General features: G+C 65.9%; 41 protein-coding genes and 1 tRNA gene (1 of these 42 running past the window's edge). 22 read left to right on the top strand and 20 right to left on the bottom strand.

What is annotated here, in order from left to right; all coding sequences use genetic code 11:
- Positions 1-693: the beginning of a TonB-dependent receptor domain-containing protein gene (locus tag GVM20_RS13395; protein ID WP_166547686.1), read on the bottom strand. Its footprint begins 2,028 nt before the window's first position; the window shows 693 of its 2,721 coding nt (coding positions 1-693); the start codon lies at positions 691-693; its stop codon lies beyond the left edge, outside the window.
- A gap of 98 nt (positions 694-791) precedes the next feature.
- Positions 792-2,357 carry a beta-helix domain-containing protein gene (locus GVM20_RS13390; RefSeq protein WP_166547685.1) on the bottom strand — a complete coding sequence of 522 codons (1,566 nt, stop codon included), beginning with the start codon at positions 2,355-2,357 and terminating at the stop codon, positions 792-794.
- A 320-nt stretch (positions 2,358-2,677) separates the two neighbouring features.
- Here GVM20_RS13390 and GVM20_RS13385 point away from each other — a divergent pair, with 320 nt between their 5' ends.
- The 11 genes from GVM20_RS13385 (at position 2,678) to GVM20_RS13335 (ending at position 15,078) form a co-directional block, all read left to right on the top strand.
- Positions 2,678-3,076, top strand: coding sequence for a tetratricopeptide repeat protein (locus GVM20_RS13385; RefSeq protein WP_166547684.1), 399 nt, complete (start codon positions 2,678-2,680; stop codon positions 3,074-3,076).
- Positions 3,077-3,244: 168 nt separating this feature from the next.
- Positions 3,245-3,910, top strand: a complete 666-nt coding sequence (locus tag GVM20_RS13380) for a lytic transglycosylase domain-containing protein (RefSeq protein ID WP_166547683.1) — start codon at positions 3,245-3,247, stop codon at positions 3,908-3,910.
- A 38-nt stretch (positions 3,911-3,948) separates the two neighbouring features.
- Complete coding sequence (locus tag GVM20_RS13375; RefSeq protein ID WP_166547682.1) at positions 3,949-4,260, top strand: TrbC/VirB2 family type IV secretion system protein; 312 nt, start codon at positions 3,949-3,951, stop codon at positions 4,258-4,260.
- Positions 4,261-4,266: 6 nt separating this feature from the next.
- Positions 4,267-4,551, top strand: coding sequence for a VirB3 family type IV secretion system protein (locus GVM20_RS13370; RefSeq protein ID WP_166547681.1), 285 nt, complete (start codon positions 4,267-4,269; stop codon positions 4,549-4,551).
- A 12-nt stretch (positions 4,552-4,563) separates the two neighbouring features.
- Positions 4,564-7,008 (top strand): VirB4 family type IV secretion/conjugal transfer ATPase, encoded by a 2,445-nt coding sequence (locus GVM20_RS13365; protein ID WP_166547680.1) that lies wholly within the window; start codon positions 4,564-4,566, stop codon positions 7,006-7,008.
- Positions 7,005-8,204 carry a TrbL/VirB6 family protein gene (locus GVM20_RS13360; RefSeq protein WP_166547679.1) on the top strand — a complete coding sequence of 400 codons (1,200 nt, stop codon included), beginning with the start codon at positions 7,005-7,007 and terminating at the stop codon, positions 8,202-8,204. The genes GVM20_RS13365 and GVM20_RS13360 overlap by 4 nt, the downstream gene beginning before the upstream one ends.
- Positions 8,201-9,007: a TrbG/VirB9 family P-type conjugative transfer protein gene (locus tag GVM20_RS13355; RefSeq protein WP_166547678.1), complete on the top strand. Its 807-nt coding sequence runs from the start codon at positions 8,201-8,203 to the stop codon at positions 9,005-9,007. The genes GVM20_RS13360 and GVM20_RS13355 overlap by 4 nt, the downstream gene beginning before the upstream one ends.
- A gap of 40 nt (positions 9,008-9,047) precedes the next feature.
- A complete protein-coding gene (locus tag GVM20_RS13350) occupies positions 9,048-10,193 on the top strand; it encodes a TrbI/VirB10 family protein (RefSeq protein WP_234032015.1) in 1,146 nt (381 codons plus the stop codon).
- Between the two features lie 4 nt (positions 10,194-10,197).
- Positions 10,198-11,223, top strand: coding sequence for a P-type DNA transfer ATPase VirB11 (virB11, locus tag GVM20_RS13345; protein ID WP_166547677.1), 1,026 nt, complete (start codon positions 10,198-10,200; stop codon positions 11,221-11,223).
- Between the two features lie 178 nt (positions 11,224-11,401).
- Complete coding sequence (locus tag GVM20_RS13340) at positions 11,402-13,552, top strand: RNA degradosome polyphosphate kinase (protein ID WP_166547676.1); 2,151 nt, start codon at positions 11,402-11,404, stop codon at positions 13,550-13,552.
- Positions 13,549-15,078 carry a Ppx/GppA family phosphatase gene (locus GVM20_RS13335; protein ID WP_166547675.1) on the top strand — a complete coding sequence of 510 codons (1,530 nt, stop codon included), beginning with the start codon at positions 13,549-13,551 and terminating at the stop codon, positions 15,076-15,078. Before GVM20_RS13340 ends, GVM20_RS13335 begins: the two co-directional genes overlap by 4 nt.
- A gap of 50 nt (positions 15,079-15,128) precedes the next feature.
- Here the strand turns inward: GVM20_RS13335 and GVM20_RS13330 are convergent, their stop codons facing one another.
- Positions 15,129-16,007 (bottom strand): queuosine precursor transporter, encoded by an 879-nt coding sequence (locus tag GVM20_RS13330; RefSeq protein WP_166547674.1) that lies wholly within the window; start codon positions 16,005-16,007, stop codon positions 15,129-15,131.
- Positions 16,008-16,082: 75 nt separating this feature from the next.
- On the opposite strand from GVM20_RS13330, the gene GVM20_RS13325 reads away from it, so the two are divergent.
- Both GVM20_RS13325 and GVM20_RS13320 read left to right on the top strand, forming a co-directional pair.
- Positions 16,083-16,159, top strand: a tRNA-Arg gene (locus GVM20_RS13325).
- Positions 16,160-16,175: 16 nt separating this feature from the next.
- A complete protein-coding gene (locus GVM20_RS13320) occupies positions 16,176-17,018 on the top strand; it encodes a 23S rRNA (adenine(2030)-N(6))-methyltransferase RlmJ (RefSeq protein WP_166547673.1) in 843 nt (280 codons plus the stop codon).
- 22 nt (positions 17,019-17,040) lie between these two features.
- Here GVM20_RS13320 and GVM20_RS13315 read toward each other — a convergent pair whose 3' ends face one another.
- The gene (locus GVM20_RS13315) at positions 17,041-18,264 is read right to left on the bottom strand and encodes a Gfo/Idh/MocA family protein (protein WP_166547672.1); all 1,224 of its coding nucleotides are present in this window, start codon (positions 18,262-18,264) and stop codon (positions 17,041-17,043) included.
- A gap of 13 nt (positions 18,265-18,277) precedes the next feature.
- On the bottom strand, positions 18,278-19,840 hold the full coding sequence (locus GVM20_RS13310; RefSeq protein ID WP_166547671.1) for an aldehyde dehydrogenase (NADP(+)): 1,563 nt from the start codon (positions 19,838-19,840) through the stop codon (positions 18,278-18,280).
- A 121-nt stretch (positions 19,841-19,961) separates the two neighbouring features.
- Here GVM20_RS13310 and GVM20_RS13305 point away from each other — a divergent pair, with 121 nt between their 5' ends.
- From GVM20_RS13305 to GVM20_RS13295, 3 genes are read left to right on the top strand one after another with little or no spacing between them, the layout of a single operon-like run.
- Positions 19,962-21,383: a sugar porter family MFS transporter gene (locus GVM20_RS13305; protein ID WP_502706197.1), complete on the top strand. Its 1,422-nt coding sequence runs from the start codon at positions 19,962-19,964 to the stop codon at positions 21,381-21,383.
- 25 nt (positions 21,384-21,408) lie between these two features.
- Positions 21,409-22,935, top strand: a complete 1,527-nt coding sequence (locus tag GVM20_RS13300) for a tryptophan halogenase family protein (RefSeq protein WP_166547670.1) — start codon at positions 21,409-21,411, stop codon at positions 22,933-22,935.
- A complete protein-coding gene (locus tag GVM20_RS13295) occupies positions 22,932-24,407 on the top strand; it encodes a tryptophan 7-halogenase (protein ID WP_166547669.1) in 1,476 nt (491 codons plus the stop codon). Before GVM20_RS13300 ends, GVM20_RS13295 begins: the two co-directional genes overlap by 4 nt.
- Here the strand turns inward: GVM20_RS13295 and GVM20_RS13290 are convergent.
- The 3 genes from GVM20_RS13290 to GVM20_RS13280 are packed head-to-tail and all read right to left on the bottom strand — an operon-like array spanning position 24,385 to position 28,498.
- Positions 24,385-25,368 (bottom strand): cupin-like domain-containing protein, encoded by a 984-nt coding sequence (locus GVM20_RS13290; protein WP_166547696.1) that lies wholly within the window; start codon positions 25,366-25,368, stop codon positions 24,385-24,387. The two genes, GVM20_RS13295 and GVM20_RS13290, sit on opposite strands and share 23 nt — an antisense overlap.
- A 23-nt stretch (positions 25,369-25,391) precedes the next feature.
- The gene (locus GVM20_RS13285; protein WP_353653163.1) at positions 25,392-26,924 is read right to left on the bottom strand and encodes a tryptophan halogenase family protein; all 1,533 of its coding nucleotides are present in this window, start codon (positions 26,922-26,924) and stop codon (positions 25,392-25,394) included.
- Between the two features lie 2 nt (positions 26,925-26,926).
- Complete coding sequence (locus GVM20_RS13280) at positions 26,927-28,498, bottom strand: tryptophan halogenase family protein (RefSeq protein WP_234032014.1); 1,572 nt, start codon at positions 28,496-28,498, stop codon at positions 26,927-26,929.
- Positions 28,499-28,665: 167 nt separating this feature from the next.
- On the opposite strand from GVM20_RS13280, the gene GVM20_RS13275 reads away from it, so the two are divergent.
- Positions 28,666-32,040, top strand: coding sequence for a TonB-dependent receptor (locus GVM20_RS13275; RefSeq protein WP_166547668.1), 3,375 nt, complete (start codon positions 28,666-28,668; stop codon positions 32,038-32,040).
- A 145-nt stretch (positions 32,041-32,185) separates the two neighbouring features.
- On the opposite strand, the gene GVM20_RS13270 is transcribed toward GVM20_RS13275, so the two are convergent.
- Genes GVM20_RS13270 through GVM20_RS13260 form a run of 3 tightly spaced genes read right to left on the bottom strand, consistent with a single transcriptional unit; the run spans position 32,186 to position 38,179 of the window.
- Positions 32,186-33,394, bottom strand: a complete 1,209-nt coding sequence (locus GVM20_RS13270; RefSeq protein WP_166547667.1) for an endo-1,4-beta-xylanase — start codon at positions 33,392-33,394, stop codon at positions 32,186-32,188.
- A gap of 1 nt (position 33,395) precedes the next feature.
- Positions 33,396-35,747, bottom strand: coding sequence for a glycoside hydrolase family 3 N-terminal domain-containing protein (locus tag GVM20_RS13265; RefSeq protein WP_166547693.1), 2,352 nt, complete (start codon positions 35,745-35,747; stop codon positions 33,396-33,398).
- Between the two features lie 29 nt (positions 35,748-35,776).
- Positions 35,777-38,179, bottom strand: a complete 2,403-nt coding sequence (locus GVM20_RS13260; protein WP_166547666.1) for a glycoside hydrolase family 3 N-terminal domain-containing protein — start codon at positions 38,177-38,179, stop codon at positions 35,777-35,779.
- A 93-nt stretch (positions 38,180-38,272) separates the two neighbouring features.
- On the opposite strand from GVM20_RS13260, the gene GVM20_RS13255 reads away from it, so the two are divergent.
- The 4 genes from GVM20_RS13255 (at position 38,273) to GVM20_RS13240 (ending at position 44,363) form a co-directional block, all read left to right on the top strand.
- Positions 38,273-40,396 (top strand): alpha-glucuronidase, encoded by a 2,124-nt coding sequence (locus GVM20_RS13255; protein ID WP_353653162.1) that lies wholly within the window; start codon positions 38,273-38,275, stop codon positions 40,394-40,396.
- Between the two features lie 67 nt (positions 40,397-40,463).
- Positions 40,464-41,588 (top strand): LacI family DNA-binding transcriptional regulator, encoded by a 1,125-nt coding sequence (locus tag GVM20_RS13250; protein WP_166547665.1) that lies wholly within the window; start codon positions 40,464-40,466, stop codon positions 41,586-41,588.
- The gene (locus GVM20_RS13245; protein WP_199799608.1) at positions 41,585-43,369 is read left to right on the top strand and encodes an IlvD/Edd family dehydratase; all 1,785 of its coding nucleotides are present in this window, start codon (positions 41,585-41,587) and stop codon (positions 43,367-43,369) included. Before GVM20_RS13250 ends, GVM20_RS13245 begins: the two co-directional genes overlap by 4 nt.
- Positions 43,370-43,385: 16 nt before the next feature.
- The gene (locus GVM20_RS13240; protein ID WP_166547664.1) at positions 43,386-44,363 is read left to right on the top strand and encodes a family 43 glycosylhydrolase; all 978 of its coding nucleotides are present in this window, start codon (positions 43,386-43,388) and stop codon (positions 44,361-44,363) included.
- On the opposite strand, the gene GVM20_RS13235 is transcribed toward GVM20_RS13240, so the two are convergent.
- The 6 genes from GVM20_RS13235 to GVM20_RS13210 all read right to left on the bottom strand — a co-directional run bounded on the left by GVM20_RS13235 (position 44,360) and on the right by GVM20_RS13210 (position 51,318).
- Positions 44,360-45,205: an aldose 1-epimerase gene (locus tag GVM20_RS13235; protein WP_166547663.1), complete on the bottom strand. Its 846-nt coding sequence runs from the start codon at positions 45,203-45,205 to the stop codon at positions 44,360-44,362. The genes GVM20_RS13240 and GVM20_RS13235 overlap by 4 nt on opposite strands.
- Before the next feature lie 22 nt (positions 45,206-45,227).
- Complete coding sequence (locus GVM20_RS13230; protein ID WP_166547662.1) at positions 45,228-46,550, bottom strand: glycoside hydrolase 5 family protein; 1,323 nt, start codon at positions 46,548-46,550, stop codon at positions 45,228-45,230.
- The gene (locus GVM20_RS13225; RefSeq protein WP_166547661.1) at positions 46,547-48,460 is read right to left on the bottom strand and encodes a sialate O-acetylesterase; all 1,914 of its coding nucleotides are present in this window, start codon (positions 48,458-48,460) and stop codon (positions 46,547-46,549) included. The genes GVM20_RS13230 and GVM20_RS13225 overlap by 4 nt, the downstream gene beginning before the upstream one ends.
- Entirely contained in the window at positions 48,460-49,338 is an 879-nt protein-coding gene (locus GVM20_RS13220; RefSeq protein ID WP_234032013.1) for an SMP-30/gluconolactonase/LRE family protein, read from the bottom strand. The genes GVM20_RS13225 and GVM20_RS13220 overlap by 1 nt, the downstream gene beginning before the upstream one ends.
- A complete protein-coding gene (gene xylB, locus GVM20_RS13215; RefSeq protein ID WP_166547690.1) occupies positions 49,335-50,093 on the bottom strand; it encodes a D-xylose 1-dehydrogenase in 759 nt (252 codons plus the stop codon). Before xylB ends, GVM20_RS13220 begins: the two co-directional genes overlap by 4 nt.
- A 100-nt stretch (positions 50,094-50,193) precedes the next feature.
- Positions 50,194-51,318 (bottom strand): fumarylacetoacetate hydrolase family protein, encoded by a 1,125-nt coding sequence (locus tag GVM20_RS13210; RefSeq protein ID WP_166547659.1) that lies wholly within the window; start codon positions 51,316-51,318, stop codon positions 50,194-50,196.
- A 96-nt stretch (positions 51,319-51,414) separates the two neighbouring features.
- Here GVM20_RS13210 and GVM20_RS13205 point away from each other — a divergent pair, with 96 nt between their 5' ends.
- Positions 51,415-53,064: a glycoside hydrolase family 43 protein gene (locus GVM20_RS13205; protein WP_234032011.1), complete on the top strand. Its 1,650-nt coding sequence runs from the start codon at positions 51,415-51,417 to the stop codon at positions 53,062-53,064.
- A 9-nt stretch (positions 53,065-53,073) separates the two neighbouring features.
- Here GVM20_RS13205 and GVM20_RS13200 read toward each other — a convergent pair whose 3' ends face one another.
- The 3 genes from GVM20_RS13200 to GVM20_RS13190 all read right to left on the bottom strand — a co-directional run.
- Positions 53,074-54,198: a hypothetical protein gene (locus GVM20_RS13200; RefSeq protein WP_166547658.1), complete on the bottom strand. Its 1,125-nt coding sequence runs from the start codon at positions 54,196-54,198 to the stop codon at positions 53,074-53,076.
- Positions 54,199-54,219: 21 nt separating this feature from the next.
- Positions 54,220-55,254: a glycoside hydrolase family 5 protein gene (locus GVM20_RS13195; protein ID WP_166547657.1), complete on the bottom strand. Its 1,035-nt coding sequence runs from the start codon at positions 55,252-55,254 to the stop codon at positions 54,220-54,222.
- A 67-nt stretch (positions 55,255-55,321) separates the two neighbouring features.
- The coding region (locus GVM20_RS13190; protein WP_199799606.1) for a glycoside hydrolase family 3 protein at positions 55,322-57,671 on the bottom strand (2,350 nt) is incomplete at its 5' end.

The raw sequence follows: 57,671 nt of genomic DNA, 5'->3' as shown, positions 1-57,671 counted from the left end.
CAGCGCGGTCGGAAAGTCGCGGTTGCCATTGTCGAAACCGAAGGTGTCCCAGCGGCTGCCGAAATAGGTCAACCCGTTCTGGAAGGTCGTCTCGGTGTCACCGCTGCCGGTGAAGCCGATGGTGAGGAAGTCCTCGGTCGGGATCGCTTTGGTGGTGAGGTTGATCACGCCGCCGCCGAATTCGCCCGGGAAGTTGGCCGAATAGGTCTTCTGCACGAGGCTTGAGGCGATCACGCTGGTGGGGAAGATGTCGAGCGGGACGACGCGGCTCAGCGGCTCGGGGCTGGGGAGCGGCAGGCCGTTCAGCAGCGCGAGCGAGTAGCGATCACCCAGACCGCGCACGAAGACGCGGCCATTGCCGACCAGCGACAACCCGCTAACCCGCGCCAGCGCGCCGGCGATATCACCTTCGCCGGTGCGGGCGATGTCGGCTTCGCTCAGCACGCTGAGCACCTGACCTGAGTTACGCGCCGGATCGCGGTTGCGCCGTCCGGTGACGATGATCCCGCCGCCGGGAACCGAGATATCGGTCTCTTGCAAATCCTCGGCCGGAGGCTCGCCCTCCGCCGCTTCGGTGAGCGGGTCCTGCGCCGCTTCCTCTTCCTGCGGCACATCCTGCGCGTGCAGAACGGACGGCAAGGTGAGCGACGTGGTGAGAAGCAGCAGCCCTGCCAGGCGCGTGCCGGTCGACATAGGTGAGGACCCCCTCATGAAATGGTCAGTCTGTATGTGAAAATGGGGGAGGCGCGGCGATGAAGCTGCGTCTCCCCCGAACGTGTCATTTTCGCCGCTTAGGCCGGGTAGACCGGCAGCGAAGTGCAGGCGCCGGTCGCGCTTCCGAAGTTCTGGATCGACGAGTTGCAGGTCCAGTTGCCGAAGATGGTGGTCAGCGCCGCTGCGTTCTGGATCGCGCCCACGAAGGTGCGGGTCGGGAAGAAGGTCGAACGCGTGTTGGCGTTAAAGGCCGTCCGCCCGGTTTCGCCGGTGCCATTGACCACGCCATTGGTGAGCGTGATCGCGAAGGCGAGGTTGTTGTTGGTACCGCCGTTGATGCGCGCCGCCGCTTCAGCGTTGGTCACGCCCGCGCCGCCGCGGATCGGATCGGTCGCCGGGCAATCGCCGACCACCGAATCGACGCCGATGATCGCTGCGAGCGTGGTGGGCTCGTCGATCTGGAAGCAGTGGTTGGTGCCGGCATTGATCACGCCGTTGGTGAGGCCGATCGCAGCGCCGCCACGGGCCTGGACAACCTGCGGCGCACCGTCACGCATCACGAAGGTGAAGTTGTTCACCTGGAAGCGGGTCTGCGGGATCGCATTCGACGGCGTCCGGTCAGCGACGTTGGGCGAGTCGAGTTCGATTGCGCGGTCGCCGGTGGTCGAACGCTGCACCGCGATCACGGTGTCGAGGTTGACGATTGCGCCGGTGTCGACATCGAGCGAATCGTCCGACGCGCCGATGATCGCAAAGTTGCGAGCGTTGAACCCGCCGCCGAAGAACTCGACGCCGTCATCCGAGCTGTTGAACGAGACGAGGTTCTCGATCACCGTACCCGAACCCGCGCCGCCGGTGGTCAGCGACTGAAGCTCGTTGTTCGGCGCCAGCTCGAAGCCCGAGAAGCGGATCTGGTTGAAGCGGAACGAGCCCGAGCTGTCGGCTGCGTTGGCGCCGCCAAACGGGGTGGCGACCGCAGCGCCTTCCAACCGGCCTTCGCAGGTGGGGTTGGCAGTCGGGTTGGCAGTGGTGTTGAACACGCCGGTCGAGCAATCCGAAATCGGTGCACGGCCGAGCAGCACCACGCCGCCCCACTGCTGCTGGCTGTTGTCGCTGGCGACGCCCTGAATGTTGTCGCGGCTGGTCCAGACGATTGGGCGGTCCGCGGTCCCGTTCGACTGGATCGCGTTGCCACGGTTCACCACCAGGTACGAATCCTGCTGCGCGAACAGGATCACACCGGGTTCAATGGTGAGGGTGACGGTGGTGCCGGTGCTCGAAAAGCCGCGATCCGCGCCCACTTCGACACGGCCGTTGATCTGGTACACCAGGCCGCGGATGTAGGGCAGGGTGTCGGTCGAGGTGAAGCGCGCGGGCAGCTGGCAGACGCGGTAGGTGCCGGTCGGGCCGCTGATGGTGCTGGCATCGACCAACCCGCCTGCAGTCGCGATGGTCGGGCAGCCAGCCGCCGGGGTGACCAGCGACTGAGTCGGGGTCGGCGTGGGCGTCGGAGTGGGCGTCGGGGCCGGATTGTTGATGATGACATCGCCGCTGGTGCCCGGCGAGACGATTTCATCCGCGCCGCAGCCAGCCAGAGCGACCAGACTGCAACCCATGATCAGAGTGCGTTGAAAGTTTTTCACAGCGAGCGGTCCCCTCTTGAGCCGAGAATCGAGTTAGGCGCGAAGTTTGTTGCGCTGGGGGCTCGCTAGGGGGCGGTCATGACAGAATTCTTGCATCATGACAGGCGTGTGTCAGTTGAGCGATTATGACCGAAGAAAGACAAATGCGACAAAGCCGCGCGAAAAGCTGCGACATGCCGCACGCTAGACCGTAACAGAAAAAATGCGCAAAATCAGAGCGATGTCGGCTTAAATTACAAATAAATTACAATGTTTCAGTTTTGTTGCATCGGCACTGCAAGTGAGTCATCTTCTGCATCGTTCACACAGGAGCCATGCCGATGTCCGTTACCGCTTTCGCACTCGCGCTGATCGCTGCGACCCCGCTGGCAGGGGCCCCTGCCGCTCACCTCAAGGACCCCGAACTGGCGGTGCAGCCGCTCGCCGCCGGCCGTGCCGAACAGGCGCTGGCGACGCTTCAGAAGGCGAGCGCGGCCGATCCGCATGACGCCGCCGTGCTGATCAATCTCGGCATCGCCTATGCGCAGGCGGGTGACGAGGTGAAAGCGCGAGACGCGTTCGAAGCGGCGCTGGCCTGTCACGAAGTGATTGAGCTCGACACCGCCGATGGCACCGCCACCGATTCGCGCCGTCTGGCCCGCAAGGCGATCAAGATGCTTGAGCGCGGCGAGTTCCGCGCGCCCGCGATGCGCGGCGAACAGCTGACCCTTCGCGACTGATTGCACCGCGGCCCTCGGGTCGCACTGAGGCCGCAAACGGGCGGGCTGCGGGGGAGCAGCTCGCCCGTTTTGCTGTCCGCTCCCGAGGCTGGCTGCCGGGCTTTCGCAAGACTGTCACCTGCGTGTCATTTAGGATAGACAAAGGGAGACATTCTGGAGGGCCGAGACATGATTCTCGCCGCGGCTTGCCGCGTCATGATTGGTACTGTTGCACTCGGGCTTGCATCCCAGGCCCAGGCAGATGTGCTCGAACTGGGTGCTGACGGCGCGCGCTGGGTGGCAGGGCCGCTTGCGGGCCAGTCTCTCGTCACACCTGCTGCGGTCGATCCCGAGACCGGATTGTCCATGCCGCTCACCGCGGCAGAGCTCGACTTTGCCGAGGCCCCTTCGATCCCCGAACACGCCATTGCCGATCCTGCGCGCCATGCCGCCGGGATTCCGCTGCGCTATCACGCCAAAATCCTCGAACTCGCCGCCCGGTTCGACCTGTCACCCAGCCTGCTCGAAGCGCTGGTATGGCAGGAGAGCCGCTGGAACGAGAATGCGGTCTCGCCCGTCGGCGCACAGGGGCTTGCCCAGCTGATGCCGGGCACGGCGCGCTATCTCGGGGTGAACCCGCGTGATCCTTTCGCCAATCTCGAGGGCGGGGCGCGGTATCTGCGCGAACAGCTCGACCGGTTTGACGGCGATCTGGAAAAGGCGCTGGCCGCTTACAATGCCGGGCCGGGACGGGTCGAACGGGCCGGGGGCATCCCCAATATCCGTGAGACAAAGCAATATGTTGCCGCCATCATGGGGCGGCTCGCCAACCATTCGCGCATCGTCGGCCAGTGACCGGCGGCGTTCAAACCACATGAAAGAATGACCGAGAAATGATGTCGTTGTTCCGCCTTCCTGCCCGTCTTGTTGCTGCTCTCGCGCTGGCGCTCACGCCGAGCGTCGCCTTTGCGCAAACTGCCGACCCGGCCGGCTCCGGCCCGATCAACAATGCGCTGCTGTGGTTGCAGGGCACCTTGCTCGGCACGGTGGCGACCACGATTGCGGTGATGGCGGTGGCGGCGATCGGCTTCATGATGCTGACCGGCCGGATGAACTGGCGTTTCGGCGCGACCGTGATCATCGGCGTGTTCATCCTGTTCGGCGCGACCACCATCGTCGCCGGTATCCAGTCGGCCGCGGGGTAAGCGTCCGTGAGCGAGCTCATCCGCAACCCGGTGCACCGCGCGCTTACCCGCCCGCAGATGTTTGCAGGCGTGACGATGAACTTTTTCATCATCAACCTGATGGTCACGACGATCGCTTTCCTGATCCTCAAAAGCTGGTGGATCCTGCCGGTGCCGATGGTGATGCACGGGATCGGTTATTTCGCTTCGCTGCGCGAACCGCGCGTTTTCGACCTGTGGATCACCAAGGTTTCGAAATGCCCCCGCGTGCCCAATTTCAAGCGCTGGGGATGCAATTCCTATGCGCCTTAAGGACGCCATCTCATGGTGAAGTGGATCGGAGCCGCCGCGTGGAGCGCCAAGGAAGCCCGTGTCGGCGACCGCCTGCCCTATGCGCGTCTCGTGGACGAGAACACCGTGCTGCTGCGCGATGGCTCGGTGATGAGCGCGATTCAGGTGCCGGGCCTGCTGTTCGAGACCGAGGATTCGGACGCGCTGAATGCTCACGCCGCCACGCGTGAGGTGATGCTGCGCAGCACGCTCGATGCGCGGTTCGTGATGTATCACCACGTCATCCGCCGCCAGGTGGAAGTGGAGCTTGAGGCTGAATTCCCCGATGCTCTGTCGCGCCATATCGACGCGCGCTGGAAGCAGCGGCTGGCGGGTGGATCGCTGTTTATCAATGACCAGTTCGTCACGCTGATCCGCCGTCCCGCGCGCGGTAAGACGGGCTTGCCCGAGCGGGTTTCCAAGTTCTTCTCCCGCCAGGGTCAGGACGAGCCTGAAGCCGATCCCAAGGACGTTCGCAGCCTCAAGGCCGCGATCACGGGCCTTGTCGCCAGCTTGCAGAATTACGGCGCGGTGGTGCTGGGCGATTACCAATCGCCCAGCAGCAGCGATGGCGGAACCAATTCGGAAATGCTGGAGCTGCTTAGCGCGCTCTACAACGGCGAAATGCGCCCGGTGCGCCGCCCTTCGCCGGAAACCGACATCGGCCACATGCTGCCCTATCGCCGTGCCAGCTTCGGTCTCGACGCGATGGAGCTGCGCGGGTCAGCCGCGCCCGATTTCGCCGCGATCCTCGGGCTGAAGGACTACCCCGAGGCGACCTCGCCCGGCCTGCTCGACAACCTGCTGCGGCTGCCGTTCGAAATGGTGGTCACTGAAAGCTACGCCCCCAACGAGCGCACCACCGCCAAGGAACGCATCGACCTCGCCTTGCGCCGCTCACGCTCTGTCGACGAGGAAGCCGCGGCCGAACGGGCCGACATGCTCGCCGCGCGTGACGCGCTGGGCAATGGAGCGGTGGGCTTCGGGGACCATCATCTCACCGTGCTGGTGCGCGAGACGACGCTCCCGCGCCTCGATGACGCCATGGCGTCGTGTGCCGCTGCGCTGGCCGATACCGGCGCGATTGCGGTGCGCGAGGATACCAATCTCGAACCCGCTTTTTGGGCGCAATTCCCCGGCAACGAGGAATACATCGTCCGCCGCGCGCTGATCTCGTCCGCCAATATGGCGGGCTTCGGCAGCTTCCACGGCTTTGCCCTGGGGCAGGCCAGCGGCAACCACTGGGGCGACGCGGTCACGCTGCTGGAAACGACCAGCGCCACGCCGTTCTTCTTCAACTTCCACCATGGCGATCTGGGCAATTTCAGCGTCATCGGCCCGAGCGGTTCGGGCAAGACTGTGGTGATGAACTTCCTCGCGGCGCAGGCGCAGAAGTTCCGCCCTCGCACCATCCTGTTCGACAAAGATCGCGGGGCGGAGCTCTTCATTCGCGGCATCGGCGGGCGGTACAGCCGCATTGCGCCGGGCGATCCGACCGGGTTCAATCCGCTCTCGCTCCCCGACAGTCCTGCCAACCGCGCTTTCCTCCGCGATTGGCTCGCCGTGCTGCTCAAGGCTGAGGGCCCGGAGGAATTTTCGACCATCAGCGCCGCCGTCGACGCGACCTATGGCAATGATCCGAGCCTGCGCCGGTTGCGCCACTTCAAGGAACTGCTGGCCGGCGCCCGCCGCCCGCAACCGGGCGATCTGGCCGACCGGCTGGCGGCCTGGATCGGCTCGCCGAGCGGGGACGGCGGCGAGCACGCATGGCTGTTCGACAATGAACGCGACCGGCTCGACCTGAGCGAGCGCGCGCTCGGTTTCGACATGACCGCGCTGCTCGAAAACCCGCGCCTGCGCACGCCGACGATGATGTACCTGTTCCACCGCATCGATGAGCGGCTGGACGGGCAGCCGACCATGATCCTGATCGATGAAGGCTGGAAGGCGCTGGATGATGAGGTCTTCGCCGCGCGCATTCGCGACTGGCTCAAGACGCTGCGCAAGCGCAATGCACTGGTCGGGTTTGCGACGCAATCAGCGCGCGATGCGCTCGACAGCCGGATTTCGACCGCGCTGGTCGAACAGACCGCGACGATGGTGTTCATGCCCAACAGCCGCGCCCGGCCGGAGGATTATTGCGACGGCTTCGGCCTCACCAGCCACGAATTCGCGCTGATCCGCTCGCTGCCCGCGCACAGCCGGTGCTTCCTCGTGCGCCAGCCCGATGCGAGCGTGGTGGTGCGGCTCGACCTGTCGGGCGCGCCGGAAGTGCTGACGATCCTTTCGGGCCGTGAAAGCGCGGTGCGCCGCCTCGATCTGCTGCGCGAAGCGGTGGGCGATGCGCCTTCGGCATGGTTCCCGGCGCTCACTGGACGGGCGTGGCCCGATGGTGACGTCGATCAGGACGGTCAGCCGATGTGGCAGGCGGCCGAATGACGACCACCTGCGATCTTGCCGCCCAGTCGATGGGCACCGGCGTCTCCGCCGCGCTCAGCGCGGTCGATTGCATTGCCGCCACCGTCTCGGAACAGGCCTTCAACCGCCTGTTCGGGACCGAGGGGCAATTGGCCTTTGCCCTGACGCTGCTGCTGGGCCTGTATGTCGCCTTCTTCGGCATCTCGCTGATGCTGGGGCGATCAAACCTGTCGGTCCGTGCGCTGCTGCCACGGATGATGACACTCGGGCTGGTGCTGACCTTCGCGACCAGTTTCGTCGCCTTCTCGACCGTCTTCTACAACATCTTCATTGGCGGGCCGGACCAGATCGCGGGCATCCTCACCGGGACGCAAGGCGAGAGCGCCACGGCGGTGTTCGCGCAGAAGCTCGACGTGGTGTTCATGGCAATCCAGCGGGCGAGCGGGGATACCAAGGATATTTCCGCCTTCTCGCCGCCGGGCATGATGTGGATGGGCGCGATGCTGCTGCTGCTCGGCACGGTCGGGCTGCTGGTGACGGCGCGGATCGCGCTGGCACTGTTGCTGGCGGTGGGGCCGATCTTCGTGGTGCTGGCCTTATTCGAGGGCACGCGCGAATTGTTCACCGGCTGGCTCAAGGGACTGACGATGATGGCGCTCGCCCCGCTGTTTGCGGTGCTGGGCGGGTCGATCATGCTGGAAATGGCCGTGCCGGTGCTGGCCGCGCTGGTGGCCGTGCCGGGGCAGATCGACCAGCAGGCGGCGATGGCGTTCTTTGTGGTCGGCGCGGTGCACATGGCGCTGATGCTGCTGTCGCTCAAGGTCGCATCCAGCATGGTGGCGGGCTGGCAGGTGTTTGGTCTGGTGCCGGATAAGGAGCATAGCCGCAGCCATGACAGCGCGCGCTCCGTCGCCGTGCCGCAGCCGGTTGGCACAGCCCCGCGCAACATCAACGTCGCTCCGCCGAGCCCCGGCCTCGCCCCGCGCCGCGTGGATCTGGGCGCACTCCAGACCGTGACCGCCGCAAACGATGCGGGGCCTGCGGGCACCGTGGCGCGCGAGACCCGTGTCTATGCGACGGGCGGCGGGGGCGGGCAGGTGGTGCCGCTCAATCCCGCAACGTCGCGCACCCGCGGCATCGGCAATCGCTTCCGTTCGGCATCGTCCGCCAAGCCTGTGCCCGCGCCGAAAGCCCCCCCTCCGGAGACCTATCAATGACCCGCGCCGTGCTCCTCGCGAGCCTCGCTCTCTGCCTTGCCGCGCCTGTCGCAGCGCAGGACAATCGCTTGCAAACACGCGTCTTTGACGAGAACGCCGTGGTGCGGATCGATGGCAAGGTGAAGGTCCAGACCACCATCAAGTTCGGGCCCGACGAAGTGATCGAGAATGTCGCGATCGGTGATTCCGCCGCGTGGCAGGTGCAGCCGAACAAGGCGCAGTCGATCCTGTTTGTGAAGCCGCTGGAACCCGACGCGCGGACCAATATGACCGTGGTGACGGACAAGCGCACCTACCTGTTCGATCTCGTCGCGTCTCCCCGAAATTCAGCGCTTTACGTGCTGCAATTCCGCTATCCCGAGCTGGAGAGGGCGGCCGAGGAAGCGCGTCTCGCCGCCATTGCCGAAGCCGAGGCGCAGGCCGTTCGTGCGCTGGAGGCTCCGGCGGAGGTGGCCGCAGCGGCAGACCCCTATTCGGTGAGCGATCCGGCCAATCTCAATTTCGCCTGGGCCAGTGCGGGTGCGCGCGATCTGCTGCCGTCACGCGCCTATGACAATGGCAATGCGGTGTTTCTGACCTGGCCGCAGGGGGTTGCGATTCCGGCGATCCTCGTGACCAATGCGGCGGGCGAGGAAGGGCCGGTCAATTACACCGTACGCGGCGATACGCTCGTGGTGGACGGAGTGCCGCCGCAGATCATCCTGCGCTCCGGCCGCGACACTGCGACGCTCACCAACACCGGCCCGATGGCGCCTTCGGCCCGCCAGGCGGAGCTGACCGCGCCGCGCAAGAAGGGGTCGTGAACATGTCCATTGCTACCGAATCCGCCAAGGAGAGCATCTGATGCGTCTGGCCATGCGTTTGCCGCCCAAGAAGGGCGAGACCACAACCGGAGAGAGCGGCGATCCGCGCGAGCGGGAATCGGCCGAGATCATCGATCTCGCCAGCCGCGCCGCCTTTCCCGCCGTCACTGACCGCAAGGCCAAGGGTGACGGGTTCCAGATGGCGGCCGGGGTCGCGGTCGTCGGCCTGCTGGGCGCTGTCACCTTCTGGGCAATGAATTCGGCGCGCACACCTGACCCGCAGGGGATCGGCAACCCCGCCGTTGCTCCGCCGCCGCCTGCCGCGCCTGCTGCGGTGCCGCCGGTGGGGAATCCCGCGCAGCAGCCCGGTGCCGTGCCCATGGCACCGCAAGGCGATCCTGCGCCGATGCCAGTGCTCGCCAACAATCCCTCGGTCATGCCCGGCATGGCGGTCAATCCCTATGCGACCCCGCAGCTGGTGTTCGATGCGAGCCGTGCCGCGGGAAGCGCGCGCCTTGCCGAAGCGCCGCCGGGCGTTCCGGCGGCTGGCACGGCAGGCAACGTGGCCGGAATTGGCGGAGCCGCCGCTTTCGCAGGCCAGATCGGCGGCGTCGGCGGCGGGCCCGCACAGGCGCGGGCGATGACCAATCCTTCGACCACGGTGACAGAAGGGACGTTGATCCCCGCCGTGCTCGAAACCGCGATCAACACCGACGTGCCGGGTTATGTCCGCGCTGTGGTGAGCCAGGATATCCGCAGCTTCGATGGCAAGCGCGTGCTTGTCCCGCGTTCGTCGCGCCTGATCGGTCAGTATCAGGCGGGCGTCGAACAGGGCCAGCGCCGCGCCTATGTGATCTGGACACGGCTGATCCGGCCTGACGGCGTCTCGGTCAATATTGCTTCCCCCGCGATCGGGTTTGACGGAACGACAGGGCTTGAAGGTGACGTCAACAGCCACTTCCTCAAGCGTTTCGGTTCGGGCCTGCTCCTGTCGGTGGTCGGCGGCCTCGGCGCGCTGGCAACTGGCGGCGTGGGCGGCGTGATCGTCGCGGGCGGCGCGCAAGGCGCGGCCAATTCGGCGGTGCAATCGCAGGGGCAGATCAGCCCGACGATCAGAGTGCGCGCCGGGGAGCCGATCAAGGTTTACACCGCACGCGATCTCGATTTCAGCATGGTCGGCAACTGACGGTATGAGCGCGGATATCCACCGGCTCGGCATGGGAGAGGGCGATAGCCTGGCCGAGGGGGCCGTTCCGCTGTCCGCCGAACGCAGCGTCTATCTCGACGCCTATCTCGCCCCGTTCCGCCGCTGGCTAGACCGGGATACCGTGACCGAAATCATGGTCAATCGCCCGGGCGAGGTGTGGATTGAGGATGCCGCCAGCCCCGGCATGCAGCGGATCGAGACGCCGGAGATTGACGACCGGCTGGTGCAGCGCCTCGCCGAACAGGTTGCGCGGGTTTCCCATCAGGGGATCAACCGCGAACACCCGCTGCTGGGCGCCACTTTGCCGGACGGTGCGCGTGTGCAGTTCTGCGGTCCGCCCGCCAGTCGCAAGCATTGGGTGATGGCGATCCGCCGCCACCGCCGGCTCGACCTGCCGCTCGACGCCTATGACACCGGGCCGCTCGCAGGCGAGATGCAGTTCGAGCTGCCCGATCCGCAAAGCCAGCCCATTGCCTTTCTGCGCGCCGCGATCCGGGCGCGGCGTACTATCCTGATTTCCGGCGGCACCAGCACCGGCAAGACCACCTTCCTCAACGCCATGCTCGGCGAAATCCCGGCGCAAGAGCGTGTGGTGCTGGTCGAAGATACGCCCGAATTGAAGTTCCCCGGCGAGAACGCGGTCGGCCTGGTTGCGGTCAAGGGCGAGCTGGGGGAGGCCAAGGTCACCGCCAACGAATTGCTGCAAGCCGCTCTGCGTCTCCGGCCCGACCGAATCGTGCTGGGCGAATTGCGCGGCGCCGAGAGCGTCAGCTTCCTGCGGGCGATCAACACCGGCCACCCGGGCAGCTTTTCGACCATCCACGCGAACTCCCTGCGCGGCGCGCTCGAACAGCTGTCGTTGATGGTGATGCAGACCGGCATCGGGCTCACCCGCAGCGACACCATCGCCTATGCCGCCAGCGTGATCGACGTGATCGTCCAGCTGGGCCGCGACGCGAACGGCAAGCGCGGCATCACCCAGATTGCCGAGAGCCGCGACCTGGTGTGAACCGCCCGTCAAATTGACATTGGTGTGACAAGCCCATCTTCCTGATTTACACCGCTGGGCCGAGCGAACACATGCGCTGGGCAAGCGCCGCGTCCGATGAACCGGCGCAGGGCAGAACAGGAAAGCGATGAGCACGTCACCGATAGGCAACGCGGATGTTTCCGCAGGCGCAGGCCCCATGCAGATGGCCGAGCTGGCTCATGACGAATCCCCCTATTTCAATCGCGAGCTGTCATGGCTCCAATTCAACCAGCGCGTGCTGGCGGAAGCCTGCAATCCGGCCTACCCGCTGCTCGAACGGCTGCGGTTTCTGTCGATTTCGGGCAGCAATCTCGATGAATTCATGATGATCCGCGTCGCCGGGCTGGTGGGCCAGGTGCAGCGCGGCATGGCGATCCCCTCGATCGACGGGCGCAGCCCTTCGCAGCAATTGGCCGCGATCCGTGAGAAGCTGGCCGAACTCAGCGCCATCCAGCAGACCATCTGGCGCTCGGTGCAGGAAGGGCTGGCGGGAGCGGACATCCATATCGCTGACGAGCAGCGCGTCAGTCCGGCCGCGCACAAGTGGCTCAAGACCTACTTCCTCAACGAAATCCTGCCGATCATCACGCCCCAGGCGCTCGATCCTGCGCACCCGTTCCCCTTCGTCCAGAACGAAGGCATGGGCCTGCTGTTCACGCTGACCCGCAATGCGGGCGGCGAACAGCTGATCGAGATGGTGCTGATCCCCAGCGCGTTGCCGCGCTTCGTGCGGGTGCCGGACGCGGTATCGGGTGACGGCAGCGTGCTCTACATCTCGATTGCCCGGCTGATCCAGCGCTATGCCGAGGCGCTGTTCCCCGGCTTCACCATTCAGGGCGACGGGTTGTTCCGGGTGCTGCGCGACAGCGATATCGAGATCGAGGAAGAGGCCGAAGACCTTGTCCGCACCTTCCGCAGCGCGATCCAGCGGCGGCGGCGCGGTCAGGTCATCCAGCTGGAGATCGAGGAGGATTTCGATCCCGCAGCCGAGCAGCTGCTGCTCGAACAGCTTGGCATCAACGAAGCCGCGGTGATCAAGACCGATGGCATGATCGGGATCGACGGCCTTGCCGAAATCGTCCGTGAAGACCGGCCCGACCTGAAGTTCGATGCCTATTCACCACGCTTCCCGGAACGCATCCGCGAGCATGACGGCGATGCCTTCTCCGCCATCCGCGAAAAGGACATCGTCATCCATCACCCCTACGAAAGCTTCGAAGTGGTGGTCGATTTCATCCGTCAGGCGGCCGCCGATCCTGATGTCGTGGCGATCAAGCAAACGCTGTACCGCGCAGGCTCGCAGTCGGCCGTCGTCGGCGCGCTGATCGAGGCGGCTGAAGCGGGCAAATCGGTCACCGCCGTCGTGGAGCTGAAGGCCCGCTTTGATGAGGAGCAGAACCTCAAATGGGCGAGCAAGCTTGAACGCGCGGGCGTGCAGGTGATCTATGGCTTCACCGACTGGAAGACCCACGCCAAGGTCGCCATGGTGGTGCGACGCGAAGGCGATGGGTTCCGGTCATATTGCCACTTCGGCACGGGCAATTATCATCCGGTCACGGCCAAGGTTTACACCGACCTCAGCTTCTTCACCGCCGACCCGAAGCTGGCGCGTGATGCGGCCAAGATGTTCAACTTCGTCACCGGCTATGTCGAGCCCCACGCGCTCGAACGCATCCACATTGCCCCGATTGATCTGCGCGAGGAAATCTACAGCCGGATCGATACCGAAATCGCCAATGCCCAAGCCGGAAAGCCCGCCGCGGTCTGGTTCAAATGCAACCAGCTGACCGATGAGGGCGTGATCGACCGGCTCTATGCCGCAAGCAATGCCGGGGTGCAGGTCGAGCTGGTGGTGCGCGGGATATGTTGCCTGCGACCGGGGATTGCCGGCCTGTCCGAGAATATCCGCGTGAAATCGGTTATCGGCCGCTTCCTCGAACACAGTCGCATCTATGCCTTCGCCAATGGCCACGCGATGCCGAGCGCCCATGCGGCGGTGTTCATCGCATCGGCGGACATGATGAGCCGCAATCTTGATCGCCGGGTCGAGGCGCTGATCCCCATCCTCAACCGCACGGTGCATGATCAGGTGCTTCAGCAGGTGCTGCTCGCCAATATGCTCGATACCGAACAAAGCTGGTGGCTGCATCCTGACGGCAGCTATTCGCGCTTTACCGTTGAAGAGGGGCGCAAGCCGTTCAACTGCCACCGCTATTTCATGACCAACCCGTCGCTATCCGGCCGCGGGGGAGCGCTGGAGGCGGGGGCCGTTCCCAAGCTTTCGTTGCGCCGGGGGGCAGCGGCATGATCTGGCGCTGGCGGCGCGAAAGCCGCGACGGCGCGCTGGGCGGCAACACAGCCGAACGCGCGATCATCGACATCGGTTCAAACACGGTGCGCCTCGTCGTCTATGGCGGCACGATGCGCGCGCCCACGGTGCTGCTCAACGAGAAGGTGACCGCGAAGCTCGGGCGCGAGATCGCGGCGACCGGCAGGTTGGCGGATGAGGCGATGGCGCTGGCGCTGCGCGGACTGAAGCGGTTTGCGCTGCTGCTCGCCGATCTCGGGATCAAGGATATCGAGACCGTGGCGACCGCTGCGGTGCGCGAGGCGGCCAATGGCCCCGAATTCGTCGAGAGCCTGCGCGCCATCGGCCTCAATCCGCGGGTGATCTCGGGCGAGGAAGAGGCGCTGCTCAGCGCTCACGGCGTGATCGGTGCCTTCCCCGATGCGCGCGGCATTGTCGCCGACCTTGGCGGCGGTAGTCTGGAACTGGTGCGGGTGGCAGGTGGCAAGACCGACAGCGCCACCACCCTCCCGCTCGGCACCTTGCGCCTTCCCGAACACCGCAAGGGCGGGCGGGGCGAGATGCGCAAAAGCCTCGACAAGGTGATCCGCAAGGCCGGGTGGGACCTGTCGGCGGCGCCTGCGGTCGAGAATGGCACCCTCTATCTGGTGGGCGGGACGTGGCGGGCGATGGCGGTCTATGCGATGGCCGCGCGCGGCTATCCGCTGAGCGATCCGCATGGCTTCGCGATCGAAGGCGCCGCCGCGCTGGAACTCGCCACCGGCCTGGCGCTCAGCGAAACCGATGTCCTGAAAGGCCGGGAGCGGATTTCGGCGATGCGCGCCGAGAAGCTCCCCGATGCCGCCGTGCTGCTGCAAGCGCTGCTGACGCGGTTGGCGCCGGAGCAGGTGGTGTTCTCCTCATGGGGTCTGCGCGAAGGGCTGCTCTATGATCGCCTGCCTGCGCACACCAAGGCGCAGGACCCGCTGCTGGCGGGCGTGGCGGTGTTCTCCAGCCAGCGCGGCTCTGCCCCGACACTGGCAACGCGCATGGCGGCCTGGACGCTGGATGCCGCCCCCGCGCGCGAACATGGCAGCGAGCGGCTGCGGCTGGCGGCGACCATGCTCGCGCTCGCGGCGATGCAGATCGAGCCCAATATCCGCCTGCCTCAGGCGATCAACTGGGCGCTGCACAAGCGCTGGGTCGGGGTCGACGGCAAAGGCCGGGCGATGCTGGCCGCGGCGATTGCGGCCAATGGCAACCAGCTCAGCCTTCCCGCCGAAGTGCGCGCGCTGGCCTGTCCCGAAGCGATCGAGGAAGCGGTGCGCTGGGGCCTCGCGCTGCGGCTGGCGCGCCGGCTTGGCGGGCAGTCGGCGCGTTCGCTGGAGGTGAGCCGTCTCAGGGTGGAGGAGGGCACACTGGTGCTCGAACTCGCCGCCAGCCATGCGGCGCTGTTCGGCTCGCCGACAGAGAAGGACATGAAGCTGCTCGCCGGACGGCTGGGGATCGGCTGGCGGGTCGATGTGGTGCCCGAAATCGTGATGTAGCCCTCAAGTCCCTCCCCGTTGCTTCGCAACGGGGAGGGGCCTCGGGGCTGTCACCCCTTTTCTTCCCTCCCAAAAGGCGAGAAGTCGGTGTCGATGTCGAACAGATCGACACCTTCGGCGGCCTTGAGCCGGTTCACCACCACATAAGTCACCGGGGTCAGCACCGCCTCCCACGCCACTTTCAGCGCCCAGTTGGTGATCATCACGGTCACCACCGCTTCGGTCGTCCAGATGCCGTAGAAGGCGATGGGGTAGAAGATCAGGCTGTCGACGCCTTGTCCGACGAAGGTCGAGCCGATGGTGCGGGTCCACAGGGCGCGGCCCTTGGTGAGTACCTTCATCTTGGCCATGACGAAGGAATTGACGAACTCGCCCGCCCAGAAGGCAATGATTGAGGCCACGACGATCCGCCACGTGCTGCCGAACACGCTTTCATAAGTCATCTGGCAGATCGCCCCGCCGGGGATCGCCGGATCGGCATTGGAGGTCAGCGGGCGCTCCCCGCCAAAGCCGCTCGCGGCGCATTCCCACCCGCCAAACGGGGGCAGGGCGGTGACGATGTAACTCATGAAGGCAAGGAACAGCATCGCTGCCGTCCCCACCCAGATCACCCGGCGCGCCTTGGCAAAGCCGTAGATCTCGGTGAGCACGTCGCCGATGACATAGCCCAGCGGGAAGAACAGGATCCCCGCGCCATAGATGAAGACGCCGTCTGGCGCTGGCCACCAGCCCTGCGGCCAGAACGGCACGTCGACGAAGGTGAGCTTGGCCGCGCCGATGATGTTCGACAGCAGCAGGATCGCCACGAAGGCCGCCATCACCAGATCATAGTACCGGAAGGTGATTGGCGGACGGCTGGTGGCGACAATGCCGTCGGTCGGATCGCGGTCAAAGGCGGCGGCTGGATCAGCGGGAGCGGTGTTTTCCATCGCCCGACCGATTAGCGCGATTTGCCTGTGCGGCAAAGCGCGCTATTGGGCAGCCGTCTCCCATGTTTCGGGTGCGCGCCCGTAGCTCATCTGGATAGAGCGCGAGACTTCTAATCTTGAGGCAGCAGGTTCGAGTCCTGCCGGGCGCGCCAACTTTTGGTCTTCACGATGAATTACCGTCATTCCTTCCATGCCGGCAACAGCGCCGATGTCGTGAAGCACAGCCTGCTGATTGCCCTCATCCGGGCCTTGCAGCTTAAAGACAGCGCTCTCACCCTGATCGACACCCATGCCGGCTGCGGGCTTTACGATCTGGCGGGCGAGGAGGCCGGGCGAACGGGTGAAGCCACGCAGGGCGTTTTGCGGGCCTTTGCCGACCGGAACCCCTTGCTGGACGACTATCGCGCCGCCGTTCGCACAGTGAATGAGGCTGAGAATGCCGGGGCCGAGCCGCGCCTCTATCCCGGATCGCCGCGCATTCTGGCGGAGCTGCTGCGCCCGCAGGATGTCCTGATCCTCAACGAAAAGCATCCCGAGGACGCCTATGCCCTGCGCGGCGTGATGCGCGGCACAAACGCGGCTGTGCACGAGCGCGACGCCTACGAGTTATGGCTGGCAATGCTGCCGACCCGGACACCGCGCGGCGTGGTGGTGGTCGACCCGCCTTATGAGCAGACCGACGAACGCGCCCGCATCACCGCCACCCTCGCGGCCGCGCACCGCAAGTGGTCGCATGGCGTGACGGTGATCTGGTATCCCCTGAAGGAACGGCCCACCCATGCTCTGTGGAAGGACAAGCTGCGTCAGCTCGGCATCCCGAAGCTTCTGACGGTGGAGCACTGGCTCTATGATGCCGACCAGCCCGGCATCTACAACGGCGCGGGGCTGTTCTTCGTCAATCCACCCTATGCCTTCACCCAAGGCCTGCCGCCTCTGCTCGAAGCGCTGCGCGCGGCGCTCGCGCCCGAGGGGCATCGCGGCGAGATTACGTCCACTTGGTTGCGCGAATAGAACAAGCGCTGATCGCGCCAATTCATCCGGCGATCGTCGCATCCGCATTGAGCATGACCGTGCGGCCGCTCTGCGCTGCGGCGTAGATCGCTTCAATCAGACGCAAATCGCGCAGGCCCATTTCGCCCGGCGTGATGATCGCGCTCCCCTCTCGGATCGCGCTGGCGAGATGGTCGAGCTGGCGGGCGAACTGGACTTCCGAATCCCCCGGCGTGAAGTCGCGCCGGTCGCGGCCCGTCTCCAGTGCGAGCGTCAGGCCATCATAGTTGGTGGCGGGGCGCATCACCAGCGCGCCCGCGGTGCCGCGCGCCTCCACCATGTTGAGACCGGCCGAATCGTAGGACGTCACGATCTGCGCCGCCGCGCCCGAGGGGAAGTGCCATTGGGTCGCGACATGGGCGTAGATTTCCGCAAAGCGCGGATCGTTGGCGGGGCGATAGGCGCTTGCGCTGATCCGGTCAGGCAGCTCGCCCGACAGGTAGAGTGCGGCCTGTAGTCCATAGATCCCGTAATCCTCCAGCGGCCCGCCCCCTGCCAGCGCGCGGCTGACGCGCCAGTTCTGTCCCGGTGTGGTCGGACCCATACGGTAGGAATGTTCGGTGCGGATCAGCCGGAGGTCGCCCACCGCCTTGTCGCGCATCAGATCCATCGCGGCGCGATTGTACGGCTCGAAATGGCAGCGATAGGCGATCATCAGCTTGCGGTTGGCGCGCTGGCTGGCGGCGATCATGCGTTCGCACTCGGCGCTGGAGAGCGCCATCGGCTTTTCGCACATCACGTGCTTGCCCGCGGCAAAGGCGCGCTCCGCCCATTCGGCATGAAGGCCGGTCGGCAGCACGATATAGATCGCCTCGACCGCCGGATTGGCGGCGATTTCGGCGAAGCTGTCGTAGGAATAACGGGCTTGCTGCGGCACGCCGTAGGCTTCACCCACCTCACGCAGCTTGGCAGGATTGCCCGAGACCAGCGCCGCGATATGCGCTCGCTCGGATTGGGCGAAGCGCGGCATGATCTGCTTGAGCGCATAGTCGCCGAGCCCGATGATCGCGAAGCCGACGCTGCCCGGCCGTTGCGCGCGGGGCGGGGCAGCGGAGAGCGTCAGCCCGTCCGGTAGCGGCTGTCCGGTGGCGACAGGTTGGCGCGATGGGCCGAGCGCTGCCGCGCCCGACATCACCAGACCCGCCGCGGCCGCCGTGCCGCCGACTTCAATCAGCCGCCGCCGGGTGATGCCGTGATCCTGCGTCATCTGTCGCCTCCCTTCAGGCCTCCCACGTTCCATCGACCCGGCGCAGCACCGCGCTGGGCCCGTCGAGCAAAGCCTTCGGCAGCAGCGCGGCGGGCAGGTCCTGATAGCTGACCGGCCGCAGGAAGCGGTCGATTGCCAGCGTGCCGACAGATGTGCTGCGCCCGTCCGACGTGGCCGGGAAGGGACCGCCGTGGACCATCGCGTGGGTCACTTCAACGCCGGTGGGCCAGGCATTGGCGATGATCCGACCGGCGCGGTTTTCGAGGATCGGGATGAGGTCGCGTGCTGCCGGATAATCGGCGGTCGCCATGTGCAGGGTTGCGGTGAGCTGACCCTCCATGCCCATCAGGATCGCGGCGACTTCGTCCAGGTCGGCGCAGACGACGATGATCGAGCTGGGGCCGAACACCTCGTGGCCCAGCGCCGGGTTGGCGCGGAAGGCTGCGCCAGAGACGGTGAAGACCTGTGCCTGTCCGCAAGCACCCGTTCCCGCCGCGCCGCTGCCGACCAGCACCGCGCCCACCTGTGCGCCGATTGTTGCGATGCCTTTGGCATAGGCGGACTGGATCCCAGCCGTCAGCATGGTCTGCGCCGGAATGCCGGGAAGCGCTGCGCCCACGGCGGCGATGAAGCGGGTGGTCGCCTCTGCCTCCACCGTCAGAACGATCCCCGGATTGGTGCAGAACTGGCCCGCACCCAGTGACAGCGAACCGACATAGGCGGCGGCGAGCTCGTCAGCCGCTTCAGCCATCCGGCCGGGCATCAGCACCACCGGATTGACGCTGCTCATCTCGGCATAGACCGGAATCGGCACGGGGCGCGCAGCGGCGTGGTTCATCAGCGCAAGACCTCCGGCGCGCGAGCCGGTAAAGCCCACGGCGGCGATGCGCGGGTCTTTCACCAGCGCCTCACCCAGCGCAAAGTCCGTGCCGTTCACAAGGCTGAACACACCGTCCGGCAGCCCGGCTTCGCGCACCGCATCGAGGATTGCGCCAGCGACCAGCTCGGACGTGCCGGGGTGGGCCGGATGCCCCTTGACCACCACGCAGCACCCGGCGGCGAGCGCCGAGGCGGTGTCCCCGCCTGCGACCGAGAAGGCGAGCGGGAAATTGCTCGCGCCGAACACTGCGACGGGGCCCACGGGCACCTTGCGCATCCGCAAATCAGGCTTGGGCGGGGTGCGTTGGGGAAGGGCGTGATCGATCCTGAGGCCCTGCCACGCGCCGTTCTCGACCTCGTCGGCGAACAGGCGCAACTGACCGACGGTGCGTCCGCGTTCGCCATTCAGACGCGCTTCGGGCAGGCCGCTTTCCAGCATCGCGCGCTGGGTGAGCGTATCGCCGAGTGCGTCGATCTTTTCGGCGACCAATCGCAGAAACGCGGCGCGCTCAGCCAAGGGGAGGCTGGCGAACACCGGCTGCGCCGCTGCCGCAGCCGCGCAGGCATCGGCAACATCGGCGGTGCTGGCCTGCGCAAACGCCGGTTCGAGCGCTGCGCCGCTTGCTGCCGCCACTGCCGCGAAACGCTCCACGCCATCGCGCCATTCGCCCGCAACCAAATTTCTGCCCGTCAGCATCGCCGTTCCTCTCGAAGACCGAATCCGTTTGTGAAAACGCGGCTTGCCATAACGCGATTTTCAGTGAAAGGTAGCGCTACCATAAATGGTGTGGGTTGCAACATAGCAACCGGGGAGAGGGATCTTGGAGAATAATCGGGGCGGCACCAACATGGTGCTGATTTCCGCGATCGTTGCGGTTGCGACCATCGGCGGATTGCTGTTCGGCTATGATAGCGGCGCGGTCAACGGCACGCAGCCGGGGTTGAAGGCGGAATTCGGTCTGGGCGTGGGCGGACTGGGCTTCACGGTCAGTTCGCTGCTGATCGGCTGCTTTATCGGGGCGTTCTTTGCGGGCACGCTCGCCGACCAGATGGGACGGCGCAATGTGATGCGGATCGCCGCGGTGCTCTTTCTCGCCGGTGCGCTGATCCAGGGCCTGACGGAAAGCCATCTGCTGTTCGTGATCGCTCGCATTGCAGGCGGTATGGCGGTTGGCGCGGCCAGTGTGCTGTCGCCCGCCTATATCGCCGAGGTCGCGCCTGCGAATATTCGCGGACGGATGACCACGGTGCAGCAGATCATGATCATCACCGGCCTGACGCTGGCGTTCCTTGTGAACTACTTCCTCGCGGCTGCGGCGGGCGGGTCAACCGGAGCCTTCTGGGGCGGGATCGCCGCGTGGCGCTGGATGTATCTGATGCAGGCGCTGCCCGCTGCGATCTTCCTTGCCGCGCTGTTCTTCATCCCGGAAAGCCCGCGCTATCTGATCGGCAAGGGCCGCCATGAGGAGGCTTCCAAGGTGCTGACCGACCTGTTCGGTGCCGAGGAAGCGACTGCCAAGCTCGCCGAAATCCGCGCGAGCTTTTCGGAAGATCACCGCCCGCGTCTTGCCGATGTGCTCGCGCCTGCGGGCACCAGGAGCCTGCTCGGGATGCGTCCGATTGTGTGGGTTGGCATCATGCTGGCGGTGTTCCAGCAGCTCGTCGGGATCAACGTGATCTTCTATTACGGCGCGACACTGTGGCAGCTGGCGGGCTTCACCGAAGCGGATTCGCTGCTGATCAACATCGTGTCGGGCGCGGTTTCGATTGCGGCCTGCTTTGTCACGATTGCAGTAATCGACAAGGTCGGGCGCAAGCCGCTGCTGCTGATCGGTTCGGCGGGGATGGCGGCAACGTTGTTCGTGATGGTGTTCGTGTTCAGCCAGGGCGGTCTGGATGCAGAGGGCAATCTGGTGCTGTCGGCGGGCCTCGGCACGATGGCGGTGGTGGCGGCGAACCTCTATGTCATTTTCTTCAATGTCAGCTGGGGCCCGGTGATGTGGGTGATGCTGGCGGAGATGTTCCCCAACCAGATCCGCGGATCGGCGCTGGCGGTGGCGGGCTTCTTTCAGTGGTTCGCCAACTTCCTCATCGCGCAGAGCTTCCCGCTGATGGCGGCGGGGATTGGCCTCGCGGCAAGCTACAGCTTCTACGCCGTATGTGCGACCATCAGCTTTTTCCTCGTCCAGCGTTTCATTGTCGAGACCAAGGGCAAGGAACTGGAGGAGATGGTCGGATAAGGCCGCCAATGATAGCGAGGACGCCATGATGTCAGATGCTCCTCAGCCGGTCCGTGTCGTCGTCCTTGGCGGCGGCACGGCGGGCTGGATGACCGCCGCAGGGATTGCCAAGCTGCTGCCCGATCTGGCGCGCGTCCAACTGGTCGAGAGCGAGGAGATCGGCATCGTCGGCGTGGGCGAGGCGACCTTGCCGCACATCCGCGGCTTCGTCGAAAAGCTCGGGATCGATGAGGCGGCCTTCATGAAGGCCACCCATGCGACCTTCAAGCTGGGCATCGACTTCCGCGATTTCGGGCGGATCGGGGAAAGCTACATCCACCCCTTCGGCTCCTTCGGCGAGGAAGTCGCAGGGGTCGGCTTCCACCACTATTGGCTGGAGCTGGCCCGGCACGGCATGGCACGTGATCTGGGCGATTATTCGCTCGCCGTGGCAGCGGCCAAGGCCAACCGGTTCCGCCCACCATCGCAGGACGACAGCCTCGGCTCGACCTATGGCTATGCCTACCAGTTCGATGCGACCTTGTTCGGCCCCTTCATGCGCGAATTCGGACTTGGCCTCGGAATCGAGCGGCATGAGGGGCGGGTCGTCAGTGTCGAGCGTGATGCGGTCAGTGGCGATGTGGTTGCGCTGTTGTTGGCGGATGGTCGGCGGGTCATTGGCGATCTGTTCGTCGATTGCTCGGGCTTTCGCTCGCTGCTGCTGGGGCAGGAGCTGGGCGTGGCGTGGGAGGATTGGACGCATTGGCTCCCGTGCGACCGGGCAGCGGCGATGCCCTGCACCCATGCGACCGACGACCTGCGCCCCTACACCACCGCCACCGCCATGCCCGCCGGTTGGCGCTGGCAGATCCCGCTCCAGCACCGCATGGGCAACGGTTACGTCTTCTCATCCGCGCATATCACCGAGGAGCAGGCCTGCGACGCGATCCGCGCGAGCGCCGAGGGCACCCCACTGGCAGACCCCCGCATCCTGAAATTCCGCCCCGGCAGGCGTGCGCAATCGTGGAGCCACAATGTCATCGGCGTCGGACTGGCAAGCGGCTTTCTCGAACCGCTCGAATCCACCTCGATCTATCTGGCGCAGATGGCGATCACCTATCTGATCGAGCTGTTTCCCGCAGCAGCGGGCCAGATCGACCCGCGCGACCGGGCCGAGTTCAACCGGCTGGTCGACATGGAATATGACCGCGTGCGGGACTTCCTGATCCTGCACTACAATGCCACCACGCGCGACGATTCCGAATTCTGGAACCACGTGCGCACCATGCGCGTCCCCGACAGTCTGGCGGACAAGCTCGAACTGTGGCGCAATGCCGGGCGGATCGAGAAGTATTCGGACGGGCTGTTCTACGATGCCAGCTGGATCGCGGTCTATGTCGGGCAGGGCATGCTGCCCGAACGCCATGATCCGCGCGCGGCGATGATCGCCCCCGATGCCCTCGCCCGCGCGACCGAGCGCTTGCGCATGGCCGTGACCGGCGAGGTTGCCACCATGCCCGGCCACCGCGAATACCTGCGGGCTGAAGCCGCGCGGCTCGCCGAGGCGGCGTGAGCACCCCGCGCGAGCCTTTGCGCCGCGTGGTCGTGGCGGGCGGCGGGCAAGTGGGCGTGCTTGCCGCACTGGCCTTGCGCCGCAGTCTGCCGGAATGCGAGGTGATCGTGATCGGCAGCCAGCCGGGGCCAGCCGCCTTTGCCGACTGGTCGCCCAGCGCCATGCCTTTCACCAACAAGCTGCATGACCGGCTGGGCATTGCCGAGGCCGATATCATCACCAAGGCGGGCGGATCCTACCGGCTGGTGACCCGCTATGCCGGATGGGGTGGAGGCGAGCAGCAGGGCGTGCTCGCCTATGGCGAAGCGCTTGACCCGGCGCTCAAGACCGCGTTCGCGCGGGACTGGGGGCAGGTGCGCCCGCTGGGCGCAGGCGCGCCGCCAACGGGGAGCGTGGCGCAGGTGCTGGCCGAAGCGGGCCGCTTTGCCCCGCCGCCGCCGGGCGAGCCGACGCCTCTGGCCGCGGTCGACTACGCGCTGCGCTGGCACCCGGCGGCCTATCGCGCGCTTCTCATTCAGCAGGCCGAAGCGGCAGGCGTGCGCTATGCCGAAGGGGTAATCGACCGGGTCGAGCCGGGCGAGGGCGATGCCATCCGCGCTGCCGGTCTGGCCGGACAGGGCTTGATCGAGGCCGATCTGTTCATCGATTGCACCGGGCCGCAAGCCAGCCTGCTCGCCGCTCATCCGCGCTTCGCCTTCACCGACTGGTCGGCGAGCCTGCCCACGCGCCATGTGTATCTTGCCGAGCCCGCCGCGCCGGTGATCGCGCTGGAGGACCGCATCACGCTGATCCCAGCAGGCTGGGTCACCGAGGTGGCCGGGCGGGACGGGTTGCACCGCGTGCTTGGCACGGCGGGGCCACTTGCGCGGGCTGAAGCCGAAGCATTGCTCGGCGTTCCGGCGCGGGCGGCGATTGCGCTCACGCCGGGACGGGCGGCGGAACCGTGGATCGGCAATGTCGTCGCCTTGGGCGATGCTGCCGCACGGTTCGAACCGCTGGGGCCGCTCCATCTGGATCTCGCCCACCGCCAGCTTGATCTGCTGCTGGAAATGCTGCCGGGCCGCGCCATCTCGCCGCTGGAGCGCGCGGAGTACAACCGCCGCTCGGGCCTGATGATGGAGGGCGTGCACGAGGTGCTGGCGCTGCATTTCGCAGGGATCGAAGCGCAGCGTGTGTTTGGCGCACGGGTGCTGCCGGGCCGGGTAGGCGCGGTGATCGACCAGTTCGTGCGGCGCGGGCGCATTCCGTTCCGCGAGGAATTGCCTTTGCTGGGGCAGGAACAATATGCGCTGCTGGTGGCGCTGGGCTGGACGCCGGGCCTGCCGCCCGCCGCGCGCCATGCCGATGCTGCCGCAGAGGCTCGCGCGCGCGCCGCGTTCGAGGCCGATGCCCGCGCCGCGCTGGCCTTTGCGCCGCCCTATGATCAGTGGCTCGCGCGGACGCTTGGCGCTAACCGAGCGCCTGCCGGATAGCGCTGCGCATCTGCGCGAAGCGTTCGGGTGAGGGCGGGCCGAGGATGCCCTTGGCGTGATCGGGCAGATGCGCCGAGGGATCGTCGCCGAAAATGTAGTATTCCAGCATCTCGCGCCATACCGCCCGCTGATCATCCGGCAGGTGCCGGAACGCGAGCAGCGCATGGAGCAGCCCTTCGTAAGGGCTGCCGATCCCGTCCGGCTGGCCCGGCGTCCACCAGTAATTCACGAGAATGCTGACCGGATCGAGCGATTCCACCCCGTGCCACCAGCCATAGGGAATATAGATCGCATCCCCCGGCTCCAGCGTCGCAACCTCGGCATGGCGCGCGGCTTCGGCGAAGCGCGGAAAGCGCTCCAGATCGGGTGCAAAGGGATCGACCATGCTGACGGGGATGCCCGCCGGGGTCAGCTCGAACGGACCGGGATAGAGCCCCCCGATCTGATCGGGCGGGTAGAGCGTGAAGCGCCGTCGTCCGGCCACGCAGCAGGCGACATTCTCCTTGGCATCGTAATGCACGCCAACGCGGATGCGGTTGCCAATCCAGATGCGCGCGGTCACCTCGGGCAGCAGCGCCAACCGGTTCTCGCGCGCGAAGGCGGGGAGCAGGCTTGCGATCTCTTCGGATTGCACCGCCATCGCGGGCGGATCGGGCATGGTGGCCGCGCTCAGCAGATCGTCCAGAAAGGTTTCCAGCCGGCCGCTGCCGCGCACGAAATTGAGGCGCGTGAGATCGGGGGTGTAGAAGAACCGACCTTTTTCTGACGGCGCAGCAGCGATCGCGCCGACGGGCCGGGTGGTCGGCTCGCGCGAGAGGTAGGCGACAATCGCCGCATCCCCCGCTCGCGCAGCGGCAACCACGGGCCAATCGGCCACCTGCCCGCGCAGCACCGCCGGACGAATGGCCGCGCGCAGAGCTACGAACTGATCGTCGCCAATCGGCCCTGAAAGCTCGGCCATCGGGACGGGGAGGGGAAGATTACTCACGCTGTGAGATATTCCGAGCGCGGGATCGCGCCGCCGTTCTGGTGCAGGAATTCATCCTGCGTTGGTAGCTGATCGACTGTCTGGCGGATCACGTCGCGGATATGCGCCAGCCGGGTGCGGGTTTCGGCCTCGTCCAGCATCCACGCTGCCGGGTGATAGGACTGCGGGGTCACCCCCTGGCTAAGCATCACCGACAGCCAGCTGTCTTCGGTGAACAGCTCGTTGTTCTCACGGATGATCCGGCCCGAGGAGCGGAATATTTCGAGCTTTTCGGCAAGGCCATCGGGAGGCGGCAAGTTGCGGCAGTAACGCCAGAATTCCGAATCATCCCGCTCACTGGCGCGGTAGTGCAGCACCAGAAAATCCCGGATATTGCGATATTCGCGCGTGGTCTCGAAGTTGAAGCGGTCAATCTCGACCGCCGAGAAGCCGGTATCGGGAAACAGCGCCAGCAACCGCGCGATGCCCGATTGCACCAGATGGATCGACGTCGATTCGAGCGGTTCGAGAAAGCCCGCCGCCAGCCCCAGAGCGACCACGTTCTTCTCCCAGGCCCGGGCGCGGTGCCCGGCGGCAAAGGCGATCTGGTTGGGATCGGCGAGCGGTTTGCCATCGAGGTTCGCCAGCAACAGATCGGTCGCCGCAGTGCGGTCAATGTGGGCCGAGGAGAACACATGGCCATTGCCGATCCGGTGCTGGAGCGGAATGCGCCACTGCCATCCGGCGGTGCGCGCGGTGGAGCGAGTCAGCGGTTCATTGCGCCCGCCCAGTTCGCAAGGCACCGCAACCGCACTGTCGCACGGCAGCCATTTGGTCCAGTCGATGAAAGGCACGTCCAGCGCCTGTCCCAGCAGCAGCGAACGGAAGCCCGAGCAGTCGATGAACAGCTCGCCCGCAATGTCGCGCCCGTCATCCAAGGTGACGGCCGTGACGAAGCCCGTCTCGCCATCCTGCTGTACGCCGGTGATCCGCCCTTCGACCCGCACCGCGCCCGCGTTCTCGGCATAGCCGCGCAGGAAGCGGGCGTAGCGGCCCGCGTCGAACTGGAAGGCGTAGGACAGTTTCGACATCGGCGATTTGGGGTTGTCGGGCCGGGGCCAGCCGAACCGGCCCGATTTGCCCGCCACCGCAGCCACCGAATAATCGTCGATCCGCGAGGTATCGCCCACCTGCTGTCCGCGCAGCCAGAAATGCTGGAATTCGATTCCGAGCATGTCGATCCCGAAGCTGCCGAAGGGGTGCACGTAGGAATGCCCCGGCCTGAGCCAGTCAACGAACTCGATCCCGAGTTTGTAGGTCGCGCGGGTTTCGCGCATGAACTGCATTTCATCGAGGCCGAGCAGGCGGTTGAAGCCGATGATCTGCGGGATGGTCGCCTCACCCACGCCAACCGTGCCGATCGCTTCGCTTTCGACGAGCGTGACCGACAGGCCCGGCATTTGCCCGAGCACCCGGACGAGGGCCGCAGCCGTCATCCACCCGGCGGTGCCGCCGCCGACCACCACGATCTTCGTGACGGGCTGCGGCACGCTCACGCGTTCACCGCTTGCGCAGGCGCAATCGGTGCGGCGGCTTCGTTCCAGCTGCCCGATTGGCGCAGGAAGGCCTCATGCACCGGCAGCTTGCCGGCGATGTCGTGATAAGCCTCGCGCATCTGCGCCATCGCGGCGGCGACCTTGTCTTCGTCCAGCGTGTCGGCGATCGGATCATGCATGTCGGGCCAGATGTTCTGCCCCAGCATCACCGCAATCCAGCTCGGCGCGGTGAACAGCTCGGCATTTTCGCGGAACACCCGCCCGCGATGCTGCCACAGCGCCATCTTGCGGGCGAGGCTGTCGGGCACGCTCATGTGGCGGACATAGCGCCAGAACTCCGAATCCTCCCGCTGTGTCGCCTTGTAGTGAAGGATGATGAAGTCGCGCACATCCTCGAACAATTCGCGCATCCCGCGATTATATTCGTCGCGCTCAATCGGGCGGATCGGATTGTCGGGAAACAGCGCGAACAGGCGGGCGATCCCGTTCTGGATGAGGTGGATACTGGTCGATTCGAGCGGCTCGATAAAGCCCGACGACAGCCCGATGGCGACGACATTGTGGTTCCACGCCTTGCGCCGCATCCCGGTGAGGAAGCGCAAGGCCCGCGGTTCGCCCAGCGGCTCGGTTTCAAGGTTGGCAAGCAGGATGTCGCGCGCGCGCTCTTCGCTCATGAAGGCGCTGGAAAAGACATGGCCATTGCCGGTACGGTGCTGGAGCGGGATGCGCCATTGCCATCCCGCAGCATGTGCGGTGGAGCGGGTGAAGGGATCGGGCGGGCCGGGACTGCGGCTGGGCACGGCCAGCGCGCGGTCCATCGGCAACCAGCGGCTCCAATCCTCGTAACCTGTTTCAAGCGCGTCCTCGATCAGCAGGCCCCTGAAGCCCGAGCAATCGATAAACAGATCGCCCGCAACGGTGACGCCGCTGTCCAGCGTGACACTATCCACATCGCCGCTTTCGCCATTGCGCGAGACGCTGGTGATCTGGCCCTCGATCCGGGTCACGCCCTGACGCGTCGCCAGACGGCGCAGGAAGGCCGCATAAAGACCGGCATCGAAGTGGTAGGCATAGGCGATCTGGTTCACCAGCGACTGTGCCCCCGCGGCCGGGCGGGCAAAGCGGCCCATGCGTGCCGCGGCCGTGCTCATCGAATAGTCGCCGATATCACCTGCACCCATGCTGCGGGCGCGCTCACGCAGGAACAATTGGTGGAAGGCGATGCCGTGGAGGTCCTGACCGTAGGTGCCGAAGGGGTGGAAGTAGCGATCGCCGACCTGGCCCCAATTGACGAACTCAATCCCCAGTTTGCAGGTGCCGCGAGTCTCGCGCAGAAATTCCGCTTCGGGAATGTCGAGCATCGCGTTGAAGCTGCGAATCGGCGGGATGGTGGCTTCACCCACGCCGACCGTGCCGATCGCGTCGGATTCGATCAGGGTGACGGTGCGCTGCCCATCATTGAAGAACCGCACAAGCGCGGCAGCCGCCATCCATCCGGCGGTGCCGCCACCGACGATTACAACCCGTGCAAGGCGGTTCGCGTTACCGATACCATTCATCCCAGCCATCCTATCCCAACCCTACCGTGCCGGGAGATTGTTGGCAAATTGCCACAGTTCCCCTGCAAATCTACGAAGACCTATTGTCAAGCGCCCCACACAGCGATAAGCCATCGTCCCACAAGAGGGCAAGCTATCTAGCAATAAATGATAGCGCTAACATGGGGAGGGATCTTATGCGCACAGCAGTGCAAGGCCATGGCGTTGGGGCAGGCGCCAGGGACTCGTGGTTCAAAAGCGCATTGCGCGCCGGTGCATCGGCACTGGTTGTCAGCAGCGCGATCAGCGGCAGCGGCGTCTGGGCGCAGGAGCAAACCCAACCCGAACCGGAGGTCGAAGACACGACTGCGGTGGAAGAGCCCGTCAACGAAATCATCGTCAGCGGCCTGCGCGCCTCGCTCGCCAATGCCCAGAACGTCAAGAAGAACGCCGACACCGTCGTCGATGCGATCACCGCGCAGGATATTGGCGCGCTGCCCGATCGTTCGGTGACCGAAGCGCTTCAGCGCGTTCCGGGCGTCGCCATCAACCGTTTTGCCGGATCGAACGATCCCGACCACTTCTCGGTCGAAGGTTCGGGCGTCGTGGTGCGCGGCCTGAACTTCGTGCGTTCGGAATTCAACGGCCGCAGCGCCTTTGGTTCGGGCGTCGGCGGGCAGGCGCTCAACTTTGCCGACGTGCCGGCCGAACTGCTCGGCTCGGTCATCATCAGCAAGAACGCCACGGCCGAATCCATCGAAGGCGGTCTCGCCGGTACGGTCAACCTCAACACCCGCAAGCCGTTCGACAACAACGGCTTCAAGGTCGCCTTCAGCGCCGAGGCCAACTATGGCGATTTCCGCAAGGAATGGACGCCGACGCTCTCCGGGCTGATCAGCAACACCTGGGATACCGACAAGGGCCGCTTCGGCCTGCTGTTCAGCGGCTCCTATTCCGAGATCAAGAGCCGCGCCGATGGTTTGCAGGTCGCCAACTACCAGACCCGTGACGGGCAGTTGGTCAATGCTGCCAATGCGGGCGGCGTACGCGTCTGTCGCAATCCGCTGCCGAGTTCGGCGGACAATTTCACCTTGCCGGGCGCAGGCGCTTTGTGCGGCGCGAATGGCGTGGCCGGAGCGGACGGCTTTGCCGATTACGCCGCGTCGCGCGTGGCCCCGGTGGGCGGCCAGTTCCGCACGCAGGAATTCGATCGCAAGCGCAACGGGATCGCGGTTTCGGCGCAGTTTGAGTCGATCGACGAAAAGACCCTGATCACGGCGGAGTTCATTCGTTCAGCCTCAACCAACAAGTGGGGCGAGTACACTTTCGAGGCCGCGCCCGATCTGTCCGAATATCAGACCTATCCGATCGGCTGCCGGCAGAATGCCGACGGCCCGAACCGGGTCAACCCCGATGGGTCGGCGGGTGATCCCACGCCGCGCGCGCAATGCCCGGTCGGCGGGTTCACCGACTTCATCTATGACGACACCGGGCTGTTCCAGTCGGGCTATATCGTCAACGCATCGAATGGCTGGCGCGGCGATCCGGGCGCATCGCCCTTCGTGCCGATTGGCGGGCTTCAGCAGTCGCTGGCGCGCCGTCAGGTCGACGACCGGATCACCAACGAAGACTACTCGATCAACCTGCGCACCGAATTGACCGATCGCTTCACGGTCGAGATCGACGCGCAATATGCGACCTCGCGCAAGCAGAACCTCGACTTCAGCGTGTTCGGTTCGTCCTTCGCCGACCAGGAGCTCGACATTTCGGGCGATCTGCCGGTGATCATCCCGCGCAAACCGCAATACCTCGGCTATGTCTGGTCGACGCCGGGCGCCGATCTCGCGGGTGCGACGGAAGAGCAATACTTCACCGATCCCCGCTTCCAGTTCTGGCGGGCGGCGATGGATCACATCGAGGACAGCACCGGCAAGCAATATGCCTTCCAGGCGGACTTCGCCTACGAGTTCGATGACGACGCCTTCCTGCGCAAGGCCAAGTGGGGCGCGCGCTATCAGGACCGCGATCAGACGGTGCGGTACACCACCTATAACTGGGGGATGCTGAGCGAGACCTGGTCGGGCAGCCGTCCGGTCAACTTCGCCGATAGCACGCAGGTCCCATCGGAACGCTATGAATTCCCGAACTTCTTCCGCGGCAAGGTGCCCGGCCCTCCGGGTGCGTTCTACTATGCCGGGGATCTGATCGGCGATTACGAAGGCGCGATTGGCGACTTCCAGTCGGTGCAGGATCAGGCCCGCGCGCTCGGCGCCTCGCCGAGCTGGGTGCCGCTGTCGGGCCGTCAGAACGCCATCGCCGGAACGCCGTACCTGCCCGAGGATATTCAGCCGATTGCCCAGCAGGATACGGCTGCCTACGTGCAGCTCGAATTCGGCACGGACAACCTGTTCGGCGATCTACGCCTGTCGGGCAATGTCGGCCTGCGCTACGTCAACACCGCGATCCGCTCGCAAGGGTCGATCGGGGTGCCGAGCGGCCAAGCGCTCAACATCCTCGATCCGTTCGATGTTCGCTGCGCCGCCGTGGTGCCGCCGGGCGCACCTCCCGGCACTGTGCCGTCGCGGCCGGGTGGGGTCTGCAATCTCGGACCGCAAGGCTATGCCGACCTCCAGACCTTTGCTGGCAGCGGCGGATCGCAGTTCGATGTGGCCGATGTCGATTACAGCTTCTGGCTGCCCAGCCTCAACCTCAAGCTGGGTGTGACCGATGATGTGATTTTCCGCTTTGCGGGATCGAAGGTGCTGACCCGGCCCGACAACTCCTATGTTCGCAACTTCCTCCAGATCGGTCTGGGGCAGAGCGGCGAGCTGACGGCCCAATCCGGCAATCCCTTCATCCGTCCGGCCACCGCGTGGCAGTTCGACCTTACCGCCGAATGGTATTTCGACACGGTCGGCTCGTTGACGTTCAATGCCTTCTACAAGGACATCAAGGACTTCTTCTATCAGGAGGTTACCAGCCGTCAGGTCACCAGCAATGGGATCACCCGCGATGTGCTGGTGCGTGGTCCGGCCAACTTCGACGATAACGGGAAGATCAAGGGCTTCGAGGTAGCCTACCAGCAGACCTACGACTTCCTGCCCAAACCGCTCGATGGCTTGGGGGTGGCTGCCAACTACACCTACATCAAGAGCAGCGGCCTGCCGAACACCTTCCTCAATACCGGCGAGCCGGTGGACGAATCCACCATCCCGCCGGGCAACCTGCCGCTGGAACAGCTGTCGAAGCACAACATCAACGCGACGGTGTTCTACGAGAAGGGGCCGTTCAGCTTGCGGGCCGCCTATAACTGGCGCTCACGCTTCCTGCTGACCCCGGCGGATGTAATCTTCCCGTTCTACTCGATCTTCAATGAGTCGACCGGGCAGCTCGATGCCTCGATCTTCTTCAACGTGACGAAGGATATCCGGGTCGGTGTGCAAGGGGTGAATCTGCTCGACGAGGTCACCAAGACCACCCAGGCCTACACCGGCGACGCCAGCGTGCTGGCCCCGCGTTCGTTCTTCATGAACGACCGGCGCTTCTCCTTCATCGTGCGGGGCAACTTCTAACCCCTTACGACATCAGTCCCCAGGGAAAGGGCTCTCCGGCATCTGCCGGGGGGCCCTTTTCCGTTGGTGGGGGCGGCGGGCAGCGCGGCGCAAAAAAAGGCCCGGGACAGCGCCCGGGCCACAGGAATGCGCTGCTGCGAGGAGATCAGCCGGCAGCGCTCATCACGTTGGCCAGTGCGGTGCGCAGTGGCTTGGCGCGATATTGGGAATCGTAAGGCGTGCCGCGCACTTCCTGCCCATCGGCGCGCTTGGAGGGCTCAAAGCCTTGCAGCCAGTTGAACTTATCGACCATGCCCCAGGCGAGCACGTCATCGAGCTTCGCATCATAATCGAACATCAGATCGAAATAGCGCCGCGCGAAGTCAGCGACCTTCTCGTCGCGCTGAGCAATATTGGCGGGGAGCGCCTTGTCCTTCACGTCGAACTCGGTGATCAGCAGGCGGTATCCCATGGCGGTCACTTCATCGAGGAACCTGCGCCACTCACGCTCGGCATAGGGGCCGACGCCCGTGGCCGGATCAATCGCGAAGATCTCGATATGCGACTGGATGCCGAGCGCATCGACCGGGGTGCCGCGCTTCCTGAATCCTTCGAGCAGGCGCAGCACGTCGGCGCAGTGGCGCTGGTGCTGCGGCTCCCAGCTCATGTAGTCATTATAGACCAGCTGCGCGGTCGGCAGTTCGGCCCGCGCGGTATGAAAGGCGAGGTCGATCACGGCTTCGGGGCTGCCCATCGCGCGGCTCATGCTGGTTTCGATGGTGGCGCCCCGATCATGGTCGATCGCTTCATTGACCACGTCGTAGGAGGAGATGACGCCCTTGTAGCGGCGGGTGACCGTCTGGATGTGCTCAGTCAGCAGCCGTTCGGCCTCGCGCACCGGGTTGGCGCCATAATCATACGTGTTGAGCCAGTTCGGGAACCACTGCGGCCGGTGCCACAGCAGGGTGTGGCCGCGAACCGCGTGGGCGTTCTGCTGCGCCCAGCGGACGATCTCGTCCATGCGGTCGAAGGCGTAGACGGTCGGGGCGGGGCGGACAGCCTGCCACTTCATCTCGTTTTCGGGCACGACGATGCCGCATTCGCCCTTGATGATCGCGGTGTAATCCGCGTTCTGGATCGAACCGGCGTTGGTGGTGCCGGGGGTCGAAGCGATGGCGCTGCCGAACTTGCGGCCGCGCTGCGCAGCGATCGCGTTGAGGCCGGGTTGCGGCACGCCGGTGGCGGGGGGCGTGGGCGCGGGCGCACTGACCGGCGCGGGCGCAGCTCCTGCCGATCCGCCGCCGCAGCCGACCAGCGGCAAGGCGGCAAGCCCGGCGAGCGCCGCGCGGCGGGAGAGGGTGAAATCCGTATCCATGTCAGATGATCTCCACGTCGAGCGGGGTGAGGTTGGCCGAGCTGTTCCCCGCCCACAGCCGCAAGGGGCCGGACGGGTTGGTCTCGGTGAGATTCTCGTCCCACACCGCCAGCTGGCGGGCGGGGATGGTGAAGCTGAGCGTGCGGCTCTCACCCGGCTGGAGCGTGACACGCTGGAAGCCCGTCAGTTCGAGCACAGGGCGACTGACCGCGAGGCTGGAGCGGGTGATGTAGAGCTGCACCACCTCGTCGCCTGCCCGGGCGCCGGTGTTGGTCACGGTGACCGTGGCGCTGACATCCTCGTTGCGGGCGAAGCGGGGCTTGGCTGTGTGCGGGGCCGAGATGGCGAAGCTGGTGTAGCTGAGGCCGTGGCCAAAGGCGAACAGCGGGGCCTTGTCGTCAAACAGATACCCGCGCCGCGCGCTCGGCTTGTGGTTGTAGAACAGCGGGATCTGGCCTTCATTGCGGACGACGCTGACTGGCAGTTTCGCACCCGGATTGATCTCGCCCAGCAGCGCTTCGGCGACCGCCTGGCCGCCTTCCTGCCCCGGATACCAGCACTCCAGCACGGCATCGGCCTTGGCGATCACGTTCGGCCAGCTGGGCGGACGGCCATTGTAAGCGGCAACGATCAGCGGCTTGCCCAGACCTGCAAGCGCATCGACCAGCACGTTCTGTTCGCCGAGAATATCGATGCTGGTGCGGTCGCCGAGATGGTTTTTCGCAAAGCCTTCGCGGCTGGTCTGCTCGGTGTCACCGATGGCGAGGATGATGGTGTCGGCGGTGCGGGCGACGTCCACCGCCTCGGCGATGAGTTTGAGGTTGGCGGCGCGGTCAGCCAGCGTCACTTCGTCGGCTGAGCGATCCTCGCTGGTGGTGATGAACACGCCCTGCGCGGTGACGAAGTCAGCGTCCGGCGCAATCATGCGCAGCCCTTCGATCAGGCTGATGGTCTGCTTGGGCACGCTCGAATAGCCGCCGAGCCGCGCGATTGCATGGTTCGGCCCGATCACCGCTACCCGTCCCATTGCCTTGCGGTCCAATGGCAGCGCGCCCTTGTTGGTGAGCAAGCACACACCTTTACGCGCCGCCTCCAGCGCCAGCGCGCGGGCTTCGGCGTTCCCGGTCAGCGCCTCGGCCAGCGCGGCATCGCCATAGGGGTTCTCGAACAGCCCGCAGCGGAACTTGAACGCCAGCATCCGCGCGCACGCCGTATCGACCAGCGCGTGCGGAACGCGGCCCGCGCGCACGGCGTCTACCAGCGTGGCGAAGGCCTGACCTTCGGGCAATTCACTGTCCACCCCGGCGCGCAGGGCCTGATGCGCCGCATCCTCAAGATCGCGCGCGACGTGGTGGAGCGTGTCGAGCTCGTGCACCCCGCCGTAATCGCTGGCGATGATCCCGTCGAAGCCCCACTCGCCGCGCAGCACCGTGCCCAGCAGCCACGCATTGGCGTGAGAGGGCACCCCGTCGATCTCATTGTAGCTCGGCATCACCGCGCCGACCGAACAGCGCCGGACCACTTCGCGGAACGGAGGAAAGAAGTTTTCGCGCAGCTCCCGCTCGGCGATTTGCGCAGGGGCGACATTGTTGCCGCTTTCTGGCTGCCCGTGGCCGGTCATGTGCTTGAGCGTGGCGAAGACCTTGCCGTCCGCCAGCCGCTCGAACTTGCCCGGCCCTTGCAGGCCTTCGACGGCCGCGACCGCCATTTCGGCGGCGAGGTAGGGGTCTTCACCCCACGTCTCCTCAATCCGTCCCCAGCGCGGATCGCGGACGATATCGACCACCGGGGAGAGCACCAGCGGCACCCCGCGCGCGCGGGTTTCGCGCGCGATCACCGACTGGACGCGGCGCATCAGATTGGTGTCGAAGCTTCCCGCCAGCGCGATGGCTTGCGGGAACATCGTCGCGTCGGTCGCCATGTAGCCGTGTAGCGATTCCTCGTGGAGCAGCACCGGGATGCCGAGGCGGGTGTCCTCCACCGCCCAGCGTTGCAGCGCATTGATGAAGGCAACCGTCTCGGTCGGCGTGCGCCAGCGTGCCGCCGTCCCGCCGGCCGCGCCGGTGATGCCGGGGACGCCGCGCTTGTCGCTCGGACGGGTGACGTGGCCGATCCCGTCGGGGAAGGCGGCGCTGGCCTTGGCGGGATCGAACGCGAGGCCATCGATCATGTCAGCTTTCGCCGCCCATGCCGTGCGGATTTGCGCGACCTTTTCCTCAAGCGTCATCCGCGCCATCAGGTCGGCGACGCGCAGGGGGATGGGCGCCGCAGCGTCCTTATAAACCGGGCCGCCCTGCGCCCACACCGCCGGTCCCGCCGTCAGCGCCAGCACGGCGAGGCTGCCGCCTGCCATGAGGCGCAGCGCATGACGGCGGGTGTGGCTCACTCAGTCACCGTCAGCGTGACGCTCTGCACCTCCGCCGAGTTGGCGCCGGTCATCAGCGTGAAGGTGCCCGGTTCGACGACCTGCTTCATCTCGGTGTTCCACAGCATGAAGGCGCGCGGCTGAACCGTGATCGCCACATTGCGGGTCTCACCGGGGGCGAGGGAGACGCGCTGGAAGCCGACCAGCTCCTTCACCGGGCGCGTGACCGAGCTGACATCGTCGCGCAGGTACACCTGCACCACTTCATCGCCCGCGCGTTTGCCGGTGTTGGTGACCGGCACCGTCACCGTCACGCTTTGACCGGCCTTGATGCTGCTCGCCGAAAGCTGCGGCGCGCCCAGCGCGAAGGTGGTGTAGCTGAGGCCCCAACCGAAGGGGTAGAGCGGCGTCACCTCGTCGAACAGATACCCGCGCCGCGCGCTCGGCTTGTGGTTGTAGAACATCGGCAATTGCCCGGCGTTGCGCGCGGTCGAAACGGGCATCTTGCCGCCGGGGTTGATATTGCCCAGCAGCGCATCGGCAATCGCCGTGCCCTGCTGCTCGCCCGCGTACCAGGTTTCCAAGATCGCATCGGCTTCGGCCGCGATGGTCGGGTAGCTCGGCGGGCGGCCATTGACGAGCACGGCGACCACCGGCTTGCCCAGCGCCTTCAGCGCGGCGAACAATGCGTTCTGTTCGCCCACCAGATCCAGACTGGTGCGGTCGCCCAAGTGTCCTGCGGCCCAGCCTTCGCGGCTGGTCTTTTCGGTGTCGCCGATGAACAGCACGATGGTGTCGGCATTCTTGGCGACCTCGACCGCTTCGGCAATGCGGCGACGGTTCTCGGCCGGGTCGGCGAGCTCGACCGGATCGTCCCACCAGTCGCTGTCACCCTTGACGATCTCGACCCCCAGCGCGTGGACGATCCGCGCCTTGTCACCCACAGCCGCGCGGATGCCTGCGAGCGGCGTGACGCTCGCACGCGGTTCGCCGTAATAGCCGCCCAGCCGCGCGACATCGGCGTTGGGGCCGATCACCGCGATGGTGGGCTTCTTGCCTGACGCGGGCAGCGCCAGCGGAAGCGCGCCATTGTTCTTGAGCAGCACCAGCGACTTTTCCGCCGCTCGCCGCGCCAAAGCCACCGCGTCCGGCCCGTTCGAGGTCTTCGCCTTGGCCAGATCGGGCCAAGGGTTGTCGAACAGCCCGGCGTTGAACTTGGTGGTCAGCAGGCGGCGCACCGCATTGTCGATTGCCGACTGCGGCACGCGGCCTTCCCGCACGCTGCGCGCGAGGTCCTTGAAGCCTGCGCCTTCGGGCAGATCGACATCGACGCCGGCCAACAGCGCGATCTCGCCCGCGCGCGCATTGTCGGGCGCGATGTGGTGCAGGCGGGCCATGTCCTCGATCGCGTAGTAATCCGAGACGACCGCGCCCTTGTACTTCCACTCGCCGCGCAACACGTCATCCAGCAGCCAGCGGTTGGCGTGGCTCGGCACCCCGTCGATCTCGTTATAGCTCGCCATCACCGCGTCGATCGCGGTGCGTTTGACCACCTGTTCGAACGGCGGGAAGAACATCTCGCGCAAGGTCCGCTCGCTGATCTGGGCGGGGCCGACATTGGTGCCGCTTTCGGGCTGGCCGTGGCCGGTCATATGCTTGAGCGTCGCCATCACCTTGCCCGGCGCAAGCTTGCGCGTGGTGCCGGTGCCCATCAGCCCTTCGACCGAGGCGACGCCCATTTCGCCGACGAGGAACGGGTCTTCGCCGAAGGTCTCCTCGATCCGGCCCCAGCGCGGATCGCGCGCGACATCCACCACGGGAGAGAGCACCGAGTGGACGCCGCGCGCGTGGGTCTCGTCAGCGATCAGGGCATTGATGTCGCGGATCAACGCGGGGTCCCAGGTGCTGGCAAGACCAATGGCCTGCGGAAAGGCGGTCGCATCCTTGGCGGCGAGGCCGTGGAGCGATTCCTCGTGAAACAGGACGGGGATGCCGAGCCGGGTGTTCTGCATCGCCCACTTTTGCGCATCGATCACATACTGGATGCTGGCTTCGATCGAGCGGCGCGGCACCTTGCGCGGGGAGGATGGTCCGGCGCGGTCAGAAGGGCGGGCGATCTGGCCGATTCCATCGGGGAATTTTGCAGCGGCCTTGGCGGGATCGAATACGTCGCCTTCACCCTGGATCTGGGCCTTGCTGTCCCAGATGGTGAGGAGCTGAGCGACCTTTTCGTCCAGCGTCATGCGCGCCAGCAGGTCTTCGACGCGCTGCTCGGTCGGCAGGTTGGCGTTCCAGTAGGGCGCGTCCTTCATCGCCCGCTCGACCGCCACTGGCTGCGCCAAAGTCGGCGGTGTGGCCATGATCCCGAACGCTGCCAGACACACGCCAGCCGCCAGCGCGGCCCGCTTGATCCCTCTCATCCTAAGTCCCTCTCCTGCCACGACGGTTTGACTGACCGCGCACTTTTGCTGCCACGGCAGCTTGACTGGCGGCCGTTGTGTGGTAGCGCTACCATGATGAGAGGGACGGGCCTTGTCAACCGGCTTGCGATGCTGATTGCGGCAGTGGGGGCAGCGATGTTCCCGCTGGCTCCGTTGCACGCCGAGGATGGCTATGACCTGTGGCTGCGCCATGCGCCACTGTCGGCCGTCGACGCGCAGGCGGCGCGGCCTTACCTGGGGCGGGGCGTCCAGCTGCTCGGAGAGATGTCGCCGACGGTGAAACTGGCGCTGGATGAACTGGGCCAAGCGGGTGAGCGCATGACCGGGCTCGAACCATCGCCCCATCCCGCGCTCGTGCTCGCGCGCGCAGACCGGCTCGAATCCGGCGGCTATCCGAGCGATCCGCGACTGGCGGGGGCGCCGCCCGGAAGCTATTCGATCCGCGCCGTACGCTCGGGCCGCATCCTGATCACCGCCCATGATGATCTTGGGCTGCTCTATGGTGCCTTCGCGCTGATCCGCCACATTGGAGTGACCGGCACGGTGGCTGGGGTCGAGGCGTTTTCCGCCCCCGCCATGCCGCTCAGGATGCTCAACCACTGGGACAATCCCGATGGGCACGTTGAGCGTGGCTATGCCGGGCGTTCGATCTTTGACTGGTGGCACCTGCCCGAAAAGCTCGATCCCCGGATGATCGACTATGCCCGCGCCAATGCGAGCGTGGGCATCAATGCGGTGGTGGTGAACAACGTCAACGCCCGCGGCTTCATGCTGGAGCCGCGCTATATCGCCAAACTCAAGCGGCTGGCGGACACGTGGCGGCCCTATGGCATCCGAGTGTTCATGTCGGCGCGGTTTTCGGCGCCGAGGGACATCGGCGGGCTGCCCACCGCCGACCCGCTCGACGCGGCGGTGGCGGCATGGTGGCGGGCCAAGGCGGACGAAATTTACGCGAGCATCCCAGATTTCGGCGGGTTCCTTGTCAAGGCCAACTCCGAAGGCCAGCCCGGCCCGCAGGACTATGGCCGCAGCCATGCCGACGGCGCCAATATGCTCGCCGCTGCGCTGGGGACGCGCGGCACGGTGATCTGGCGGGCGTTCGTCTACAAGGCGGAGGATGACACCGACCGGACGATGCAGGCCTATGCCGAATTCGCGCCGCTCGACCGACAGTTCGCCGACAACGTGATCCTCCAGATCAAGAACGGCCCGCTCGACTTCCAGCCGCGTGAGCCGTTCCACCCCCTGTTCGGCGCGATGCCCAAGACCAAGGTGATGCTGGAAGCGCAGATCACCCGCGAATATCTCGGGCAGGCGACCGGCATGGCCTACCTCGCGCCGCTGTGGAAAGAGGTGCTGGCAGCGGACACCGGGCGGGGCGGGACCGTCGCCCAGATCGTCGCCCCGGTCGGTATGGCGGGCGTCGCCAATACGGGATCGGATCGTAACTGGACCGGCACCCATTTCGATGCCGCCAACTGGTATGCCTTCGGACGGCTCGCATGGAACCCCGCGCTGACCAGCGATCAGATCGCGCGCGAATGGACCGCGCAGACCTTCACCCGCGCCGCGGCGCCGCGCGAGGCGATCGTGCAGATGATGCTTGGCAGCCGCGAGACCGTGGTGAAATACACCAGCCCGCTCGGCCTCGCGCACCTGATGGGCACCGGCCACCACTATGGCCCCGCGCCGTGGGTGTGCGATCTGGAACGGCCCGACTGGAACCCGTGCTACTACCACCGCGCGGACGCCCAAGGCATCGGGTTTGACCGCACAACCACCGGCTCGAACGCGCTCGCCCAATATGCACCTGCGGTTGCCAACCAGTGGGCTGACCCCGCCACCGCCAATCCGCGCTACCTCTTGTGGTTCCACCACCTGCCGTGGACCCACCGCATGGCCAGCGGGCGGACGTTGTGGGATGAACTCGTGACCACCTACGATCAGGGCGTGCTTGAAACCGAGGCGAGGGCGCAGGGCTGGGCGGCGCTCGCCCCCCATATCGACCCGGAACGCCACGCCGCCGTTGCGACCGATCTCGCGATCCAGCGCACAGAAGCGCGCTGGTGGCGCAACGCTTCGCTCAGCTTTTGGCAATCGCTCCACAGCCTCCCGCTCCCGGCCGGAGCCGCGCCGATCCCCGAGCGCCTTGAGGCTTATCAGGCCCGCACCTTTCCCGAGGCGCCCGGCCAATGACACCGCTTATGTTAGCGCCTATCATCGTGCTTGCTGACACTCGGCGCATCGCAGTATGGCGGCAGCCATGAACAGCCCCAAATCCCTCACCGCAGAGACCACCGCCCCGGGCCGCAAACGCAATGCCCGGCGGAGCAATGCCGCCCCGACCATCACCGATGTCGCTCGCGAAGCGAAGTGCTCGCCCATGACCGTCAGCCGCGTCATCAATGGCGAGGAGAACGTGCGCGAGGATACCAAGCAGAAGGTCCTGAGCGCGATTGCGAAGCTCAATTACGTCCCCAACCGCGCGGCGCGCTCGCTGGCGGCGGGATCGCAGTTGCGGATCGCGCTATTGTTCGACAACCCGTCCGCCTCCTACCTCAGCGAATTCCTGATGGGCGCGCTGGAGGAGGCGAGCCGCCGCGACATCTATCTGGTGGTGCAGGCCTGCGAGAACACCACCGAAGCGCAGAAGGTGATCAAGAAGCTGCTCGACGGCGGGATCGAAGGCTTCATCCTGCCTCCGCCGCTGTGCGACGATCAGAACGTGCTCGACCAGATCCGCGCTGCGGGCGGGATCGCGGTCGCGGTCGGGCCGGGGCGGGCGACCGGCAGCCATGGCGCGGTGCTGATCGACGAGTTCCAGGCCGCCTATGACATGACCCGGCATATCATCAGCCTTGGGCATGAACGCATCGGCTTCATCATCGGCAATCCCGAACAGGTGGCGAGCGGCCGACGTCTGCTCGGCTATCGGTCGGCGATGGAGGATGCGGGGCTGGCGATTGACGAAAGCCTGATCGCACAGGGCCAGTTTACCTATCGGTCGGGCATGGTTGCGGCCGAAAAGCTGCTGAACGTCAGCCATCGCCCCACTGCGATCTTCGCGTCCAATGATGACATGGCCGCCGCCACGGTCGCCATGGCGCACCGACGGCATCTCGATGTGCCGGGTGACATCACCGTCTGCGGCTTTGACGATACCGAGCTTGCCAGCTCGATCTGGCCCGAGCTCACCACCATCCGCCAGCCGATCCGCGAAATGACTGCCGAGGCGGTCGCCATGATCGCCCGGGTCCACAAGCAGAAGCCGCGCATCGCCCGCGCCAAGGCCGAGCAGCTGACGCTCGCCTACCAGCTCATCCGCCGCAATTCCGATGCAGGGCCCAGCCTTGCCGCATCCTTCAGCAAGCCTCCCGGGAGCCCATGACCGATATGCCCACCCCCCGCCGTCTGCGTTCGCGCGACTGGTTCGACAACCGCGAACGTATGGATATGACGGCGCTCTACCTCGAGCGATTCATGAATTACGGGATCACGCCCGAGGAATTGCAAAGCGGCAAGCCGATCATCGGCATCGCGCAATCCGGCAGTGACCTCTCCCCCTGCAACCGCATCCATATCGATCTGGCGAAGCGCACCCGCGATGGCATCCGTGATGCAGGCGGCATCCCGATCGAATTTCCCGTCCACCCGATCTTCGAGAACTGCCGCAGGCCGACAGCGGCGCTGGATCGCAATCTGCTCTATCTCGGGCTGGTCGAGCTCTTGAACGGTTATCCGATCGATGGCGTGGTGCTGACCACCGGCTGCGACAAGACCACGCCGAGCCAGATCATGGCGGCAAGCACGGTCGATATTCCCGCTATCGTTCTGTCAGGCGGGCCGATGCTTGATGGCTGGCATGAAGGTGAGCTGGTCGGCTCTGGCACCGTCATCTGGCGCAGCCGCCGCAAGCTGGCGGCGGGCGAGATCGACGAGGACGAGTTCCTGCGCCGCGCGACCGACAGCGCGCCCTCTGCCGGGCACTGCAATTCGATGGGCACGGCGAGCACGATGAATGCGGTGGCCGAGGCACTCGGAATCTCGCTCACCGGCTGCGCGGCGATCCCTGCGCCGTATCGCGAACGCGGGCAGATGGCCTATCGCACCGGGCGGCGGATTGTCGAGATGGTGCGGGAAGACCTGAAGCCGTCCGACATTCTCACCCGCAAGGCGTTCGAAAACGCGATTGCCGCCGTCAGCGTGATCGGCGGATCGTCCAACGCGCAGCCGCATATCATGGCGATGGCCGCACACGCGGGCGTGAGCCTCGAAACCGATATCTGGCAGAAGCACGGCTATGACCTGCCGCTGCTGGTGAACATGCAGCCTGCGGGCCAATATCTGGGCGAGCGCTTCCACCGCGCGGGCGGGGTTCCGGCGGCCTTGTGGGAGCTGATGCAGGCGGGCAAGCTACATGGCGACTGCCTCACCTGCACCGGCCGGACGATGGCCGAAAACCTGTCGGGCGCGGAAAGCCACGATCGCGAAATGATCCGGCCCTTCGCCGATCCGCTGATCGACCGGGCGGGGTTCATGGTGCTGTCGGGCAATCTGTTCGACTTTGCGATCATGAAGACCTCGGTGATCTCCGAGGCGTTCCGCGCGCGCTACCTCTCGCGACCCGGCAGGGAAGGCGTGTTCGAAGCCCGCGCGATCGTGTTCGACGGGTCGGACGATTACCACCACCGCATCAACGACCCGGCGCTCAATATCGACGAGGATTGCATTCTGGTGATCCGCGGCTCGGGCGTGGTCGGCTGGCCGGGCAGCGCGGAGGTCGTGAATATGCAGCCGCCCGATGCGATGATCCGCGCGGGCAAGCAATGGTTGCCGACGCTGGGCGACGGGCGGCAATCGGGGACCAGCGACAGCCCCTCGATCCTCAACGTCAGCCCGGAAAGCGCGGTTGGCGGCGGGCTGGCGTGGCTGCGAACGGGCGACATCGTCCGCGTCGATCTCAACACCCGGCGCTGCGATGCGCTGGTTGAGGAGGAAGAAATCGCGCGGCGGCTGGCTGAGGAGACCTGTCCGCCGGTGACCGAAAGCCAGACCCCGTGGGAGGAACTCTACCGCGAAAAGACCGGCCAGTTGGCGGAAGGCGGGGTGATGGAGTTTGCGCTCAAGTACCGCGGCACGGCGAAGAAGCTGCCGCGGCACAACCATTGATCGGGGAGCGGCACTGATGCGCCATCTCGCCCTGACACTGCTGCTTGCGGCCACCCCGCTCGCGGCAGAGGAACCCGCGCCGGGGAGCAACCCGATCATCCGCGACCGCTTCACCGCCGACCCCGCGCCGGTGGTGATCGGCGACCGCCTGTGGCTCTACACCGGCCATGACGAGGCGGGTGAGGGCGAGATGTTCAATATGAAGGAGTGGCTCGCCTACTCCACCACCGACATGCGGACGTGGACCTATCACGGCCCGATCATGAAAGTGGCCGACTTCACGTGGGCCTCCAGGGACGCCTGGGCCGCGCAGGTGATCGCAAAAGGCGGGCGTTACTGGCTCTACGCGGCGGTCGAGCATGATGAGACCAAGCCCGGCAAGGCGATTGCAGTGGCGGTTGCAGACCGTCCCGAAGGCCCCTTCACCGACGCCAAGGGCGCCGCGCTCATCAGCAACGACATGACCCCCAAGGGCACGCACAGCTGGGAGGACATCGACCCCACCGTCTTTACCGACACGGACGGCACCACCTGGATCGCGTGGGGCAACCGCCAGTGCTATATCGCCAGGCTCGGTGCGGACATGGTCAGCATTGACGGCCCAATCCGCGAGATCACCCCGCCGCATTTCGAGGAAGGCCCGTGGCTGCATCAGCGGGGCGGGCTCTACTACCTCACCTACGCCTCACTGGATCGCGCGACCCATACCGACGAACGGGTGTCCTATGCTACGGCGACCGCGCTGGATGGGCCGTGGACCTACCGCGGCGAGCTGACCGGATCGGGGGAGGGCAGCTTCACCATCCACCCCGGCATCGCCGAATTCAAAGGCCAGTGGTATCTCTTTCTCCACAACGCCGCGCTGACCATTGGGAAGCGGAAAGGCGCGCTCGGGCGGCGGGCGGTGACGGTGGAGCACCTGCGCTATGACGATGAAGGGCTGATGCGCCCCGTCACTCAGACCGCCGCGGGCGTGACCGCACCTGCGCCTTAGGCGACACCGATCCGCAGGGTGACGCGCACCGTCTCGCCCGGCGCGCAGAGCGGCATCGCTCCGGCATTGGCGGCATCGGGCAGGTGGCTGACCGGCTCCAGACACAGGATTGCGGGATCGTCAGGCGCGTAGAGATGCAGCAGCCCCGCGACCTCCGCCACAAGCGTGATTGTGCCGCAATCATCGGTGACGCTCGCCGTGCCGTCCCAGCCGGTGAAGCAATGGTCAATCAGGCCCGCAGGCAAGCCCGCGCCCACCGCGAAATCGGCGAAATGGGCAGGCGGCAGGCTCTCGCCCGTGGGGATCAGGTCGGCGCCGACTGCCACCACACCTGCCGCCGCAAACCGCACCCGGCTTTCCGGGCAGCGGCGCAGGTAGGGATGGAGCCCGAGGCCCGCAGGCATCACCCGCTCTGACAGATTGGTCAGCGACAGCGTGATCGAACACCCGGCATCGCTCAGCACAATCTGCTGGCGCGCCAGATAGGCCCACGGCCACCCCGGCGCTGCGCCATCATGGCGATGCACCAGCGTGCAGTGGGCGGGGCCGTGGCTCTCCACCGCCCAGGGCGATTGCCAGCCATGGCCGTGGATCGCATGAGGTTCGGGGAGGAAATTGCGCACCAGCGCCACCTCCGTCCCCTCCCAATCGAACCGCCCTTCGGCAATCCGGTTGCACCACGGCACCAGCGGAAAACACGCAGCATCGAGCGGCGAGCGCGAGCTCGGCGGCATCGTCCGCAGCACCGGCACTTCGCCATACGCCAGCGCCGCGATCAGCCCGCCCGCATCCGGCAGCACCCGCGCGTGCCAGGCACCGCTCTGGAGAACAAGCTCGGCCATCGCCGGGGAAACCTTTGTGCAATCAGTCTGTCAGCGCGCGGGCGGCGTGGGCGCGGATCCGATCCTGCATCCCGGCGTCGCTGTCGAACACGCCGTACCAGCCCTGCGGCTCGTGCGGCGGGTCGCCCATATAGGCGGCATCGCCGGTGGCAAAGCGGAAATCGGCATGGGCCGCGCGGGCCTCGCCATTCCACGCCCAGAAGTTGCTCCCCGCGATCACCCCGCCGCTGCGCCAACTGGCTTCGACCGCGTCGTAGATGACGCCGTAATAGGCTTCGCGGAAGGTGGTCGCGGCCTCCGGCGCATAGGCCTCGCCATCGCGCGGGAAGCCGAACTCCTCGATCACCAGCGGCTTGCCGAGGCGCTCGGCAATGGCGACATGGGCGGCGATGTAATCGGCGACCTTGCGGCGGCCTTCGGGCCAGGTGCCGGCCAGATCGCTCCCCGCCACCCAGCCCCAGTTGAGCGGCCAGATATGGACGGTGACATAGTCCACATCGCGGTGCGCAGCGGCGACCAGTTCCGCATCACCGTTGGTCGCCTGCGTTCCTTCCTGCCCGAGGCTCACCAGATGCCGCGGCGCACCCGCACGGATCAGCGCGGCAGTCTCGGCAATCCACGCCAGATAGGCCGCGCGGTTCGCGGCAATCGCGGCCTTGCTCCCGCCCGGACGCGGTTCATTGGCGAGCTGCCAGCTCATGATCGCCGGGTCTTGCGCATAGGCGATGCCGGTCACGGTGTTGCGGCGGGCCAGCAGGCTGCGGATATGCTTGCGGTACAGCGCGACGGCGTCCCGGTTGGCATAGACGGCGGCGGTGGCATCGGCAAAGGCGGGCCACGGATGCGCCGGATCGCCCATGTCGATGTAAGTGCCGGTGGTGCGGTAGAGCAGGGTCTGCAAGCCGCCCGACCATTCCCAGAAGTTCGACAGCACCAGCACCGCGGTCATCCCGCGCTTTGCGATCTGTGCCAGCGCGAAGTCGAGACCTGCGAACAGCACCGGATTGGCGCTGCCATCGCGGCGGGTGAAGCCGGGCGTGATCGCATTCTTCAGCGGGCCTTCCTCGGCCGCCGCCATGATCCTGAGATTGTTGATGCCGAGCGCGTGCAGCCGGTCAAGCTCGCGGATCAGCCGCGCGCGGTTGCCATAGGCCGCGTCCGCGCCCAGCCATGCGGCATACCACAGGTTCGCGCCGGTGATCCGGTAAGGCGCGTTGGCCCGGACAAGCTGCGTGCCTTCACGGGTGACGAAGCCGGGCGCACTGCTCTCGCCCCGCGCCGGGATGCTGCCCAGCGCCAGCGCCCCCGCCGCTCCGGCGACGGCCTCACGGCGGGTCAGCCTCACGGCGCGATATCGAGGCCGAAGCCGGGGACGGGCATCCCTTCGCCATCGACCAGATTGACCACTGGCGCATCGGCCCAGGCATAGCGCACGCGGGTGGGCGTCATGCCCTGCGGCACCGCGATCACCATGCGGCTGCCATCAAGGCTGGCCAGCGCAAAGCGGCAGGTGCCGGGGTTGGGCTCGCACAGTTCGACGCCGAGCGGGTAGGGCCCGCCCTGTGCCTGCAATGCGCCGGCGATCCCGGTGAAGCTGACGGTGACATTCGTGCCTTCGCGCACCGCGCGTTCGGGCATCGGCAGCGTGCGGCCATTGAAGGCTTCGGCCAGCCGCTTGCCCAGATCGTTCTTGTTGGCGGGATGGATGTCGGTCGGCTCGCCAATGTCGATCGCGGTGACGAGTGCGGCATTGGCATCGGCGGCGACAGCGCGGCGCTGTTCGTCGCGCAGCTGGCCCCAGCCGGATTCGGCCGGAGCAGGGCGGCGCTCGCCCCAATCGGCCAATTGCACCACCAGCATCCGGGTCTGCGGGCCGAACTGGCGGCGCCATCCGGCAAACAGGCTGGCAAGCTTGGCATCATAGGCGGGTTGGCCCGCATCGGATTCGCCCTGATACCACGCCACGCCCGCAAGCGTCATCGCACCGAGCGGCGCGATCATTGCGTTGTGCATCACCCCGATCCCCGCATTGGCATCCCACGGCGCGCGGGGCGGGACATCGGTGACGCTGGTGGTCGCATAGTCCCAATCCGCGCCCAGCGGCACGCGCTCACCATTGGCGGCGGTGAAGTGCAGCCGCTCCGGCCCGGCGAAAAAGCCGCCGGTGTCCCACATATTGTTGGCCGCAATCAGGATGGTGTTTTCGCCCGGCTTCAGGTGCTTGGCCGGCACACGGTAGGTGCGCTCCACCCCCCAGCCGAAAGTGTAGCCGATCGGGTGGCCGTTGACGAAGGTCAGGTCGAGATCGTCGATCGCGCCGATGGCGAGGCTGCCGTCACCCTTGGCCTGTGCGGCGGTCAGCGTGATGGTCTGGCGCAGCCACACATTGGCGCGCGGGTTGGTGTCGAGCCCAGTGCCCTTCCACTCGTTCCAGAACGAAAATTGCGGGATCGGCTTCCAGTCGAGCAGCGCGGGATTTTTCCACGGCTCACGCCCGTTGTCTTGCGACCGCCACCAGTCGAACCACTGCGGCACGAAGGCCTGGGCGGCGGCATAGGGATCGCGGGCGTAGAGGGCGAGCTGATCGAGCGCGGCCTGTCCGTGGCGTTCGCGCGCGCCTTGCGGATCGTACCACGCCCGCGCGGCGCTGCCGCCCCAGTTCGAATGGATGAGGCCGATGGGCGTTGCGGGGTCTTTCTTCCGCAGCGCCTTGGCCATGTAGAAGCAGGCGGCGGAAAAGGGCGCGACCGTTTCGCTGGTCGCCGGCGTCCAAACGACCGGGCTGGCGAATTGCGCGAGCGGCAAAGGCGCGGTCGCCTTCGGAATCATCAGCAGCCGGATGCCATCATCGGCGGCAAGGCGCAGCTGGTTGTAGACATCGAGCGCCCGATCGACCGAAAGCTCCATGTTGGATTGGCCGCCACACAGAAAAACATGGCCGATCAGGATGTTACGATAGGTTGTTGAGCCTGAGGAATCGCTGATCGTCAGGGTGTGCGGCGCGGCGGAGTTGGATTGCGCGGGCAAGGTGGCCAAAAAGGCGCCGTTGGCGTCGGATTCCGCAGTGGTTGCGCGGTCATCGAGACGTAGTGTCACGGTTGTTGCCGGTTTTGCCCGCCCGGAGAGCGTCAGCGGCGCGCCGGATTGCAGCACCATGTTGTCACCAAATCCGGCGTCCAGCACAGGGTTGGAAAGGGCTGCGGCGGACCAGAGGGTCGCAAGAGTGACCGGCAAGACCTTGAAAAGGCGAAGCATCAGGTGAGCCTCGCACGGGTTTGCGCAAACCCGGCAACGGGCGCGGCGAAGGCAAACAGGCTTCCGGCGAGCGGCCTCTCCGCCATGTCCTGTTGGGACATATTCTTGGTCGCGGAAGTGACGAAACCCGTTTTGCAGTCTGTCCCGCCGAACGCCATCTTGGTGATGTCGCGGGCGGGCATCGGAATGGTGGCGACCAGCGTGCCATCGGGCGAAAAGCGGGCGACGCAGCTGCCAAGATAGAGCCCGGTCCAGACATGATCCTCGGCGTCGACCACCGGGCCATCGGGGTAGGCGGTAGGGAAGTGCGCCCCGGTATCGGCGAAGACCCGTGCCTCACCTACACCGGCGGGCGAAAGGTCGGCGACCATGATCTTCTGGGCGAGGGTATCGGTGAAGTAGATCCGGTCCCCCTGCGCATTGACGGCCGGGCCATTGGTGATCGCGATCCCGCTCGGCCCGGCAGGACGGACCTCGCCCCGGCCGAAAACATAGAACCGGCCCGACTTTGCCCCCTCGGCATCATCCATCGACCCGAACCAGACCCGCCCCCAGGGATCGGTGCAAGCATCATTGAGCCGGTTGGTGGCAGGCTCTCCCGAAACCGCGCAAAGCCTTGTGAAAGCTTGAGATTCCGGCGCGAAAATGTAGAGCCCGTCCTTCAATCCGCATAGCAATCCGCCCCCATCCGCAGGGATCGCCCAGCCGATCTGTTCGGGCGCTTCGGTAAAGCCGTTGCTGCCGGTGGCCGGGTCAAGGTGCCACAACCGCTTGCGCTTGATATCGACGAACCACACGATCGCCCGCTCTGCATCCCACAGCACGCCTTCACCCAGCAAGGTGTCGGCGGCGAGCACGGCGGTGACCGGCAGGCTCATCTCCATCCGGCATCGACCCAGTAATTGTGCGCGGTGCAATAACGCGCATCGTCCGAGGCGAGGAAGAGAGCCATCGCGGCAATATCGACGGGCTGAATGCGGCCGTCAAGGCATTGGGCCGCAACGATTTCTGCCTCACCTTCGGGCGAATACCACTGCATCTGGCGCGGGGTCTGGACGTTGCCGGGGATGATCGTGTTGACCCGGATGTTGTCGCGTCCCAGCTCGCGCGCCAAGCTGCGGGTCAGGCCTTCAATCGCGGCCTTGGCGGTCTGGTAGATCACCAGATCCTTGAGCCCCAGATGCCAGCTGATCGAGCCCATATTGACGATCGACCCTCCGCCAGCCGCCCGCATCGCGGGGAGCACGGCTTTGGCGGCGAAGAACTGGTGCTTGAGGTTCACCGCCATCCGCTCGTCCCAATAGGCCGGGGTGACATCATCGAGCGCATGGCGATCATCGCTCGCCGCGTTGTTGATCAGCACGTCACAGCCGCCGAGCTTGGCGATCAGCTTTTCGATCTTGTGCCCGTAATCGGCGCAATCGGTGATGTCGCAGCGCAGGAAATGCGGCGGGATTTCGACATCCGCAAGCCGCCGGATGAGCTGTTCGCTCGGGCTTTCCTGAATGTCGACAAAGGCGACGGCCGCGCCTTGCCGGGCGAAGGCTTCCACCACCGCCTCACCAATGCCGGAGCCGCCACCGCTGACGATCACCTTGCGCCCGGTAAGGCTCGGGTAGATCGCGCTGTGCACGCCAGCGCTGCTCGAATGCGCGTCCAAAACTTGTCCCCATCCCTCAGTGACGCGGCGGATGATCCCTAACCGGCGCGCCTTGTCAAATCGTGTCGTGCCGTCAGATGCGGTCGATGAGACCGCGTGCGGCAAGGTTGCTAACGAAACCGCCGATCCCCATCGTCCATGCCGGAGCATCGCGCGAGGTTGTGACGGTGTTGGTCAAAGTGCCGAGCCGGTGCGAACGGATCGTCACCACATCGCCCACCTTGTGCGTGAAACCCGTCCCCGGCGTGTCGCGGTCCTGCGTCGGCGCGAACAGCGTCCCGCAGAACAGGACGAAGCCATCGGGGTAGTGATGCTCCGACAGGCACTGCGCCACCAGATCAAGCGGATCGCGGCTGATCTGGCTCATGTCGTTGCGGCCTTCGAGGCGGTAACCCTCGGGGCCGTCGATAGTGAGTTCGACATCGGCGCTGCGCACATCATCGATCGTAAAACCGCCGTCAAACAGGCGGATAAAGGGGCCAATCGCGCAGCTGGCAGTGTTGTCCTTCGCTTTGGACAGCAGCAGGGCAGAGCGGCCTTCGAAATCGCGCAGGTTGACGTCATTGCCAAGGGTCGCGCCAATCACTGCGCCATGCGCATCGCAGACCAGCACGACTTCAGGCTCGGGATTATTCCAGTGCGAATCCGATCGCACCCCGACCATCGCGCCCGTGCCCACGGCCGACAGCACCGGCGCCTTGGAGAAGATCTCCGCATCCGGGCCGATCGCGACTTCGAGATATTGCGACCACATGCCTTCTTCAATCAGCACGGTCTTCAATTGCGCCGCAGCCTCGCTGCCCGGGACGACGGCGCGGATTCCGGCGCCGACCTTGTCCTCAAGCTGCGCGCGGATCGCGGCGGCTTCATTGGCATCGCCGCGGGCGCGTTCTTCGATTACGCGCTCGATGGCCGAGACTGCAAAGGTGACGCCGCTGGCCTTGATGCATTGCAGGTCGATGGGTGTGAGCAGGTGCCAGCCTGCGGGCAAACCGTCCTCGACCGGGCCGATCACTGTGCCGCCGCTGAAGCTGCGCCGCGCGATGGCACCAGAGACAGTGCTGGCGATGCTGGTCAAATCATGGATCATGCCGCCTTCGATGGCGATAACGCACGGCCCGTCGGGCGATTGCGCCCGGCCGATGAAATGGCCCTGGCGGTAATCCGCCGGCAGACTTTCCAGTATCCTTTCGGCCATTGCTGGCTCTTGCCCTCCTGATTGATAGCGCTACCATAGAACCGCAATCACGGGCCGACAAGCCCCCAAAGCAAGCGATAATCGGGAGAGATTGGGATGAAACGCAAGATGACCGGACTGGTGAGCGCGCTCGCGCTGATGGTGACGGCTGAGGCCGCCGCGGCGCGTGATGTGACCGCCGCCTTCGGCTATCTCGCCTACGAATCGACCGCGGCCGAAGCGCCTGTTCCTGACGACGCGTTCCGCAATCCGGTGTTGCCCGGTTTCCACCCCGATCCGTCGATCGTGCGGGTCGGCGACGATTTCTATGCCGTCACTTCGACCTTCAGCTGGTTTCCCGGCCTGCCGATCCTGCACAGCACCGATCTGGTCAACTGGCGGATCATCGGCAATGCCATCGACCGCCCGACTCAGCTCGATTTCAGCGGGCTTGGCACCAATCGCGGGCTGTTTGCCCCGGCGATCACATATCACGGCGGCAAGTTCTGGATCGTCAACACCTGCATCGAATGCGGCGGCAATTTCGTCATCACTGCCACCGATCCAGCCGGCCCGTGGAGCGATCCGGCGTGGCTCGATTTCGGCGGCATCGATCCCTCGCTGTTCTTCGATGCGGATGGCAAGGCGTGGATCGTCTACAACGACGCGCCTCCGGGTGAGCCGAAATATGAAGGCCACCGAGCGTTGTGGCTGCAAGAGTTCGATCCGGCGGCGATGAAAGTGCTGCCGGGACGCACCTTGCTGGTGGATGGCGGTGTCGACCCCAGCACCAAGCCGATCTGGGCCGAAGGGCCGCATATCTACCAGATCGGCGCATGGTACTATCTGCTCACGGCCGAGGGCGGCACGGCGGACCAGCATTCGCAGACGATCTACCGCGCGCCCAAGGTGACGGGGCCTTACACCCCCGGACCGTTCAACCCGATCCTGACCCAGCGCGATCTGCCCGCTGGCCGGCCTGACCGGGTCGAGGCCACCGGCCATGCTGACATCGTGCAGCTGGATGACGGATCGTGGTGGGGGGTGTTCCTCGCTACGCGTCCCTTCGACGGGCAATCGACGCTGATGGGGCGCGAGACGTTCCTGCTGCCGCTGAAGTGGGTGGACGGCTGGCCGCGCTTTCTCGACACGCAGGCGGCGGTGCCGCTGGTGCTGAACAAGCCGGACCTGCCCGCATCGCCCGCGTCCGCCTGGACAAGCTGGCGCGATGAATTCGATGCCGCTCTTTCCGATGAATGGATCGGCCTGCGCACACCGGGCCAGACCTCGCAATTCGCCATCGCGGCGGGGGAGTTGCGGATGATCGCCGGGCCAGCGGCGGCGGGCAGCCTCGGCAAGCCCGCGTTCGTCGGACGCCGCCTGCGGCATCATAAGGCCGAATTTACCACCCGCCTCGCCTTCACGCCCGAACGCAGCGGCGATTTTGCCGGGCTGCTCGCCTTCATGGACGAGACCCATTTCCTCGCCGCGGGCAAGGAGCGGGGGCGATTGGTGGTGCGGCTGCGCACTTCGGCCGAGCAGGGCAGCAGCGGGGAGATCGTCGCCGAACAACCGCTGACCACCGACGCGCCGATCGAACTCAAGCTCGCGCTCGATGGCGGCAGCGCGCGGGTATACTGGCGCGCGGCGGGAGAGAATGCATGGCAGGCCGTCGGCGGCCCGATCAATGTCGAGCCGCTCGCCTCGGTCCATGCCGGGCTGTTCACTGGACTGGTGGTCGGCCCCTATGCCTTCTCGCCGGGTTAGCGGGCAGGGTCAGTTGGTCTTGAAGACATAGACCGGCCCGATCTCGACCGATTGCACAGCGCCTGCAAAATGGAGCGTGATCGTCGCATCCCCGGCACCAAACCCGCGTGAGGCGGTGAAGGGCAGGTTCACCATCTGCCAGCGGTCGCCGATCTTGAAGACCTTGTCGCCGAAGCCTTCGTAAGGCGGGGTGCTGCTCTGCATCCGGGCATAGATCAAACCCTTGCCGTCATCGGTCTGCGCGCTGATTGTGCGCGCGACCACGGCGACTACGAACTGATCGCCCTCCTTGACCTCGGGAATGATCGGGAGCGCGGTGGTGAGATCCCAGCGGTTTTCGCCGACCTGCGTGGTGGTGAAGCGGGTGGCTTTCTGGAGCCAGATTTCGGGGATATCGAGCCCCTGCCAAGTCCCGCCTGTACCGCCATGAGCCCAGGCGCGGTTGATCGGATCATTGATCAACTGCCCGGCGCTGCGCAGGGAATCGGGCATTTCGATGCTGGCCGGGTCTTTCAGGCTCGGCTGCGACGCGGCGGCGGCGACCTGCTTGGCAACGATGGTGGGCGACCCCTTTACCACGATCGTTTGGCCGATCTCGATCTGCTGCCGCGCACCTGCCAACTGCAGCGCGACAATGGCATCGGCCTTGCGGATGCGCTTGTCGGCACGCGCGCTCACCTCGTACCATTCCCAGTCCGAGCCGACGAGCACGTTGGTGTCGCCAAACCCGCCATAGGGCGCGGCGTTTTCCTGAAAGCGCACGCCGATGATCCCCTTGCCGTCCGACCTTTCGGTGCTGACGCTGCGGGCGTAGAAGCCCACCGTGACCTGATCGCCCGCGCTGATCTCGGAGAGCAGCGGCACGTTGGTGGCGACGGTGTAGGGAAACGCGCCCTTGGCCTTGATGTCGAATACCCGCGCCGCGCCGCCGCCGGGAATGTCGGCCGCCTGCCGCCCGCTGGTCTCGAAGCTCTCGCCATAGCTCGCCCAATCGATCCGGGTCGGATCGTTGATGAGGTCGCCCGGCACCTGTTCGTCAAACGCGGCGAGTTCTGGCGGGAGCTGGGCCAGGGCAGGCAAGGCCAAAGCCAGCAGGGCTGCGCCTGCGGTAAGGGTGATCGACGTAGGGTTCATAACCTTAAGGCTCCTCATCCTTCAGTTCTGTTCCTTCAGGCCCACCGCACCCAGCATTCCCGGCAGCCATTTGCGCTGGTTCTGATCATAGAACGGGAAGGTGTTGGTGTAGGCCCACATGCACACGCCGATCCCGGTGGGGGCAAAGGCATCGGTGATCATGCGGTGATACTTCACCCGGTCGGCCAACGGAATGTGCGCATCGTAAGCGCCGACTTCGCCCATGAATGGCGTCTTGCCGGTGCGGGCAATGTAGGTCTGGATCGCGGCCACATCGCGGGCGAGCTGGGCGGCATCCTGCGTCGTCGGGAACACGCGGCCCACCGGCGGCATATCGGGCTTGGTCCACTCCGCCCCCTGATGGGTATAGGTGAACGGATCATAGTAGTGGAACGTCGGGTGGATGTTCGGGTCTTCGGGCAGCGGCAGCGTTTCGAGTGACTTGATCCCGCTCCAGTTCTCCCCGCCGATAATCACCGCGCGGGTCGGGTGCAGCGCGCGCACTTCCTTCAGCGCCGGGGCGAGGGTGGCGAGCAGATTGCTGTGGTTGAAGTTCTTGTGCGGCTCGTTCTCGAGTTCGAACCACAAGGTGGCTTCGGGATAGCCCGCAAACCGCGCGGCGATCTGCTTCCAGACCCCGCCATGCCATGCGGCCACGGCGAGCGGATCGTCATGGATCGGGTCAAAGTGGTGGCTGTTGAGGATGACGTTGAGCTTTGCCTCCAGCGCCCAGTCGACGATTTGCTGCACCCGGTCCATCCACTTGGGATCGACCGTGTAAGGCGGCTTGTCGCTGGACTTGTTGTGCCAGCGCACCGGGATGCGGACGGTGTCGAAACCGGCCGCGGCGATCCGCTCGAAATCTGCCTTGCGCGCCGGAGCGCCCCCCCATGCGCCTTCGGTCATCGGTTCCAGCGTGTTGCCCATGTTGATGCAGGTGCCGACCGGCAGGGGCTTGGTGACAGGCGCCGGTGATTGCGGGGCCTGCGCCAGCGTGGCGGATGCCAGCCCAAGCGCCGCGACGCTCAATGCCGATGCCAAAGCAAAGCGTTTCATTGGTCTCTCCCTTGATGCAGCCTTTTCGGCTTGCTTGCTTGTTCCCCAGCCCGATACCGCTAGCGCGTCAGCGGCACAGCAATACCGCTTCCGCATCGCTCCCCAACCGCACTTCGGCGATGGCGAAATCGGCCTTGCCCTCGGTTTCCAGCACGAAGGGACGGGTCAGCTTTGCAACGTCCGCACCCTTGTCGCGCAGGCATTTGAGCGGGATGCCATAGCGGACGTAGTCACCACTGACCGGCAGAGCGATCTCGGCAAATCCGCGGCTGCCGGGGCCGGTCGCACCGATCCTTGCCTTGGCGGGTGCGTGCCAGCTGCGCAGCGTCACCAGCAGCATGACATCGCCATTGGCTTCGCGCGCGACATCGACCCCATCGAGATTGCCGAGCTGCACGCTCGCATTCCCACCCGTGATCGCAAAGCGCTTGGCGCCTTCCTGCACCTTGTAGTTCTCAGCCGTCACCCGCATCCGTCCGCCCAGCGCCTCGGCGGGGAGGGTGGTGACGCGGGTTTCGACTTCGCCGTCGGTGCCGGTAAGCATCAGTGACCAGCGCGCCGCCGGGGTGCCCGCGTTGAACCACACGCGGCTGTCGCCCGTTAGGCTTTGGGTGTCGAGTTCGGGCAGCACCGTCCAGTCGCCCGCCTTCGCGCTGTAAGTGAGACCGAAGCCGAGTGGGAACAGCGCGCCTTCGCTCAGCAGCGTGGTGCGGGGCCATGCGGCAGGCAGAGTGCCGGTGAAATCGAACCGCGGCTTGCCCGCGCTATCAGCCACCAGCACATCGGCCACCCCGCCGCCCTCGCTACCCGGCAGCCATGCGACCACGAAAGCGTCAGCGGTGTTGAGCGCGGGGTTCACATAAAGCGGCCGCCCGGTGATCATGACGGCGATCACCGGAATACCCTCGGCCTGCAATTTGCGCATCGTCGCGTAAGGTGCGGTCAGTTGCGGATCGAGCACCAAGGCCGCCCGGTCGCCCTGAAACTCTGCATAGGGCGTCTCGCCGAACACCACCACGGCGGCATCGGGCTTTTCGGTGTAGCTGCCGTCGGGTGAGAGCACGGCGCTGCCGCCGCCGGCCTCAACCGCTTGCTTCAATCCGCCCCACACCGAGGTTGCGCCGGGGAAGTGGCGGTTATCGATCCCGGTGCCTTGCCAGGTGAGCGTCCAGCCACCGGCCTGCCGCGCGATGTCATCGGCCCCGTCGCCCGCAACCAGCAGCCGCTTGCCCGGAGCGAGCGGGAGCACGCCCTGGTTCTTGAGCAGCACCAGTGACTTGCGCACCGCCTCGCGCGCAACCGCACGGTGTTCGGGCGCGCCGAGCAGCTCGTATTGGCCGGAATAGGGGCGGTCGGACGGCTTGCCCGCGTCAAACAGCCCGAGCCGCGCCTTGACCCGCAGAATCCGCGCCACGGCATCGTCGATCCGCGCGATCGGGATCGCACCGGACTTTGCCCGCGCCAGCAGATCATCGTAAATCGGCTTCCACGTATCGGGCGCCATATACATGTCGAGGCCCGCCAGCAGCGCCTGCGGGCAGGCTTCGTTGGTGCAGCCCGCAACCTGCCCATGGGCGTTCCAGTCGGAAACGACGAAACCGCCGAAATCCATCCGCTCTTTGAGAACGCCGGTGATCAGCGAACGGTTGCCGGTCATCTTGACGCCCTGCCAGCTGGAGAAGCTGACCATCACGGTAGAAACGCCCTCGGCAATCGCCGGGCCATAGGGTTTGCCGTGAATGTCGCGCAAAGCCTCCTCGCTGACCGAACTGTCGCCCTGATCGACGCCGTTATCGGTGCCGCCGTCGGCGAGGAAATGCTTGGTCGAAGCGATCACGTAAGGTCCGGCCAGCAGATTGTCGCCTGCGGGCGGCCCCTGCAACCCGCGCACCATCGCGCCGACATAGGACGCGACAATTTCGGGATCGGAGGAATAGCCCTCGTAAGCGCGGCCCCAGCGGAAATCCTGCGGCACGGCGACGGTGGGCGCAAAGGTCCATTCCTGCCCGGTGACCCGGATCTCCTTGGCCGTGATCGCGCCGATCCGCTCGATCAGCGCCGGATCGCGCATCGCGCCAAGCCCGATATTGTGCGGGAAGATCGTCGCGCCAATGATGTTGGAGTGGCCGTGGACCGCGTCGATGCCCCAGATCATCGGGATGCCCACCCCACCGTCCGACGTGTCGACCGAGGCGAGGTAGAAATCGTCCGCGGCCTTCAGCCAATCGGGCGCGGGGGACAAGTCGTTGCCGTTTGGGCCACTATTTCCGCCGACGAGCAACGAGCCGAGCTTGTATGTCCGGAAGTCATCAGGCGTGACGCAGCACAGATCGGCCTGCACCAACTGGCCGACCTTTTCCTCGATCGTCATGCGAGCCATCAGCGCGGCAATCCGCGCCTCGTGCTCTGGGCGGGTG

Origin of the sequence: Porphyrobacter sp. SLTP (assembly GCF_009905735.1) — a bacterium.
Taxonomy (GTDB): Bacteria; Pseudomonadota; Alphaproteobacteria; order Sphingomonadales; family Sphingomonadaceae; genus Erythrobacter.
The sequence above is the reverse complement of the archived record's forward strand: the minus strand, read 5'-3'. Positions and strand labels throughout refer to the sequence as shown.

Excerpts from the sequence above, each read along its gene's own strand:
- GVM20_RS13385 (WP_166547684.1), top strand. The coding sequence starts at position 2,678 with ATGTCCGTTACCGCTTTCGCACTCGCGCTGATCGCTGCGACCCCGCTG.
- GVM20_RS13380 (WP_166547683.1), top strand. The coding sequence starts at position 3,245 with ATGATTCTCGCCGCGGCTTGCCGCGTCATGATTGGTACTGTTGCACTC.
- GVM20_RS13375 (WP_166547682.1), top strand. The coding sequence starts at position 3,949 with ATGATGTCGTTGTTCCGCCTTCCTGCCCGTCTTGTTGCTGCTCTCGCG.
- GVM20_RS13365 (WP_166547680.1), top strand. The coding sequence starts at position 4,564 with ATGGTGAAGTGGATCGGAGCCGCCGCGTGGAGCGCCAAGGAAGCCCGT.
- GVM20_RS13360 (WP_166547679.1), top strand. The coding sequence starts at position 7,005 with ATGACGACCACCTGCGATCTTGCCGCCCAGTCGATGGGCACCGGCGTC.
- GVM20_RS13355 (WP_166547678.1), top strand. The coding sequence starts at position 8,201 with ATGACCCGCGCCGTGCTCCTCGCGAGCCTCGCTCTCTGCCTTGCCGCG.
- GVM20_RS13350 (WP_234032015.1), top strand. The coding sequence starts at position 9,048 with ATGCGTCTGGCCATGCGTTTGCCGCCCAAGAAGGGCGAGACCACAACC.
- virB11 (WP_166547677.1), top strand. The coding sequence starts at position 10,198 with ATGAGCGCGGATATCCACCGGCTCGGCATGGGAGAGGGCGATAGCCTG.
- GVM20_RS13340 (WP_166547676.1), top strand. The coding sequence starts at position 11,402 with ATGCAGATGGCCGAGCTGGCTCATGACGAATCCCCCTATTTCAATCGC.
- GVM20_RS13335 (WP_166547675.1), top strand. The coding sequence starts at position 13,549 with ATGATCTGGCGCTGGCGGCGCGAAAGCCGCGACGGCGCGCTGGGCGGC.
- GVM20_RS13330 (WP_166547674.1), bottom strand. The coding sequence starts at position 16,007 with ATGGAAAACACCGCTCCCGCTGATCCAGCCGCCGCCTTTGACCGCGAT.
- GVM20_RS13320 (WP_166547673.1), top strand. The coding sequence starts at position 16,176 with ATGAATTACCGTCATTCCTTCCATGCCGGCAACAGCGCCGATGTCGTG.
- GVM20_RS13315 (WP_166547672.1), bottom strand. The coding sequence starts at position 18,264 with ATGACGCAGGATCACGGCATCACCCGGCGGCGGCTGATTGAAGTCGGC.
- GVM20_RS13310 (WP_166547671.1), bottom strand. The coding sequence starts at position 19,840 with ATGCTGACGGGCAGAAATTTGGTTGCGGGCGAATGGCGCGATGGCGTG.
- GVM20_RS13300 (WP_166547670.1), top strand. The coding sequence starts at position 21,409 with ATGATGTCAGATGCTCCTCAGCCGGTCCGTGTCGTCGTCCTTGGCGGC.
- GVM20_RS13290 (WP_166547696.1), bottom strand. The coding sequence starts at position 25,368 with ATGGCCGAGCTTTCAGGGCCGATTGGCGACGATCAGTTCGTAGCTCTG.
- GVM20_RS13280 (WP_234032014.1), bottom strand. The coding sequence starts at position 28,498 with ATGGCTGGGATGAATGGTATCGGTAACGCGAACCGCCTTGCACGGGTT.
- GVM20_RS13275 (WP_166547668.1), top strand. The coding sequence starts at position 28,666 with ATGCGCACAGCAGTGCAAGGCCATGGCGTTGGGGCAGGCGCCAGGGAC.
- GVM20_RS13270 (WP_166547667.1), bottom strand. The coding sequence starts at position 33,394 with ATGGATACGGATTTCACCCTCTCCCGCCGCGCGGCGCTCGCCGGGCTT.
- GVM20_RS13265 (WP_166547693.1), bottom strand. The coding sequence starts at position 35,747 with ATGGCAGGCGGCAGCCTCGCCGTGCTGGCGCTGACGGCGGGACCGGCG.
- GVM20_RS13260 (WP_166547666.1), bottom strand. The coding sequence starts at position 38,179 with ATGAGAGGGATCAAGCGGGCCGCGCTGGCGGCTGGCGTGTGTCTGGCA.
- GVM20_RS13255 (WP_353653162.1), top strand. The coding sequence starts at position 38,273 with ATGATGAGAGGGACGGGCCTTGTCAACCGGCTTGCGATGCTGATTGCG.
- GVM20_RS13250 (WP_166547665.1), top strand. The coding sequence starts at position 40,464 with ATGAACAGCCCCAAATCCCTCACCGCAGAGACCACCGCCCCGGGCCGC.
- GVM20_RS13245 (WP_199799608.1), top strand. The coding sequence starts at position 41,585 with ATGACCGATATGCCCACCCCCCGCCGTCTGCGTTCGCGCGACTGGTTC.
- GVM20_RS13240 (WP_166547664.1), top strand. The coding sequence starts at position 43,386 with ATGCGCCATCTCGCCCTGACACTGCTGCTTGCGGCCACCCCGCTCGCG.
- GVM20_RS13235 (WP_166547663.1), bottom strand. The coding sequence starts at position 45,205 with ATGGCCGAGCTTGTTCTCCAGAGCGGTGCCTGGCACGCGCGGGTGCTG.
- GVM20_RS13225 (WP_166547661.1), bottom strand. The coding sequence starts at position 48,460 with ATGCTTCGCCTTTTCAAGGTCTTGCCGGTCACTCTTGCGACCCTCTGG.
- GVM20_RS13220 (WP_234032013.1), bottom strand. The coding sequence starts at position 49,338 with ATGAGCCTGCCGGTCACCGCCGTGCTCGCCGCCGACACCTTGCTGGGT.
- GVM20_RS13210 (WP_166547659.1), bottom strand. The coding sequence starts at position 51,318 with ATGGCCGAAAGGATACTGGAAAGTCTGCCGGCGGATTACCGCCAGGGC.
- GVM20_RS13205 (WP_234032011.1), top strand. The coding sequence starts at position 51,415 with ATGAAACGCAAGATGACCGGACTGGTGAGCGCGCTCGCGCTGATGGTG.
- GVM20_RS13200 (WP_166547658.1), bottom strand. The coding sequence starts at position 54,198 with ATGAACCCTACGTCGATCACCCTTACCGCAGGCGCAGCCCTGCTGGCT.
- GVM20_RS13195 (WP_166547657.1), bottom strand. The coding sequence starts at position 55,254 with ATGAAACGCTTTGCTTTGGCATCGGCATTGAGCGTCGCGGCGCTTGGG.